The organism is Intrasporangium sp. (assembly GCF_040414665.1).
Classification (GTDB): Bacteria; Actinomycetota; Actinomycetes; order Actinomycetales; family Dermatophilaceae; genus Intrasporangium.
The window spans coordinates 1-57,066 of sequence record NZ_JBEDUL010000144.1; the positions used below are offsets into that span (position 1 = coordinate 1).

Sequence of the window (57,066 nt, forward strand, 5' to 3'; positions counted from 1 at the left end):
CAGTCCCAGCCCTCCCACCCTCTCCGTCGAGTGTGCACTCCGCGCCGCGGCTCCCTCCTCGTCGAGCGTGCTCCGCGCGACTCCGCGGTGACCTCCGACAATCGCGCCGGGGCGCGGTTGTCGGTCCGGTACTTCGACGAAGGACGCCGACAACTGCGCCGGGGTCCAATTGTCGGCGATGGCAAACGCCGACCACCGTCAGTGCTCCGCGACGGGGCGACCGACGAGCATCGCGGCGAGCTGGTCCGACGGGAACTTCGCGGCGGTCTCGGCGTCGAGGCGAGCTCCGGAACCGTCGAGGACCGCGGTGAAGAAGCACCGGGCCGCGGCCGCCAGGACGACGTCGGCGATGTCTGCGTCCGACAGCCCGACAGCCCGCAGCCGGTCGACGTCGGCCTGTTCGATGCCGGCTGCGTCCGTGGCAACCGCGGTCGCGAAGTCGTAGACGGCCCGGTCCACCTCGTCCAGAGCTTCGCCGTCGGCCAAGGCGTTGGCAGACAGCATCGCCGCCTCGTCGCCACAGACGTCGCGCAAGAACATTGAGTGCGCCACGGTGCAGTACGTCGACCGCCGGGCCCGGGCGACCGCAATCGTGGCGATCTCGTAGCGCCGCCGGTCCATGCCACCGCGGATGGCGAGGTTGAGGTCCTGCCACGCCCGGGCGACCTCGGGCCGATGGGAGAACGTGGCCGCATAGTTCGGCAAGAATCCCCACATCGCGCGCTGGGACTCGTAGTACTCGGCGACGTCGCCGCGCGCATCGTCTTCAGCAACACCTCTGATGAACATGGCTCGATTCTGGGAGCTGGCTTGAGCCGCGACAAGTCCTCGCTGGCCGGAGGTCAGCGGCCGAGCAGCCCTTGAACAACCGGACCGGCCAGGAGAGATGCGAGGGCGAAGGCGGCTGCGCCGATGAGCACCGTCATCAGCATCGAGCGGCCCAACAGTGCGGAGACTGTCGCCGCGATGATGGCCACAACGACCGGCACCGCCTGCAGTCCCGATCCTGGCCGGAGCAGGCCCACGACGCCCAGGACGAGCAGCGACGTGATGGCGCCCATTCCGGCGTGCCGCAAGCCCGCCTGAGCGCGCTCCGACAGGTGCACTCGTTCGCCGGCGAGGAAGGGAAGGACCCGCAGGCTGTAGCTGCCGAGCCCGGCAACGATGACAGCGACCCAGACGCTCATCGGCGTGCTCCGCTCGTCGGAACTCGGGCCGAGGCGCCGAGCCCCGCCGCGGCGGCGGCTGCCATGGCGACGAGCGGGATCACGCCCGACGGCAGGGACAGTGCGACACCGAGCAGCGTGAATGCCCCGGCGGCGAGAACTGCCACGACCCCACCGGGCAACCGACGGTGCGGCACGACCACCGCGATGAGGCAGAGCGGCGCGATGACCGACAAGACGGGGGTGCTCAGGCGACCGAGGGCCAGTCCAGCGGTCACGGCGAGGAGCCAGCCGGAGGTGAGAACGACTGTGGCACCGACGAAGTGCCACCGCCGCTGCGCGTCCGTTCCCGGCGACTCGGCCCGTTGCAGGGCGACCACCCAGGTCGGCTCGATGACGAAGGCGGCGGCCGCGAGTCGCACCGGCAGCCGAGCCGACACGAAGAGAGGCATGAGCGCCAGGCTGTAGACCAGGAGCCGGGTGTTGACCAGGACCGCTGCCGCCGCAGCCGTCCACACGGCTGCACCACGGGTGAGGAGCTCGAGCAGGGTCAGCTGGGCGCTTCCGCCGTAGATGGTCATCGTGCCCGTCCACGCGGCGAGCCAGTCCGCGCTGCGCGACACCGCCACGCCCACGAGCAGACCGAAGGGGACATAGCCCACCACCAGCGGGAGCATTGCGAGGGCTCCCGCCGTGACATCGCGCCGATGGGCGCGATACCCGCTTGGGAGCAATCGGCCGACGTGGGGATTCGGAAGAGCCCGGGTGGAGTGCATGAGACAACGGTCACCGCCCACGGGGCACGTTGCTCGGACATGACGTGGACGTGGGCTGGACGTTCCGTGGACTCAGAAAGTCCATGGAACCCCCGGCGTCGGCTCGCTCGGCGCAAAGTGCACAGTCGACGAATAGGGGGGCTCGGGTGGGGGCGGAGTGCACACACTCGCCGAGGAGCTGGCCCGGCGCACAGTGCGCACTCGACGGGGAGGGGGCTCAGCGGCATACCGCAGAGGAAGGTCAGCCCACCCACACGCGCGCGTTGCGGAACATCCGCAGCCACGGGCTCTCGTCCTCGATCCGGCCCGAGGTCCACGACAGCTGCACGTTGCGGGCCACCCGCTCCGGGTGGGGCATCATCGCCGTGAACCGGCCGTCCGGGGTCGTCACCGCGGTCAGCCCGTCGGGCGACCCGTTCGGGTTGTGGGGATACGTGAGCGCCGGCGCGCCATGGTGGTCGACGAACCGCATCGCCCGCTGGACCGAACCGGAGTCGCCGCGCGCGGAGAAGTCGGCGAAGCCCTCCCCGTGCGCCACCGCGATCGGCACGCGGCTGCCCGCCATGCCCTTCAGGAAGATCGACGGCGACTCGAGCACCTCGACGAGGGTGAGGCGGGCCTCGTACTGCTCCGAGCGGTTGCGGGTGAAGCGCGGCCAGGCCTCGGCGCCGGGGATCAGCTCCCCCAGCGCCGCGAACATCTGGCACCCGTTGCAGATCCCCAGCCCGAAGGAGTCCTCACGGTGGAAGAACGCCTGGAACTGCTCCGTCAGTCGCTCGTTGAAGAGCACCGAGCGCGCCCACCCCTCACCGGCACCGAGCGTGTCGCCGTAGGAGAAGCCACCGCAGGCGACGAGCCCGACGACGTCGGCCAGGTCGAAGCGACCGGCCTGCAGGTCGGTCATGTGCACGTCGTAGGTGTCGAAGCCCGCCCGATCGAACGCGAACGCCGTCTCGACATGGCTGTTCACTCCCTGCTCGCGCAGGATGGCGACCTTGGGCCGAACCCCAAGCGCCACATAGGGCGCCGCGACGTCCTCGGTCGGGTCGAAGGTCGGTGCCACGACCAGGCCAGGGTCGTCATCCGCGCCGAACGCCGCGTGCTCCTCATCCGCGCAGGCCGGGTTGTCCCGCAGCGCCGCGATCCGCCAGGAGACCTCGTCCCAGGCCTGCGCGAGGTCCCGCACCGACTCGTCGAGCGCCGCCGCACCGCCGATGGCGACGCGGACGCGTCGCTCAGGATTCGTCCGACCGACGACGGAGACAAGCTCGCCGAGGCCGTGCCTGGTGAAGACGTCCTGGACCGCGGCGAGTTGTGCCTCGTCCACGCCCAGCACGACACCGAGCTCCTCGGTGAACAGGCCTGCGACAGAGGGGGCCTCGAGATCCACCCCCGTCCCCCCGGCAAAGGTCATCTCGCAGGCCGCCGCCCACAGGCCGCCGTCCGACCGGTCGTGGTAGGCCACGTCGATCCCGAGACCACGCACCTCGGCCAGCGCTGCGGCAAGCCTCACGAGCCGGTCAGGATCGTCGAGGTCGGGCACCTCGCCCCCGAACACACCCGACACCTGGGCCACCATCGACCCGCCGAGCCGGTCGCGCCCAGCGCCGAGGTCGACGAGCACGAGCACGGAACCCGGTCGCAGCTGCGGCGTCCACGTGCCGCGCACGTCGGGCAGCGACGCGAAGGCCGAGACGACGAGCGACACGGGCGACGTGACCTGCTTGTCCTCGCCGGTCGCGGGGTCGGTCCACCGGGTGCGCATGGACAGCGAGTCCTTGCCGACCGGCACGGAGATCCCGAGCGCAGGGCAGAGCTCCATCGCGACGGCGTGGACCGTGTCGTAGAGCGCCGCATCCTCGCCCGGCTCCCCGCAAGCCGCCATCCAGTTGCAGGAGAGCTTCACTCCACTGAGCGAATCCACCGGCGCGGCAAGGAGATTCGTCAGCGCCTCGCCGACGGCCACCCGTCCGGACGCCGGCGCGTCCACCGAGGCGAGCGGCATGCGCTCCCCGCTGGCCATCGCCTGACCCGCGAACCCGAGGTGGTCGGACAGCGTCACAGCGACGTCGGCCACCGGCACCTGCCAGGGCCCGACCAGCTGGTCGCGGTGGGTCAGGCCACCGACGGTGCGGTCGGCGATGGTGACGAGGAACCGCTTCGACGCCACCGTCGGGTGCCGCACGATGGCGTATGCCGCTGAGCGCAGTTCCAGCGCATCGACGTCGAGCTCGTCCCCCACTCGCGTCAGCCGGGTGACATCCCGCGTCATCCGCGGCGGCTTGCCGAGCAGCACCTCCATCGGCATGTCGATGGGCCGGTCGTCGCCCGGGTCGTCCTCGGTCGAGGGCGCGAGCACGAGCTGGGCGTCGTCACGGGCGACCCCGACGACGGCGTACGGGCACCGCTCACGGTCGGCGAGCGCCGCGAAGCGCTCCAGCGACTCCGGCGCGATGGCCAGGACGTAGCGCTCCTGGCTCTCGTTGCACCACGCCTCCTTGGGTGCGAGTCCGGACTCCTCGAGCGGGACCGCGGACAGGTCGAACCGCGCCCCCAGGCCCGCGCCGTCGACGAGCTCGGGGAACGCGTTGGACAGGCCACCGGCACCGACGTCGTGGATCGCGAGGACCGGGTTGTCCGCGCCCAGGCTCCAGCAATGGTTGATGACCTCCTGTGCGCGGCGCTCGATCTCGGGGTTGCCCCGCTGCACGGAGTCGAAGTCGAGCTCGGCGACATTGGCCCCCGCGGCCATCGAGGACGCCGCGCCCCCACCCATGCCGATCCGCATGCCCGGACCACCGAGCTGGACGAGCAGGGTGCCGGCCGGGAAGAGGACCTTCTCGGTCTGGTCGGCGCTGATCGAGCCGAGGCCGCCCGCGCTCATGATCGGCTTGTGGTAGCCGCGGCGCACGCCGTCGACGGTCTGCTCGTAGACGCGGAAGAAGCCCCCGAGCCCCGGTCGGCCGAACTCGTTGTTGAAGGCCGCCGCGCCGATCGGCCCCTCGACCATGATCTCGAGCGGCGAGGCGATGTGGTCCGGCGCCCCGTAGACCTCCCGCTCCCACGGCTCGTCGGTGCCGGGCAGGTGGAGGTTCGACACGGCGAAGCCCGTGAGGCCCGCCTTCGGCTGGCTGCCGCGGCCGGTCGCGCCCTCGTCGCGGATCTCGCCACCGGCCCCGGTCGCGGCACCCGGGAAGGGGCTGATCGCGGTCGGGTGGTTGTGGGTCTCGACCTTCATGATGACGTGGACCTCGCCCGGCCGCGCGGCGTAGCGGCTCGGGCCGTCACCCGGCCCCTCGGGCAGCCAGCGCGTGACGGGTCCACCGGCCATGACCGACGCGTTGTCCTTGTACGCGACGACGGTGCCCTGCCCGGCCACCTCCTCGGTGTGCCGGATCATGCCGAAGAGGGACCGCGTCTTCGGCTCGCCGTCGACGACGAAGTCGGCGTTGAAGATCTTGTGGCGGCAGTGCTCGGAGTTGGCCTGGGCGAACATCATCAGCTCGACGTCCGTCGGGTTGCGCCTCAGTCCGGTGAACGCGTCGACGAGATAGTCGATCTCGTCGTCGGCCAGGGCGAGTCCGTAGGTCTTGTCCGCCTCCTCGATGGCGGCGCGGCCGCGGCCGAGGACGTCGACGTGCTCCATCGGCTCCGGGTGGCGCTCGTCGAGGAGTGCACTGGCGGCCGCCACGGACGGCAGCGCCGACTCGGTCATCCGGTCGTGGAGCAGGTCGGCTGCCGCAGCCCAGTCGGACTCGGAGAGCTGCGAGGACGAGGCAATGCGGTACTCGGTGACCCGCTCGACCCGGCGAACGTCGACGCCGCAGTTGTGCGCGATGTCAGTCGCCTTGGACGCCCACGGCGAGAGCGTGCCCAGTCGCGGCGAGACGACGACGGTCGCCACGTACTCGCCGTCGGGCTCGGGCCCCGCCTCCGGACCGTAGGTGAGCAGGCGCGTCACCGTCTCCAGAGTGGTGTCATCCAGCGGCCCGTGGCTGGCAACCTGGTGCACGTACCGGGCGGAGAGCCCGGCCACCGAGGGCACGGCCGCCTGGAGGCGCGTGAGGAGCGCCGTGCCGCGGAACGGAGAGAGGGCGCTACCGCCCGGGACGGTGGTCAGCACGAGGTCGTGCGACGAGGCCATGGCGTGCGGTCTCCCGGTGGTGCGAGGCGGGTGGCAAGGCGGGCTGCCGCGTCAAGGTTACCCGCCGTGCACGGCTGCCCTCGCTTTCGCCCGGACAGCACGAGGGCCACCCCGGTTGGGGGTGGCCCTCGTGCGAGCGATCAGACAGCGTCCTTACAGACCGGCGATGCGGCTGCCCGGAGCCTTGAGACCCGGGTGCGTCTTGAGGAACCCGACCAGGTTGGCCAGGTCCTCCGGGCCGCCGATGCGGTTCTTCCCCGCGGTGAAGCCGGTGAACAGGTCACCGCCGTCCGCGAGGAAGTTCAGCGTCGCGACCCGGTAGGTGGCGTTGAGGTCGATCGGCTCCCCGTTGAGGGCCATCGAGCCGCGAACCACCCGGCTGCCCTGCGGCTGGGAGGCGTCCCACTCGTAGGTGAACCCCTCGGAGACGCCGAGCGACAGCATCGGACGGGAGCCCCGGGCCGCGACCGGCTGGTACTGCTGCTCGAGGATCGTCTGGATCTGCGCGCCGGTGAGGTCCAGCGTCACGAGGACGTTGCCGAAGGGGGCCACGAGGTAGGCCTCCTCGTAGGTGATCTCACCCGGCTGCTCACCGTTGGTGACGGCGTCGTACCGGAACGAGCCCCGCACGCCACCGACGTTCATGAAGGCGATCTGGGCGTCGGTCTCCTGGGTGCCCCAGAGGATGGCATCGGCGACGAGGTCGCCCATGGGCGTCTCGATGCCGCGGTTGCCGCTCGAGTCGCCGAGGATGTCCTCGGCCACCGTGCCGACGACCTCGCCCGCGATCGGGCCGGAGAGCTGCTTCCACTTGTTCAGGATGGCGGTCTGCGCCGGGTCGGCCGTCAGGGCGGCGCGCTCGACGAGGTGGTTCGTCGCCGTGGACTGGTCACGGACGACGTCCTTGGTGCGACGGTTGATGACGAGCTCGGTCTCGGTGACCACGCGGCCGTAGTCGGCGGCGCTCGTCACGAGCCGGTTGGCGCCGGACGGGTCGGGCAGCTGGCAGACGTACGGCTGGTGCGTGTGCCCGGTGACGACGGCGTCGATCGCCGGGTCGAGCTGCGCCGCGATCTGCGCGATCGGGGCAGAGATGCCGTTGCACGTGTTGATGCCGGACGGCGTCGCCTGGTAGCCGCCCTCGTGGAGGAGCACGACGATCGCCTCGACGCCGCGCTGGCGCAGGAGGGCAGCCTGGGCATTGGCCGTCTCGACCTCGTCCTTGAACTCGACCGACGACACGCCGGCCGGGCTGACCAGCGTCGGGGTCGCCTCGAGGGTCATGCCGATGAAGCCGACGTCGACACCGTTGACCTTCTTGACCGAGGTGGCCGGCAGCAGGGTCTGGCCGTTGTCCTTGCGGACGACGTTGGCGGCGAGCCACTGGAAGTCGGCGCCGGCGTAGGGCGCGTCCGGGAAGTAGCAGCCATCGGTCGGGTGGCAGCCACCGTTCTGCATGCGCAGCAGCTCGGTCGTGCCCTCGTCGAACTCGTGGTTGCCCACGCTGGAGACGTCGAGGCCCATCGCGTTGAGCGTCTCGACGGCCGGCTCGTCGTGGAACATGCCGGACAGGAAGGTCGACCCACCGATGAGGTCACCAGCGGCAACGGTGAGGGTGTTCTTGTGCCCGGCGCGCAGCTCGGTCAGCTTGGCGGAGAGGAACTCGGCGCCGCCGACGTCCTTGCCGTCGAGCGGGCCAGTCTCGTTGTTCTTGGCTTCGAGGTGGCCGTGGTAGTCGTTGAACGACAGCAGCTGCAGCGACATGTTGGCGCTCGGGTTGGGCTTGGTGTCGTTGTCCGCCTGGGCGGGGCTGACGGCGAACGCCGTGGCCCCCAGCAGCGCCGCTGCCCCGACAGCGACGACGCGGCTGATGCGATGCGTCATGTGTGACTCTCTCCTGATTTTTGGTGGTGCGGACCACTCCGGTCTTTCTGACCGGAATGTCCTCCGCGAGACCTTACGAGAGATCGGGGCCCGATGGGACGAAGTACCCCGGATTGCTTTCGCCTGTCACCGGTTCATCACCGGCGCGTCACTGGCGCATCACCGGAGCGTCACCGGGACTGAAGCGCATCCAGGGCGACGGACATCGCCGAGGCGACCCGCCAATCGAGGCGCCAGCCGTTCCGTTGGGCCGGCAAGTCGATGAAGTACGTGTCCTTGATGCCGATCCGCTTCGTCGAGCTCATGACGATCGCTCCGTCACCGGCACGGAAGTCGAAGTGGAAGAGCCACGGGACGGGCAGGTCGCCCGCCACCGGAATGATGTCCCAGACGCGCCGCAGCACGGCGACCTTGGCGTTGCGCTCCTGCCCGACGCACTCGAAGCCGTCCGGCGTCCCCAGGTGCCAGGTCGACCTGCCCAGCGAGGCGGTGAAGTCCTTGCGGAACCAGCCGATCGGCTGTCCCACGCCGTCGACGATGTCGTAGCCGGACCCGAGATCGATGACCTTGCGGGCCTTGAAGCCGAAGAGCGGATGCGTCTTGGCCGCGTCCGTGAAGAAGGTGACCTGCTCCTTCATCGCCATGCGCTTCTGCTCGGCGAAGCACAGCAGACCGAGGTCGTTGCCCGTCTCATCCGTGCGCATCACCTCGTAGCGGTTGACCATGAACGTGATCTTCTGCCGCACCTTGAGGCGCTCGAACTCGTGGGAGGGGGTGGCCGGCTCGGTCATGCGCCTAGGCTCGCACAGGCTTTCCGGCCCTTCGGGCAGGAGGCCGTATGCCGCTGAGCTCGCTCCCGCGCGCTCGTGACCGGATCTGTCCGCTGGGTGGCCGGCAGGGGCCTCGTGCGAGAGACGGGTCGGCGCCGAAACTTGGGGTCATGAACCGAGCACTCCTCGTCATCGACGTCCAGCAGTCCTTCCGGGAGCTGCCCAGCTGGGCGCAGGTTTCCGCGCCCGACATCGCCGAACGCATCAAGCCGCTCGTCGAGCACGCCCGGGCCGTCGGCCACAAGGTCGTCTGGGTCCTGCACTCGGAACCCGGAAGCGACACTCCCTTCGACCCGGCGAGCGGGCACGTCCACCTCCTGCCCGGCCTCGAGCCCGCCGATGGGGAACCGGTGCTGCACAAGACGAGCCACAACGCCTTCACGACGACGAACCTCGGGCAGCTGCTCACCCAGTGGGGTATCGGTGGCGTCGACGTCGCCGGGATCCGGACCGAGCAGTGCGTCGAGACGACCGCCCGGCTCGCGAGCGACCTCGGGCATGACGTGCGGTTCGTCGTCGACGCGACGGCGACGCACCCGCTGCGGACCGCCGACGGGACGCGGGAGATCCCGGCGGACGAGGTCATCGAGCGGACCGCGGCGGCGCTGCACGGGCGCTTCGCGTCGGTCGTCACCGTCGCCGAGGTGCTGGCAACCTGACGGGTGCCGTTCCGCCGACACGTGCGCCCCGGCGCAGCTGACGGCGCTGGTGAGCGGAAGCCGGCCCAGCGGCATACGGCATGGGACTTTTGCCCCTAGCGGGACAGCCTGACTCGCCGTGTGCTGAGCGTGGGAGGTGGCGACGTGAAGGTGCTCCCGCAGGCAGTTCCGCAGAGTGGTCGACGCCCTGATGTGGTGGCCCGACCGCGTCGCGCGTGGGCCGACCACCTCAAGGTCGTGCTCGTCGCCGGCGTCATCGTGGCCCACGCGACGATGGCCTGGACGGGAATGGACACCTGGGTCTTCAACGAGACACCGGTGCGCGAACCGCTGCTGACCGTCCTGCTCCTCATCGCCGCGATCGCTGCGCTCTTCGGAATGGCGCTCTTCTTCCTCGTCGCGGGGTACTTCACGCCTCGGTCCCTGCAGCGCAAGGGCTTCACCCGCTTTGTCGCCGACCGGGCACTCCGGCTGCTCGTCCCGATGGCGGCCTTCGTCGTCCTGCTCAGCCCGCCGATCGAGTACGTCGACCCACAGAACGCCGGCTGGACCGGCGGCTTCTGGGAGTTCGTGCCGCATATCTGGTGGCCACCGGTCCCCGGACCGACGTGGTTCCTCGGCGTGCTCTTCGGCTTCTCGCTGCTCTATGCCCTGCTCCGGTCCGTGCGCAAGGGCCTCGAGGCCGGCCGACCGCTGCGGCTGGCGCAGCTGCTCATGGGGGCGGTTGCCGTCGCGGTCGCCGCCTTCCTCATCATGATCCAGGCACCGCTGGGTGTGGAGGTGTGGCACCTGGCTCTTGCCCAGCTCCCCGGCTGGGTCGCCGGCTTCACCATCGGCGTGCTCGCAGCAGAGCACGCGTGGCTCCCCCTGGATCGCGACCTCGCACGCCGAATCCGGGTGGTGGCGTGGCTGAGTCTTGTCGCTGGGGTCGTGCTGATGATCTTCAGCGAGGTCACCGGCATGGGCATCGAGCCCTTCCTCGGAGGCGGGACGTGGCAGTCCGCGGTGCTCGCGTCCATCCAGGCGGTCATGGTGATGACGGTTCCGCTCTGGGTCGTCGACCTGTTCTGGCGACGTTTCGACCAGCAGCCCGGTCGGTTCGGTCGGGCGCTCGGACGATCGGCGTTCGCCGCGTTCCTCGTGCACCAAAGCGTGCTGGTCGCCCTCGTCCTGGGTGTCCGCCTGCTGCACTGGCCGCCCGAAGCTGCCTATGTCACGGCGTCGACCCTCGCCGTGACCATGTCGTTCGCCCTCGGCTGGCTGCTGACGAGAGTGCCGGGGGTGTCACGCATCGTGTGACAGCGAGGTCCCTCCGACAATCCAGCCTCGGCGCACCTGTCGGCGCGATCCGGCCGGAAGGTGCGCCGACAGATGCGCCCGGGCTCGATTGTCGGAGCGCGCGGAGCCTGTGGATGGCGTCAGCGGGGTTGCACCGCTGATCGCCATGATCGAGCGCATGCCAGCGCCAACCCCGCCGCCTCGCACACCGGCGCCGCGGCACGCTCCAAGCGGACCCTTCCGTGTCTCCGTGACCAGAGTCCGGGACGAGACGACCGGGCGGGTCACGCGCGCGCTCGACCTGCCACCCGGCGTCACCGAGTGGGATCTGAAACGCCGCCGCCGCTTCCGCAGGTTGTTTCGGGGCGTGTACCTCGACCGGAAGGTCCCAGTCACCGAGCGGGTCAGGGCCGCAGGTGCACTCCTGCTCTGTGGTGAGGAGGCTGCGGCGTCACATCACAGCGCCGCCCGCATCTGGGGTGGTGTCGTGCCGGACGACGGCCAGACCCACGTCTCCGTCGACGGCAGCCGTCCCCGGGTGCTCGGCATCAAAGCGCACCGGGTGAAGGTGGGCGGCCAGCAGTGCAACAGCCTCAATGGGATGCGGGTCACGACGCCGGTCCAGACGTTCCTCGACCTCGGCGGCGAGCTCGGGCTCGTCGACCTCGTCGTGCTCGGTGACTCACTCGTCAAAGCGGCGATGGTGAGGCCCGAGGAGCTCGTCGCTGCCGCAGCGTCCTTCCGGGGTCGCGGGCAGCGGCTGCTGCGTCGGGCAGCCAGGCTCGTCCGGCGTGACGTCGACTCTCCGATGGAGTCGCGTGTCCGCATGCTGATGCTCCTGGCCGGTCTGCCGGAACCGACGATCAACCACAAGGTCAGGTGGCCTGACGGCTCCTTGCGGTACCGGTTCGACCTCAGCTACCCGGAGTTCCGGCTCGTCGTCGAGTACGACGGTCGACAGCACGCCGACTCGCATCAGCAGTGGGATGGCGACATCGACCGGCGCGAGTGGATGGATGGCGATCACTGGCGCATCGTGATCATCAGGTCGAAGGACCTGTACCAGACGCCCGGGAAGACGCTGCAGCGCATCACGTCCGCCATGCGCGCCAAGGGAATGGCGGTGCCACGGCTGGCTGACGAGTGGCGGCTGCACTTCCCGGGGCGTCCCGGGGCGACGTCGCGGAGCCAGCTTGAGGCAGAGCCTGCGGGAAGGAGGCGGACGCCAGTCGCTCAGAAGCGCTCGCCGGTGAGTCGCTCGTAGGCCTCGACGTACTTGGCCCGGGTCTGCTCCACGATGCGCTCCGGCAGCGGCGGCGGCGACTCACCACCGCTGCGGTCCCAACCCGACTCGGGCGACGTCAGCCAGTCACGCACGAACTGCTTGTCGTAGGACGGTTGCGCGTGTCCGGGCTCCCACTGGTCGGCGGGCCAGAATCGCGACGAGTCCGGTGTCAGCACCTCGTCGGCCAGCACCAGCCCACCGGATCCGTCCGGAGCCAGGCCGAACTCGACCTTGGTGTCGGCGATGAGGATGCCTCTCCGGGACGCAATCTCATTGCCCCTGACGAGGATGGCCCGGGTCAGACGCGACACCTCCGCCGCGGCCTCGGCCCCGAGCTCGGCCTCGACCTCGGCGGGCATCATGGGCAGGTCGTGCTCTCCGAACGGCGCTTTCGTCGTCGGCGTGAAGACCGGCTCAGGCAGGCGCGACCCGTCGACCAGGCCCTCCGGGAGCGGCACCCCGGAGACCGAGCCCTTGGCGTTGTACTCCTCGAGGCCCCCGCCCGTCAGGTAGGCCCGCGCGATGGCCTCGACCTTGAGCATCGTGAGCCTGCGGACCAGCACGCCCCGGCCGGCCACAGCAGCAGGCACGTCCGTAGAGATGACGTGGTTGGGGACGAGGTCGGAGAGCTGGTCGAACCACCACAGGGACAGCCTCGTCAGCACCTCGCCCTTGTCGGGGATCTCCGGCGTCATCATCCAGTCGTAGGCGGACAGCCGGTTGGAGGCGACGAGGAGCAGGCGATCAGGGTCGACCTCGCCCTGGGCATCGACCGGTGCGTAGAGGTCTCGGACCTTCCCGGAGTAGACGTGCCGGAATCCTTCCAGCTCAAGGAGATCCGCCACGTCAGGCTCCAATCGTGATCTCGCCGCGCTCCGCCTTCAGCGCGATGTCGGTGCGATGGTGCGAGCCGGGGAGTTCCACCATCGAGACGGCGTCGTATGCCGCTGACCTTGCCTTCCCGAGGTCGCTGCCCACCGCGACGACGTTGAGGACACGTCCTCCGGCCGAGACGAGCGCGCCGGAGTCGTCACGCTTCGTGCCGGCGTGGAGCACCGCGACCCCGGGCACCTCGCCTGCTGCGTCGAGCCCGCTGATCCGGTCACCGGTGCGCGGCGCCGCGGGATAGCCCCCCGAGGCGATGACGACGACGACGGCGTAGTCGTCCGCCCAGCGGAGCCGGCCGAAGCCCTCGAGCTCACCGGTGGCGGCGGCGAAGAGCAGCTGCGCGAAGGGCGACTCGAGCCGGACGAAGCTCGCGTGCCCGTCCGGGTCACCGAAGCGGACGTTGAACTCGATCACCTTCGGCCCCCGCTTGGTGAGGGCCAGCCCGATGTAGAGCACGCCGACGAAGGGCGTCCCGCGCCGATGCATCTCGTCGATCGTCGGTTGCGCCACCCGTGCGACGACGTCCTCCACCAGGCCCGGTGGCGCCCAGTCGAGCGGCGAGTAGGCGCCCATGCCACCGGTGTTCGGCCCCAGGTCGCCGTCACCGACGCGCTTGAAGTCCTGGGCCGGCTCCAGCGCCACGACGTGCGTCCCATCGGAGATGCAGAACACCGACAGCTCAGGTCCGTCGAGATACTCCTCGACGACGACCCGCCCACCGGCCTTCGCGAGGGACCGCTCGCCGTGCTGCAGGGCCGCGTCCCGGGAGTCGGTGACGACGACCCCCTTGCCGGCGGCCAGGCCGTCGTCCTTGACGACGTACGGCGGGCCGAAGGCGTCGAGCGCGGATCCGACCTGCTCGATCGTGGTGCAGATGTGCGCGAGGGCGGTGGGCACCTCGGCGGCGGCCATGATCTCCTTGGCGAACGACTTGCTGCCCTCGAGCAACGCGGCACCAGCGGAAGGTCCGAAGACCGGGAAGCCGGCTGAGCGGCATACGTCAGCAACTCCCGCCACGAGCGGCGCTTCCGGCCCGACGACGACGAGGTCGACGTCGTGGTCGCGTGCGAGCGAGGCGACGGCCTGGCCGTCGAGGATGTCCAGGGGAACGCACAGCGCGGTCGCGTCGATGCCGGGGTTGCCCGGCGCCGCAATGACCGCATCGACCTCCGGGTCGGCTGCGATGGCTTTGACGAGGGCGTGCTCACGGGCGCCGGAACCGAGGACGAGGACCTTCACGGCGGCCAGCCTATTGGCTCGTCCGGGCGGTCCAGTGACAGCATTCGTCCATGAGTGCGGACACGGCGGTCGAGGTCAGCGCCCTCGCGATCAACGTCACGATCCCGGAGGAGCTCCGCTGGACCGACACGCGGCGCGACCAGGAGTTCGTCCTCACCACCCTCAACGTGCGGCTGCTGCCCGACGGTCACCTCGCTGCCAAGGCCTATGGGCGGCCGGTGGCGGGCGGGCGCGGCAACTACGTGTCGTTCCGGGTGCCGGACCGGCCGGAGCTCTCGAACCTCGTTGCCGAGGCAGCCAGTCGGGCCGGGGTGCTGTGGAGCTCGCACGCGGGACTGCGCTGAACGCTCAGGACAGGCGGGCGCGAAGGGCGACCCGAATCGCCGGCCACTCGTCGATGATGATCGAGTAGACCGCCGAGTCCCGCCAGGTGCCGTCGGCACGACGGAGGTCCCGTCGGGTGATGCCCTCGAAGGTGGCACCGAGCCCCAGGATCGCCGCGCGGGACCGGGCGTTGATGACGTCCGTCTGCAGCTTCACGCGCCCGAAGCCGCACGTCTCGAAGGCATGGGCGAGCAGGAGGAACTTCGACTCGGGGTTGACCGCAGTGCCCCACCAACGGGAGCCGTACATCGTCCAGCCGAGGTGGACGTGCTCTCGCTGCGTGTCCACGTCACCGAGCGAGCTGGTGCCGACGATGGTGCCGGCCGCCCCAAGGGGCGAGTCCTCGACGAGGCGGATGGTGTAGGCGGTGCGCCCGGTGCCTCCGGGTTGCCTGGCACCGATCGCGGTCGTGACGAGCAGCTGGAGCTCCGCCGGCGAGGCAGGCGGGAGCGCCATCGCGTAGCCCTGCGTGTAGACGACGGGATCCGCGTAGACCGCGAAGAGCCCCTCCACGTCCTCCGGCTGCATGACGTCGAGCCGGACGACGCGGCCGACGAGCGGATCACCGGTTGGTGGGATGCAGCCTTCTCCGACCATGCCATGACACTAGACTTGATGGTTCCCGCGCCCACCCCGGGTGCCTCGTCGAACCATTGGATGGCTGTGAGCTCTTCGTCCTCCCAGACTCGACCCGCGTCCCCTCCGAACCACCTGAGCGCCGTGCCGGACGTCGTGGCGGAACAGATCGCGGTCGAGCAGGCCCATGTCGACCGAGTCATGGCCGAGCTCGAGAAGGCGGGCCGCCGCGCGGACGTCGTCCAGGCTGAAGGATTGGCCCGCGGCCAGTTCGGCCGGACGGTCGAGGTGGGCGACGCCGAGGGGGCCAGCCTCTTCGAGCGGGACGCCCTGATGTTCCACGCGGCCAGGCGGCGCAACATGCTGGACACGGAGCACGAGGGCCTCGTCTTCGGGCGGCTCGACATCGACCACGGGATGCTCAGGCAGGCCGGAAACGGGGAGACCGCGCGTCCTGAGGACCGCGAGGTCCGGTACATCGGCCGGCTCGGCGTGCGCGACGACGACTACGAGCCGCTCGTCATCGACTGGCGGGCTCCCGCGGCGTCACCGTTCTATCGGGCGACACCCGCGGAGCCGATGGGCGTGCTGCGGCGTCGCGTCCTGCGCAGCCAGGGTTCCACGGTCATCGGTGTCGAGGACGACCTCATGGTCCCCGAGGTCCCGGACGACATCGTCGTCGTCGGCGACGGCGCCCTGATGGCGGCGCTCACCCGGTCCCGGAGCGGCCGGATGCGCGACATCGTCGCGACCATCCAGGCCCACCAGGACGAGGCGATCCGTGCCGCCGCGCGGGGCATCACCGAGATCACGGGTGGACCCGGCACGGGCAAGACGGTCGTCGCCCTGCATCGGGCCGCCTACCTGCTCTACTCGGAGCGACGTCGCTTCGAGTCGGGCGGCATCCTCGTCATCGGACCGTCCGGCGCCTACACCGCCTACATCGAGCGGGTCCTGCCCTCGCTTGGCGAGGAGTCCGTGACGCTGCGGGCGGTCGGTGAGGTCGTCGACGCGGTGGACACCGAGCGTCTCGACTCCCCCGAGGTGGCCCGCATCAAGGGCTCCACCCGGATCCGGAACGTCCTCGGCAGGGCCGCGCGCGGGCGCGTGCCGGACGCCCCTACCGAGTTCCGGGCCTTTGTCGCCGGGCGTGCCGTCCGCCTCGAGTCCCCGGTCCTCGACCGGGTGCGGTCACAGGTGCTGAGGCAGCACCAGCGCAACCTCGCCACGGCAGCCGCGCAGGCGGCTCTCGGTGAAGCCGCCTGGGCATCGCTCGGCATCACGGGCGACCGCGAGGCCAAGGCCGAGTTCCTCGACAGGTGGGAGGACCACCTCGAGGTCGAGGCGTTCATGGCGGCCTGGTGGCCGCAGGTCGACCCCCGCGAGGTGCTGACCTGGCTCGCCGACCCCGAACTGCTGCGGCGTCATGGCCGGGGTGTCCTCGATGACCATGCCGTGGGCCTCCTCGCCGCCTCGTTCGGCACCGCCCTCGAGGTCGGGACCTGGTCGGTTGCCGACGTCGCGCTCATCGACGACCTGTCCGCCAAGGTCGGACCGGTCCAGGAGGCGCCCCGGGAGGAGCGCGGGTTCTACGAGATCGAGGAGCTGGAGGACCTCAGCCAGTTCGGCGTCACCGAGGTCCAGCCCGTCTCGGCGACCCGCGAGACCCGAGCCGAGGTCATCGCGGAGGACCCGCGTGGGCGACTACTGGCCGGCCGGATCGGAAAGCCGGATGAGTACGCGCACATCCTCGTCGACGAGGCCCAGGACCTGTCACCGATGCAGTGGCGGATGATCGGCCGTCGGGGGCGCCACGCCTCGTGGACGGTTGTCGGTGACGCCGCCCAGGCCTCGTGGACCGACGCGCAGGAGGCTCGGGCCGCGCGCGACGAGGCCTTCGGCACGCAGCAGCGTCGCGCGTTCCACATGGCCACGAACTATCGCAACGCTCGGGAGATCTTCGACTACGCCGCAGCGGTGATCCGCCGTGAGGTGCCGGACGCGGACATCCCCGAGGCGGTCCGCGAGACGGGACACGACGTCGTCGAGGGCTCGTTGGGCCAGGACGCGCTCGGCTCGGTGCAGGGAGCCATCGATGCCCTCGCCGAGCAGGTGGCCGGCGCGATCGCCGTCGTCACACCACAGCGGTATGCCGCTGAGCTGGCTCCGCTCGACGGCTCGGCCGGCGGGCGGGTCCAGGTCGTCGACCCGATGTCGACCAAGGGCCTCGAGTACGACGCCGTCGTCGTCGTCGACCCGCGCGAGATCGCACGCGAGTCCCCCGGCGGCATCCGCGTGGTCTATGTGGCGCTGACGCGTGCAGCGCACCGGATGACCGTTCTGTCCTGACGTCCGATGTTTGCAAGGTAAAGACTTGTTCAAGGAATGCGGGATCCGTCGACTTCGCCCTTGGCGCGCGGGATGATTAGTGAGACGTCGACGGCGTGCGAACCACCCACCCTCCCCGCCGGTCTCTCCCCCCGAGGCCCCTTCGACGTCCGGCGCAGTCGTGGCTTGCCGTGACTCGCACCGGGCGGGGGACGTGATGCTCCCCCCCTGCATCTCGCCCCCCGCCCACCACCAAGTCGAAGCCCCGGATCACAACGACGTGTCCGGGGCGTTCGCATGCCGGCGCCCGGTCGAGTGTGCAGTCCGCGCCACCCCCGCCCGGTCGAGTGTGCAGTCCGCGCCGCCCCCCGCCCGGTCGAGTGTGCAGTCCGCGCCGCCCCCCGCCCCGCGCGGACTGCACATTCGACGGAGGCGGGTGTCAGTGGCCGAGCAACCTCCGGGTGCGGTCGGCGCCGACAGCCAGCAGCAGGGTCGGCAGCCGCGGGCCGGTGTCCTTGGACACGAGGAGCCGGTAGACGAGGACGAAGAAGGCCCGCTGCGCCCGTGACAGCTCCGGATCCTTCACCTTGGCGGACGGGTCGAGACCCCGCTGGACCTTGGGCACGCCATAGACCAGGTGCGTCAAGCCGTCGAGCGACCAGTGCTCCTCGAGGCGCTCCACGAGCAGGCTCAGCGACTCACGCTGCTCGTCGTCGAGGCCGGCCAGCAGCTCGGTGTCCGGCTCGGACCGGACGACAGTGCGGTCCTCGGCCGGCACGTAGCCGAGCATCCAGCGCTCGGCGCAGTCGAGACGGGGACGAAGGTCGTCGATCGAGGTCACCGGGTTGTCGGGCTCGAGCTCGGACAGGATCCGCACCGCCTGTGCCTCATCGCCCTGCGTGACGTCGATGACCGAGGCGATGGTCCGGAACGGCATGGGCCGCGGCGTCGTCGGCAGCTCACGCAAGCCCCCGGCCGTGGCCACCGACGTCGAGCGCAGGTATGCCGCGAGGTCACCCGGCTGGGCACCCCCCTCCGGACCGGCGGCGACCTTGCGCACCAGCGCATCCCATTCGTCGTAGAGCCGCTGCAGCTCCGGGCCGAAGGCGACGTCGAAGCTCTGGTTGGGCCGGCGGCGGGCGTAGAGCCAGCGGAGTACCTGCGGCTCCATCACGTCGAGTGCATCGTTGGGGATGGGCACGCCGCCCTTCGACGAGCTCATCTTCGCCATCCCGGCGATGCCGACGAAGGCGTACATCGGCCCGATCGGTCGCTCCCAGCCGAAGAGCGGCGCGAGGTCCTTGCCGACGACGAAGCTGGAGCCCGGGCTCTGGTGGTCGACACCGGAGGGCTCGAAGAGCACGTGCTCGTACGCCCACCGCATGGGCCAGTCGACCTTCCACACGAGCTTGCCGTTGGTGAAGGTGTCGAGGTCGACCTGCTCGGTGTGGCCGCACTTGGTGCACTGATAGGTCAGCAGGTGGGACCCGTCACCGGAGTCGCCGGACCACGCCGTGACCGTCGTGAAGTCGGTGCCGCACACGGAGCAGAACGGCTTGAAGGGGAAGTAGCCGGCCGATCCCTCGCTGCCGTCGTCCTCGGTGGCTGCGCCGGAGCCCCGCTCCGCCTCGGTCGCGGCGGCCGCCTGCTCCTCGGTCAAGGTGGCCTGCTTCTGCCGTCGGGGGTCCTGGCGCTTGCCCTTCCCCGTGGCGCGCTGCCGCGCATCGGCCTCGGCCTCCAACGTCCGGTACTGCGCGAGCACCTTGTCGATGGCAGCCCGTTCGCGCATGGCGAGCAGGATCTGCTCGCGGTAGGCGCCGGCGCGGTACTGCTCGGTCTGGCTGATCTCGCGCACCTCGATGCCGGTGGCCTCCATCGCCTCGAGGAGCGGCGCCTTGAAGTGCTCGGCCCAGTTCGCGTGGGGCGATCCGTGCGGCGCCGGGACCGAGGTCAGCGGCTTGCCCACGTGCGCTTCCCAGGAGTCGTCAACGCCCGCAAGGTTCTTCGGCACGCGCCGGAACCGGTCGAAGTCGTCCCAGGACAGGATGTGCTCGCAGGCGATCCCGCGACGCTTGATCTCGTCCGCAACGAGATGCGGCGTGATGAGCTCGCGGAAGTTGCCGAGGTGAATAGGCCCCGAGGGGCTGATCCCCGAGGCACAGACGATGTTCTCGATCCCGCGCGCCTGTGCCTCGGCAACCACCTCGTCGGCGAGCCGGGTGACCCAGTCCTCTGCGACGGCCTGCTCAGTCATGGGGATGTCCTTCTGCATTGATGAGTTCTCCTCGGCAACACGCCCGGATACCGGTCGACACACCCGGCTACAACCGGCGCGAGTTGACGGTTAGCGGGCGTGTTGCGGCTTGAGGGGGTGGCGCTCGATGATCTCGTCACGGCCGGGGCCGACGCCGATGGCCGAGACCCGGGCACCGATGAGCTCCTCGACTCGCAGCACGTAACGTCGGGCGTTCTCGGGCAGCTCCTCGAAGCTGCGGCACTGGGAGATGTCCTCCCACCACCCGGGCAGCTCCTCGTAGATCGGCCTCGCGTGGTGGAAGTCGCTCTGGTTGACCGGCATGTCGTCGTGCCGCACCCCGTCGACGTCGTAGGCCACGCAGACCGGGACCTTGTCCAGACCGGTGAGCACGTCGAGCTTGGTGATGACGAAGTCGGTGACGCCATTGAGCCGGGTCGCGTACCGCCCCACGACGACGTCGAGCCAACCGCAGCGCCGTGGGCGCCCGGTGGTCGTGCCGTACTCCGCTCCGGTCTTGCGCAGGAACTCGCCGTGGTCGTCGTGCAACTCCGTGGGGAACGGCCCCTCCCCGACGCGAGTCGTGTACGCCTTGAGGATCGCGATCACCGAGTCGATCCGCGTGGGCGGCACGCCGGACCCCGTGCACGCCCCGGCCGAGATCGCATTGCTCGACGTGACATAGGGATAGGTCCCGTGGTCGACGTCGAGCAGCGTCGCCTGGCCCGCCTCGAACAGCACGGTGTCACCGCGGTCGAGCGCCTGACCCAGCTCCAGCGAGACGTCGCTGACCATGGGAGCGAGCCGAGCGGCATACGACAACAGCTCGGTCACCACCTCGTCGACGTCGGCCGCGCGCGTGTTGTAGATCTTGACGAGGACCTGGTTCTTGAACGCGAGGGCGCCCTCGACCTTCTGGCGCAGGATGTGCTCGTCGTAGAGGTCCTGGACGCGGATCCCGATGCGGCTCATCTTGTCGGCGTAGGTCGGGCCGATGCCGCGGCCCGTCGTGCCGATCCGCCGGCTGCCGAGGAAGCGCTCGGTGACCTTGTCGAGCGTCCGGTTGTACGGCGGGATGAGGTGCGCGTTCGCGCTGACCCGAAGGCGGCTCGTGTCGACGCCCCGCGCCTCGAGGGCGTCGATCTCCTCGAAGAGGACAGCGAGGTCGATGACGACGCCGTTGCCGATCACGGGCGTGCAGTTCGGGGACAGGATGCCGGACGGCAGCAGGTGGAGCGCGTACGTCTCGCGCTTGCCGTCCTGCTCGATGACGACGGTGTGGCCGGCGTTGTTGCCGCCGTTGAACTTGACGACGTAGTCGACGCTGCTGCCGAGCAGGTCGGTCGCCTTGCCTTTGCCCTCGTCGCCCCACTGCGCCCCGACGAGCACGATTGCCGGCATCAGTCCGCCTTCCGTCTGCCTGCTGAGCCAACGGCAAGGCTATCGGTTCGGGACGCGCTTCCCGGACGACGCTTCACAGACCATGTCGTATGCCGCTGAGCTCGCCCGCGCGGACGGCGGGGTCAGCGTGTGGCTGGCTGACGTACTGCGCGAGCCGAGCGGCATATGGCCTGATCGCCTGCAACACGCCCGGCAGCTCGAAACTCACCGTGTTGCAGCACGGGCGAGTTGCGAGTTGCCGGGCGTGTTGCGGTTCTGACTTGGCGCGTCGGTCGCACCAGGGGCTCCGTACTGCTCTTCCCACGCGCGCGCTCCGTCGCTAGGTTGTCCCAAACGACCAGACCCCTTGGGGCGAAGGGAATGCGGACGACGATGTCAGCAAGCCTCCAGATGGCGCAGCGCGGCGCCGACCCTCAGAGCGCGCGGATCCGAGTCGCCGATTGACCCACGTCGAGCACTCTCATGCCTGACCACAAGCCAGACCCTTCGCATGCCGCCGTGGCCACCGCCCGGTGGGACCGATCGAGAGAGAGCAAACACATGAGTCAACGCACGCATCGCACGGCCGCCGCCTTCGTGGCGGCGCTGCTCGCTGCTGGCGGAGGGACCGCCGCGGCGGTGTCCGCATCGGCCGCGTCGCCGGCCTGCGACACCCGCACCAACAACACCGTCAAGAACCTCCTCGAGTGCGTGACGCTCGACGGAGTTCGCGAGCACCAGGCCGCGTTGCAGCAGATCGCGGACGACAACAACGGCACCCGCGCTTCGGGCACGCCGGGGTATGACGCGTCAGCCGACTACGTCGCCGAACGGCTCCAGGCGGCAGGCTGGAACGTGACGAGGCAGGAGTTCAACTACCAGGCCTTCATCAACCTGGCCCCCGCTGTCGTCGAGCGGGTTTCGCCGAACCCCGGACCCATCGACGCGACGACGATGGAGTACTCCGGCAGCGGAGACGTCACCGCTGCGGTGACGGCACTCACCCCGTTCTCGACGGACGCAACACCCGGGTGCGAGGCCTCCGACTTTGCCGGTTTCACGGCTGGACGCATCGCCCTCATCCAGCGAGGCGGCTGCGCGTTCGCCATCAAGGCGACCAACGCGTACCACGCCGGAGCCGCGGGCGTCATGATCTACAACAACATCCCCGGTGCCCTGAGCGGCACCCTGGGCAACGACTTCGCGCTCGAGATCCCGGTCGTGCAGACGACCCAAGCGGTCGGCCAGGCCCTCGCCGCCACTCCCGGACTGGTCATGCACATCAAGACGTCGACGTTCCGCGGCACGGCGACGACGAGCAACGTCCTCGCCGAGCTGCCCGGCAAGAACGCCGACAACGTCGTCATGGCTGGCGCGCACCTCGACTCGGTCGATGCCGGACCCGGTATCAATGACAACGGCAGCGGGTCGTCCGCCCTCATCGAGGTCGCCGAGAACCTCGGCAAGGTCAAGCCGCAGAACACCGTGCGCTTTGCGTGGTGGGGCGCGGAGGAGGCGAGCCTCGTCGGCTCGGACTACTACGTCGACCACCTGTCCCAGGCGGAGCGGGACAAGATCGCGCTCTACCTCAACTTCGACATGATCGGCTCGCCGAACCACGTCTTCTTCATCTACGACGGTGACGACTCGGACCGCACCGGAGCAGGACCCGGGCCGGAGGGGTCGGCACAGATCGAGAAGACGTTCGAGGCGTTCTTCGAGTCCCGCGGCATTCCCTACAAGGGCACTGACTTCAGTGGACGCTCGGACTACGGTCCGTTCATCGCGGCGGGGATCCCCTCGGGCGGCCTGTTCACCGGCGCCGAAGGCATCAAGACGGCCGAGGAGGCTGCCACCTGGGGCGGCACGGCGGGCATCGCCTATGACCCGTGCTACCACCAGGCCTGCGACACCTACGCCAACAACAATGCCTTCGCGCTCGAGCAGAACTCCGACGCGGTGGCATACGCAGTGCTCAACTACGCCATGAACACGAGCCTCATCAACGGCGCGAAGGCGAAGGGCAACTTCCGGTCAACCGCATCGGGACACGCTTCAACCATGTGATCGTCGACCAAGGGAAGGGGTCGAGGTCGCCCGCGCGGGTGCCCTCGACCCCTTCCGCTTGTCCCCCAAGACGATGCCGTATGCCGCTGGGCTCGCTCCTCGGGGCACCAGCCGGGTTGGTGCCCCGCCAGTCGGGCACACTCGATGAGTGCATGTTGCCGTCGTTGCGAACCCGATCCGAGTCTCGGTCGCTCGCCTCGGCGGTGCAGTGGAGGCCGCCTGTCACTGCCGGGGGTGGCCCGCGCCGACCGTCCTCACGACGACCGTCGAAGATCCCGGCGCCGGACAGGCTGCGGCTGCGGTGACGGACGGAAGCGACATCGTCGTCGTCTGCGGCGGCGACGGGACCGTCCGCGAGGCGGCGAGCGCCCTCGCCGGGACCGGCGTCGCGATGGGGATCGTCCCACGCGGGACGGCCAACCTCTATGCCCGCAACCTTCGCCTTCCGCTGGGGTCGGTCGAGCGCGCTCTCGATGTCGCGCTCGACGGGGAGCCGCAGGATGCGGACCTCGGCCGGGCACGGTGGGGGCGTCGTGACGGCCAGGTCCGCGAGGGAGCGTTCGTCGTGCTGGCGGGCATCGGCCATGATGCGCGAACCGTGGAGCTGGTCAGGCCCGCCCTGAAGAAGCACACGCAATGGGTCGCCTACTTCGTCCCGGCCGTCGTGACGCTCGGCGCGCCACTCCTGCCCATGACGGTCAGCTGCGACGGACGACCGCCCGAGCACCTCCACCTGTGGTGCCTGCTGGCCGGCAATGTCGGTCGCATCCCGCTCGGCATCGAGGTCCTCCCGGGCGCCCGCATCGATGACGGCGTGCTCCACCTCGCCGCCGTCGCGCCGTCCATGGTCGTCGGCTGGGTGCCCATCGCGCTCAAGGGCCTGCTGCACTGGCCGGGCGACGTGGCCGGGCTCGACTACACGTCAGTGACGTCGGTCCGTGTCGAGACCGAGTCCCCCCTGACGATCCACGTCGACGGCGACGAGCACGGCGGCGTGGTGTGGCTCGAGGCCCGCATCGAGAGCCGTGTACTCCGGGTGCAGGTCCCTACGGACGGTGGGCCGCGACGAACTCCGTGACGGCGCGCAGGCAGGCCTCGTTCCCCTCGAGAACCGGCAGGTGGGCGGCATCGGGCAGCCTCAGGACCTGCGCACCGGGGATTCGCTGGGCCGCCGTCAGCGCGTTTGCCGTGGACACGTCGTAGTCGAGGTCACCCACGACGACGAGGGTCGGCACGGCGACCTGCTCCAGGCGCTCCCAGGCGTTCGTCGTGCGGTCCTCGTCCCCCGTCGGATCCGCGGCGAGGGCCCGTCGGTTCATGTCGAGAAACAGCTCACGGGGGTGCCCACCAATGCGTCCCTCGGCGCCACCGTTGATGCCGTCGAGCCAGAATCGCGCCTCGAGCCGGTTGAGCAGGTCGAGGTCACCAGCGTCGTCGGCTGCCTGCATCTGCTCGTCGATGGCCTGGACCTCCGGTGAGTCCTCGCCCTGCGGAGCGCCACTGATCGCAGGCGCGATGAGGACGAGTGCCGTCGCCCGCTCGGGGTGGTCGAGGGCCAGATCAAGGGCCGTCCGTCCCCCCATCGAGTTGCCGATGACGACCGCTCCGGTCGAGCCGAGCGAGTCGAGCACGGCAATGGCGTCGTCCACCCTCGAGAAGGCCTCGGGCTGGTAGGTCGTCCCGCCGTGGCCACGGGCATCGAACGAGATGCACCGGCACGTGGGCGCGAGCCGCTCCACGAGAGGACGCCAGGCCCGACGATCCGCGACACCGGCGTGCAGCAGGAGCACGTCGGCTCCCTCCCCAACGACCTCGGTTGCGAGCTCGGCTGACCCATTCGAGATCTTCACCCGCCCAACGTTTCACGTCACCGCACTGACACGCGACCGGATTTGGCAGGGCAAGACAGCGCCTCACCGAGCGGTGGCGAAGCCCGATTCGTAGGCGAGCACCACCACCTGCACGCGATCACGCAGCTCCAGCTTCGCCAGGATGTTGCTGACGTGAGCCTTGACCGTCGCCGCACCGAGATGGAGCTCGGCCCCGATCTCGGCATTGGACAACCCGCGGGCGATGCCCGACACGACATCGAGCTCCCGCTCCGTCAGGGATGCGAGCGCCGCGGGCACGCCGTCGGCCGACGGCGGAGTACGGACGTACGCCTCCACGAGTCGCTTCGTGACCGTCTGCGCGAACAGCAGCGCGCCGTCGTGCACGTCCCTGACGGCCCGCACGATCTGCTCCGGTTGAGCCGACTTGAGCAGGAACCCCGATACGCCGGCGCGGAGAGCACTGTAGACGTACTCGTCCAGGTCGAACATCGTCAGCATCAGGACCTTGGCACGAGCTCCGCGCGCCACGATGCGACGCACCCCCTCGATGCCGTCGACGCCCGGCATCTGGATGTCCATCAGCACGACATCGGCGTCCAGGGCCTGTGCGGTGCGGGCCGCCTGTGCACCGTCGGAGGCCTCACCGACGACCACGAGGTCGTCCTCCGCGGCGAGGACCGATCGCAGACCGGCGCGCAGCAGCGACTGGTCGTCGGCAAGCACGATGCGGATCACGAACCGACCGCCGGTGTCATCGGGTGGCGCGCGGGGAGCATCGCACACAGCAGGAAGCCCGAGCCGGTCTCGCGGGCGGTCAGCTCGCCGTGCCGTTGATCGACGAGCTCGCGCAGGCCGCGCAGCCCGAGACCCGAACCGGTGTTCGCCAACACCGCCGAGTGATGCCATCGATCCGGGCAGGCCGGCCCATTGGTGACTCTTGCGACGGCCAGGTGGCCCGCTAGTCGCGCCTCCACGGTCACCTCGCTCCCAGGCGCGTGGCGCACGGCGTTGGCCAGTCCCTCGCGGACGACCCGCAGGAGCAGCCATGCGTCCGCGAGGTCTGCGTCGGTCCTGACATCGAGGTCCGTCGTCACGCGGGATCCGGCGCTTCGGGCCGCCTCGACCAATCGGGTGATCTCGTGCCTGAGGTCGATGGTGCCGTCCGGCCCGCTCGGGCGCGTCGACGTGCTGAGCGGGGCACGAGATCGCCTCGGCACGGTGCTGATCGCCCGCAGCTCGAGGGTGGCCTCCCGGCCGATGTCGACGACGGCGTCGAGGGCGCCCCGCGCTCCGTCGGGATCACGCTCGCGCAGCACCCCGGCTGCGTTGGCCTGCATCATCATCGTGCCCACCGCGTGGCTGGCCGCATCGTGCAGATCACGGGACAGGTGCAGCCGCTCATCGGAAACGGCAGTCCGCTCAGCGGCCTCGATGTGAGCCTGCCGCAACTGGGCCTCCACGAGATGCACCGCCTCGGCTGCGTGCTGTCCCGACCACGCGACCGCTGCGCCGAACGGGAGCACGAGCATGGCGATCTGGATCGGCAGGTTGTCGGGGGCGGTGACCGTGATCAGGGCGAGGATCGTCGCCGCGAAGACCAGCCACGCCAAGCTCGTGCGTCGGGTGCCGGCTCGTCCAGCCCACCACGAGAGGACGGCTGCCGCGACGGCCACCCAGAGACCGTCGCGGTCCGGCTCGAACAGGTCGGTCACTGCGGCGGTCGCGAGGAGCGCCGCTGCCCCCAGCAGCGCGGCCACGGCCGGAGGTGCGGCCCGAGGTGCGGCCGGGAGTGCGCCCGAGGAGGCGATAGCGACGGGTGGTTGCTCGCGCAGCAGCACCAACAGGGCGCGCAGGCGCTGGGTCGCTTCCTCACCGCTGCGGTGGATGGCGTCGATCGCGGCCGGCTCGAGCGACTCCCGCGCGGCGATCGCTGTCTCGGTCATCTGGTGAACCGCGTTCCCGATCACCGCGAACGCCCCGGCCGCCACCTCTTCGCGCTCGGTGGCCGCCGTCTGCCGGGCGTGCGCCGACGGATCCACGAGTGAGAGACGCCGAGCGTCCTCCGCCGCGCATCGGCGACGAGCGTCGCGACCCCTGACGAGCACCCCGAACCACCAAGGGAGTAGCAGCAACACGAGCCCGAAGACGACACTGGGCAGGTGCCAGTGGGCGGAGGTCCCGGTCGCGGCCAGCAGGGCGGGGACCGCCCACATGCTCGTCCGCGGTGACAACAGGTAGCCGATCGTGACGAGCGCGATCAGGACCGGACCGAGCGGCGCGGCGTTCTCGGACGGCAAGCCCATCAGGCCCAGCGCCAGAACAGCGCCTGCGTTGAGCAGCACACCGAGCCACGGCCAGCGCGTGACGACCCAGGCGGCGGCCCCGAACCACGCCGCCATGCCGACGCCCAGCAGGCCCAGACCGGGCCCCTCCAACGCCAGGAGTGCGCCTGCCCACGCGGCGCTCGCGGCGGTCAGCCACCACGAGACGCGGTTCGGGAGGCTCGGCATGCCTGGAGCGTAGACGGAGCCCAACAGCAGGCGGCACCGCCCTGAGTCGGTACCGCCTCCGCCGCAGGGCGGGGGGCGGCGCAACGCTCCGCGCCACGCGGGTCGCCCTCCGGCGACCGGGCGCCGCCCGACGGCCGATGCGCTCCCCCCTCGACCTGCGCGACCGTCGTGTGGCCGGCGGGAGGCGTCGGCACCGACCGAAAGGAACCAACACCCATGTCCGCGCTGATCGAGACAACCACCGCCACCAACGCCGAGGGCCGTCGGCGCCCGTCGTTCGCAGTGGCCGCCGGGGCCATCGCACTCCTGCTCGCGCCCATCACGGCTTGGGCCGCCGGGACCCTCGAGTCGCTTGCCCTCGATGGCACCAGCCCGAGCTCGGACCCCACAGCCTTCTTCGCCGCGATCGCGGCGAACGCTGGACTGTGGAACACCTACGGCGTGCTGATGTTCGCCATGACCCTGTTCACGCTGGCCTGGGTCCCCGCCGTCTGGCGCCTGACGGTCGACCGGTCTCCGCGGTGGGCCTGGACGGCCGCCGTCATCGGCACTCTGTACGCGATCGGGCAGATGGTTCACCTGGTGTCCTGGGGCGTGCTGAATGACGCGTTGGCGGCGTCGGCCGAGGCATCCGCAGCGCTGGCCGTCATCGAGGCCTTCGAGTCGTCCTGGTTCTTCGTGCTGGTCTTCGCGCCCTACCTGCTCGGCGCCCTGCTCGCGGCTCCGCTTGCCGCGGTCGCCCTCCGGCGGGCACAGCTCCTGCACAGCTGGTCGGTCGTCGTCATCGGAGTCGGGACGGTCGCGGCCGTCATCCTCGGCACGGACAACCCCGTCGGAGCGACGGTCTTCTCGGTGCTGCTGATCACCGGGTTCGCGCCAGCCGTGGTCCGGGTGCTCCGTGACCGCGCTTCCAGATGAACGGCTCCCGTCGGCACCCATTGCGTGATAGAGCATGGGTGGACGGACTGTGGGAGGAGTGTGGATGGCCAAGAAGAAGTGGTCGGACCTGACGACTGCGCAGCAGGCGGTGATCCTCGTGGCCGGATCGGTCCAGCTGGCGCTCGCCGCGACTGCGTGGGCCGACCTCGCGACCCGGGATGCCAGTGAGATCAACGGCAGCAAGGCGAAGTGGGCCGCGATGATCGCGGTCAACTTCGTCGGACCGCTGACGTACTTCGCCAAGGGGCGCAAGGGAATCAGCGCGGCCTAGCCCAGACGGGCGCCGCCAGACGGGGACCCGGGTCCCAGAACGGCGCGGATCCAGACCAGCGCGCCGCCAGATCCGGACCCAGGTCCGGAGGTGGCGAGCTGTGGCATGGTGGTCTGGTGACATTGGACGATCTGGTCCGGTTGCGCCGCGCGCGTGACGCGATGGACCGCGACTACGCCAGCCCGCTGGACGTGGCGGCCCTCGCGCGCGTCGCCCTGATGTCCCCCGGCCACTTCTCGCGCAGCTTCCGGGCCGCCTTCGGCGAGACCCCGTACAGCTATCTCATGACGCGCCGGATCGAGCGGGCCAAGGCACTGCTGCGCCGAGGTGACCTGTCGGTGACGGAGGTGTGCTTCGAAGTCGGCTGTACCTCCTTGGGCTCGTTCAGCTCCCGGTTCACCGAGCTGGTCGGCGAGAGCCCGAGTGCCTACCGCGCGCGCGACCACGAGGCGAGCGCCGCCATCCCACCGTGCATCGCCAAGATCCACACCAGACCAATCAGGAACGGAGAAGCGAAACCCGCTGCGCGGCCCTAGGTTGAAGCGCATGAACATCACGCTGTCCACCTGCTTCATCGCCGTCGACGACCACGACAAGGCCCTCGCCTTCTACCGCGACGTGCTCGGGCTCGAGGTCCGCAACGACGTCTCCTTCGAGGGGATGCGCTGGGTGACCGTGGGCTCGCCGTCCCAGCCTGACGTCGCCATCGTCCTCGAGCCGCCTCTCGCCGACCCCAACGCCTCCGCCAAGGATCGGGAGGTCATGGCCGAGCTGTTGGCCAAGGGGCTGCTGCGAGCCGTCATCTTCTCCACCGACGATGTCGACGGCATCTTCGAGCGCATCCGTGCGGCTGGTGGCGAGGTCCTCCAGGAGCCGATCGACCAGCCCTACGGGGTCCGTGACTGCGCCTTCCGGGACCCTGCAGGCAACATGCTCCGGTTCAACCAGCCGCGCACTCGCTGAGCGTCCGGCCGGACGTAGGCGCTCGACGCCAGCCGCGCGCGCCGAGGTGCCACAGGTAGGCCAGGGCCCCTCCGGGAATCTCGCAGACGAAGGTGAAGAAGCTGAAGAGCAGCACCCCTGCGACCGAGACCACCGGGTCACCGCCGAGCGCGATGAGCACGGCGGCGGTCCCGGTCTCGGCGAACCCAGTGCCGCCAGGCGTGAGGACCACAGTCGTCAACATCCGGCCGCACGCATAAGCGGCGGTCACCTCGGCCCAGCCCAGGTCACTTCCGACGGCCGCGAGGCACGCCCACATGAGGACGCCCTGGAGCACGAGATAGGCGAGCATGCCGACGACGAGCCCCCCGCGGCCTCGCTTGAGCAGCTCGACGGCACTGGTTCGCTGACTCGAGAGCGAGCTCTCCAGGCCCTCGGGCTCGGGGCGGCCGGTCAGTCGGGCGATCGAGCCATGCGCCCGGACGATGACCGCGATGAGACGGTCGGCGAAGCGGTTGCTCGCGAGCGCCGCGACGACGAGCGTGACGACGACTGCGCAGACTGCTGCGCCGGCTCCGGCGGCCAGGAGCATGGGGCCGCTGACGCGGGCCCCCACGACGAGCAGCGCCACGAGCCCAGCGAGCGGGAGGGCGAGCCGGGCCAAGAGGTTCCAGATACCGGTGACCGCCGTGTAGAGGCCGATGGCGCGGTGGGTGAAGCCGTACTGCCTGGCCATCGTCCAGGTGACGCCGACCCCGACGGCGCCGCCGAAGGGCACGAGGTTCGAGGCGCCGCTGCCGACGAGGTTGAGCACGAAGCCCTGACCCTTGGTGAGACCGGGGAGCGATGCCGCAAGGACGAAGGAGTAGGCCCAGAGCCCGATGAGCCAGAGTGCGGTGAGGCCCGCGAGCTGCCACAGCGAGACGGAGGCAAGGGCCTTGGTCGCCGACTCCCAGGAGGCGCCGGTCACCGAGGGAAGGACGAGGACGAGCAGGGCCACGAGGACCGCGAGCGAGATACCGATCTGCAGCACTCGGCGGACCGGGAAGGCCGCACGTGACGTCACGACACGCTGCGGCTCCTGCACGTCACGGCGCAGGTCGGGACGCAGGTCGGGACGCAGGTCGGGCATCAACGTCTGGGCGGTCATGAGGGGCGCGCTTTCGAGATCGGCTTCGGATCTGCAGGAGGTGCGGCTGGGACCGCCTGATACACGCCTGGTGCTGGGTTCGTTCCTGTGGCCACACCTCCACCCTTCTCCCGATGGCAGCCCGGGGACACTGGGGTCGCCCCCGGTCCTCGTCAGGGTTTCCCCTGCACTTCCGGGCTCAGTGGCGTGCATACTCTGGGAAGCGAGCGGAGGTGGTCTCATGACCGAGCACGACCCGGCCGTCCCGTGCGACCGCGTGGGCGCCGACGAGCTCCGCCCGGGCGACCCCACACCGGGCATGAGCCGGCAGGTGGCGCTCCACACCGAGGGCATGTGGTCGGGCACCGTCGACACCGAGGCGGGCGCCACCAGCGGGTGGCACCACCACGGCGAGCACGACACGACGATCTATGTCGTGTCGGGACGGATGCGGCTCGAGTCAGGGCCCGGCGGGCAGGCGGTCGTCGAGGCGGGGCCCGGCGACTTCATCCGCGTGCCCGCAGGTGCGGTCCATCGCGAGTCGAACCCAGGCGATGACCCGTCGCACGCCGTCATCGTCCGCTGCGGCCATGGCACGCCGACGATCAACGTCGACGGACCAGCGCCCGCCTGACCGGGGCTACTTCGCCTCGGGATCGGGCTGGTGGATGCCGAAGGTGTTGCCTTCCGGGTCGAGGTAGTAGCCCTGCCAGGCCATCCCTGTCAGTGCGGTCTTGGGCAGGGCAACCTCGCCGCCCGCATCGAGGATCCGCCGCTCCGTGGCGTCGTAGTCGTCGACCTGCATCGTGCACACGAACGCGTTGGTTCCCTGTCCTGCGGTCGGCGTCGCAGCGGGCCGCTGCATCAGGCCCCCGTTGATCCCCGCTTGGTCGTCCGGGCCGGTGACGACCCCCCAGTACGGCGAGCCGGTCATCTGGCCGTAGTCCTGGAAGGACCAGCCGAAGACGGTGCCGTAGAACGCCTTGGCGCGCTCGAGGTCGTCGGCCTGGATCTCGAAGTGAACGACGCGGGACATGGAGCCTCCTGAGTACTCGGCACTGCACACATCGAGCCAGGCCCCAGTCTGCTCCTCACGCGCCCGTCAGGACACCGTTTCTTCCGCGGCCGATTCCAGCCCTGCCGGGTCGGTGATGACGACGTCGCGGCCGCGGACGGTGATGAGGCCAGCGTCCGTGAAGGCGGCGAGCTTGCGGCTCAGCGTCTCCGGCGTCGTGCCGAGCAGGGAGGCGATGTCCTTCTTGGCCAGGGGAAGGCGGACGACGAGCCGCCCGTCCTGATGGTTCGCTGGCAGGCCCATGAGATAGCCCGCGAGGCGGGACTCGACGTCAGCCGAGGTGAGGTCCGCGATGAGCCGCTCGGCGGCGTCGAGCCGGCTCGTCACCGTGTGCAGCATCCGCACCGCGATGTCGGGGTACTGCGCCACGAGAGCGCTGAGATCGGAATGGTCGAAGCTGCACAGCTCGACATCGGCGAGCGCCGTGGCCCAGTCGTCCGGCCGGGACCCGGTCACGAACGCCGTCTCGCCGATGAAGTCACCCGGCTCGAGGACGCGGAGCAGCTGCTCATGGCCGTTCGGGGCGAGGTGGCTGATCTTGACCCTGCCCTTGTGGACGACGAGCAGGTGCGAGACATCGTCGCCTGGACGGTGGATGGCCTCGCCCCTCATGCGACGGATCGGCCTGGCGTGCGTGGCGACCTCGTCCTGCTCCTCGGGCGACAGGCCCTGGAAGAGCGGCACGATCGCCACGCACGACGTTCCGGGCCGATGACTCACAGTGCGGGCTCCTTCTCCTCGGTGCGGGCGGCCGGGGCGGCGACGTCGGCGACCGGCCCGTCAGCCTCGTGGGTCCGCACATCGGCCGCGCCCCTCTGGCCCGGCCCGTCGAGCCGTACCAGCCGCAGGGCGTTGAGGATGACGAGCAGGACGCTGACCTCGTGCACCAGCATGCCACCGGCGAGCTGGACGAGCTGGAACAGCACCGCGGCGACGAGCAGGAACACGGTGCCCAGGGCGAGGGCGGTGTTCTGCTTCATGACCCGCAGCGTGGCGCCGGCCACCCGTCGGGCGTGGGCGAGCTGGTCGAGCCGGTCGGTCATGATGACGACGTCGGCGGTCTCCATGGACACGTCGGTCCCGGCGCCACCCATGGCCACCCCGACGTCTGCCGTCGCGAGTGCGGGTGCGTCGTTGACCCCGTCACCGACCATGGCCACGCGTCGGCCCTGCGCCTTGAGGTCACCCACGATGGCTGCCTTGTCGGCGGGGAGGAGTCCGGCGTGCACCTCGTCGATGCCGAGCCGCCCGGCGACGAGGCGAGCCGTGTGCTCGTTGTCACCGGTGAGCATCGCGATATGCCGTATGCCGCCCTCCCGCAGGTGGGCGATCGCGCTCGCTGCCTGCGGGCGCACTTCGTCGGCGATGCCGATGAGTCCCGCGTGGCGTCCGTCCACTGCGACGTGAACGACCGTGGCGCCCTGTTGCTCGAGCTGGGTCGCCTTTGCCAACACGCGCTCCGCGGTGGCGACGCCATGCTCGGAGAGCAGCCCGGCACGTCCCGCCATGACGACGTGGCCGTCGACGCGGGCCTGCAGACCCAGCCCCGGGACCACCTCGACGTCCGAGAGGTCGGAGCTCAGCGGCATACGGCGTGATTGTGCCTCGGCGACGATGGCACGCCCGAGGTGGTGCTCCGACGTCGACTCCAGCGAGGCCGTGAGGCCGAGCAGCTCCTGCTCGGGGAGGTCACCGATGGTGTGGACGGAGGTGACGACCGGCCGGCCCACCGTCAGCGTGCCCGTCTTGTCGAGCACGAGTGTGTCGACCGCTGCGAGGTCCTCGAGTGCCTCGCCGTCCTTGACGAGGACACCGTGCCGGGCGATGTTGCCGAGGCCGCCGACCGCCGCGACCGGGACGGAGATGACCAGAGCACCGGGGCAGGCGATGACGAGGAAGGTCAGCGCGAAGGCGAGGTCCCGGCTCCAGGCGAGCACGATGACCGCGATGACGATGATGGCGGGCGTGTAGAACTGGGCGAAGCGCTCGAGGAAGCGCTGACGCCTCGTCCGCGACTCCTGGGCCTCCTCGACCAGCTCGATGATCCGGGCGAAGGTCGTGTCGTCACCGACGTGATCGGCCTCGACCTCGAGGTAGCCGGCCTCGGCGACGGTGCCGGCGAAGACGCGGTCCCCGGGCTCCTTGCGCACGGGCACCGATTCGCCGGTGATGGACGCCTCGGTGACCGAGGCCGTACCGGAGGCGATGATGCCGTCGACGGCGATCCGCTCGCCGCTCGTCACGATGACCGTCTCGCCGACCTCGACATCGTCAGCGTCGACGGTGACGCGCTCGCCATCGCGGATGACGGTGGCCCGCGTCGGAGCGAGGTCGACGAGCTCACGCAGCGACGCGCGGGTGCGTTCGAGACTGCGCGCCTCGAGCCAGGCACCGAAGAGGAAGAGGAACGAGACGACGGCGGCCTCGACGTACTCACCGATGACGAGAGCCCCGATGACCGCGATCGTGACAAGCAGGTCGATGCTGAAGGCCTTGGCGCGCAAGGCCGCCCAGGCCCGGACCGCGATGGGGAAGCCGGCGAGGAGGCTGGCCGCGATGAGGGCCACGTCTCGCCACACCGTCCCCACCGGGGCGGCGAGCTGCGCCGCCCCCAGCGCGAGGACGAGGAGCACGCCCGAGACGAGCGCGATGCGGCTCCTCGCCCTCTGGGTGATGGTGACGGCCATGTCAGGCCACCTTGGTGGCCAGGACCGGGTAGCCGAGACCGGTCACGACCTCCGCGAGCTCGGTGGCCGACACCGTGTCCTCATCGAAGGTGACCTTGACCTTGTTGGAGTTGAACAGGACCGACACATCTTCGACGCCGGGGGTGCGCCCGAGGGCGCCCTCGATCTTCTTGACGCAGCTGGGGCAGGTGAACGGCTCGGTGGTGAGGCGGGCGGTGCGCATGGTGACTCCTCCTGAGGATGAGGCCCGGTCCTTCCGGGCCCACCCTCAGTTCACGTCAGATGCGTGTCGAGCACCTTGACGCAGATCAAGCGGAGGGGTCCGCCACCAGCGTGGAGGCCCAGTCGGGGACGTACTTCGAGACCGCGATGGGCGGACGCTGGTAGCCCGTGCTCGGCAGGCGCTTGGGGAGCTGGACCTTGGGGTGGTCGTCGAGCTTGCCGTCGTACGGGAGGGACGAGAGCAGGTGATGGATCATGTTGAGCCGGGCCTGCTTCTTCGAGTCGGAGGCCACGTGGTGCCACGGCGCCAAGGGCGTGTCGGTGTGCACCATCATCTCGTCCTTGGCGCGGGAGAAGTCCTCCCACCTGGTGATCGACTCGAGGTCGATGGGTGAGAGCTTCCACTGACGGAGCGGGTCGTGCAGGCGCTTGCGGAACCGCTCGAGCTGGACCTCGTCCGACACCGAGAACCAGTACTTCCGCAGGTGGATGCCGTCGTCGATGAGCATGTGCTCGAAGATCGGGCACTGGCGCAGGAAGCGCTGGTGCTGCTCGGGGGTGCAGAAGCCCATGACCTTCTCGACGCCGGCGCGGTTGTACCAGGAGCGATCGAACAGGACCATCTCGCCGGCAGCCGGCAGGTGCTCGATGTACCGCTGGAAGTACCACTGGGTCTTCTCCCGCTCGGTGGGCGCAGGCAGGGCGGCGATCCGGGCGGCGCGGGGTGACAGGTACTCGGTGATCCGCTTGATCGTGCCGCCCTTCCCCGCGGCATCGCGGCCCTCGAAGACGACGACGACCCGTGCGCCCGTCTCCTTGATCCACGTCTGGAGCTTGCCCAGCTCACCGTGGAGCCGGTAGAGCTCGGCCTCGTAGATCCGGTTGGGGATCTTGGTCGTCCGGAACCCGGTGGCTTCGGACACTTCATCGGGTGCGGCCGCGTCCTTGGGCGTCATGCATTGAGGCTAGTCCCGGCCCCCAGCCCAAGGACGGCCGAACGACGGGCTGGCCCGCCCGAGTCAGAGCAGGTCCGTGAGCTCGCGGTTCGCGTGCTCACGGACGTGCTCGAGAGCCGCGTGGGCCGTCCGGGCCTCCCGCGCCCCGGAGGCCAGCGTCCGGCAGTCGGCGACCGAGTGCGCGGACAGGGCGAACCGGACGACGGGGACCTTGCTCGGCGCCATGGAGAGACTGGAGGCACCGAGCCCCACGAGGACCAGGGCGAGCAGCGGGTCGCCCGCGGACTCCCCGCACACCCCGATCGGCCGACCGACCCGGTCGGCACCCTCGCAGGCGGCGGCGATGACATCGAGGACGGCCGGCTGCCATGGATCGAGCAGGTCGGACAGCGCCCCCTGCATCCGGTCCGCCGCCATGGTGTACTGCGCGAGGTCGTTCGTGCCGAGGCTGCCGAAGTCCACCTCCGCGAGCACGTCACGGGCACGCAGCGCGGCGCCGGGCACCTCGATCATGACACCCGCCATGGGCAGGCCATTCTCGCGGACGCGCCGGGCGAACCACGCCGCCTCTTCGGCGGTGGCCACCATGGGTGCCATGACTCGGACGTCGGCGCGGGTCTCACGTGCGGCGATGGCCAGGGCCTCGAGCTGCGCGTCGAGCAGCTCCGGACGCTCGGCCGTCAGGCGCAGACCGCGGCGACCGAGCGCAGGGTTCTCCTCAGGCCCGAGGTCGGCGAAGGCGAGGGGCTTGTCGGCACCGGCGTCGAGCGTTCGCACGACGACCCGGCGCTCTCCGAAGGGCGCGAAGACCTGGCGGTAGATGTCCGCCTGCTCGGTGACCGTGGGCGCCTTCGACGCAGAGAGGAAGACGAACTCGGTCCGGAACAAACCGACCCCTTGGAGGTCGAGGGCCCCGGCCGCAACCGCGTCCTCCACCCCGCCGATGTTGGCGAGCAGCGCGACCTGCTGGCCGTCGCGCGTCACCCCCGGGCCCGAGTGGGTCGCGAGCGCCTCCTTGCGTCGCTCGCCCCTGACCCGCTGGGCCTCGACGAGCGCAGGGTCCGGGTTGATCGTCACCTCGCCCGCGTCGCCGTCGAGCGCCACGTGGACTCCGGCCGGGAGGTCCGTCGCGCCCGGCAGCTGGACCACGGCCGGGATCCCCATCTGGGCGGCAAGGATCGCCGTGTGGCTCGTCCGGCCGCCGGCCTCGGTGATGAGGCCGACGACGAATGCCCGGTCGAGCGTTGCGGTCTCAGCCGGGGCGAGATCCTCGGCGACGACGACGCTCGGCACGCTGATGTGCGGGACGCCCGGCGCCGGGACTCCGAGGACCGCTGCGATGGCCCTGGACCCGACGTCGCGCAGGTCGGTCACTCGCTCGGCGAAGAGCCCGCCGAGCGCCTCGAACTGCGCGGCATACTCCTCGACGGCTCCGGCGATGGCGTGAGCCGGACCGCGACCCGCATGGATCAGCCTGGCCGCGGCCTTGGCCAGCCCCTTGTCGCGGGCGATGAGCGCCGTCGCCTTGAGGATCTGCTGGCCCGCGTCCTCGGCCGTGGCGGCCCTGGCCTCCAGTGACTGCGCGACCGTCTCGAAGGCCGCCTTCACATCGGCCAGGGCGGCCTCCGCGTCGAGGGGTGCCGGCTCGTCCGCGGGAGGCCGGACGGGTGGCGCAACCTGCACCACGGGTCCGTGAGCCGTTCCGGGGCTGACGCCGATGCCGTGCCTGGTCTCGGGCGCAGACATGTCGGCTACTCCGCGTCGAGGTCGCGGGACAGCAGCGCGACCAGGGAGTCGAGGGCTGCGTCGGCGCCGTCGCCGTCGGCGGTGAGGACGACTTCCTCGCCGAACGTGGCGCCCAAGGCCATGACGCCGAGGATGCTGGTGGCGTCGACCGGGTCCTCTCCAGGGCGGGCGATCTCGACGTCGAGGCCGGTGTTGCTGGCCGCCTCGACGAAGAGGGCCGCGGGACGGGCGTGCAGGCCGACAGACGAGGCGATGGTGACGGTGCGCATGGCCATGGAAGTGCTCCTTGTGTTCGGGGCGGGAAAGGTCGGGAGTGGGTCAGACGGTCGCGCTTGCATCGACGGCCTCGAGGTTGCGGTCGCGGGACTTGAGCATCACGACGATCGCGGTCATGACGAGGACTCCTGCGGCCAGGGCGACGAGGAAGAGCAGGAAGTTGCCGATGAGGGGCACCACCCAGATGCCGCCGTGCGGCGCGCGCAGCGTCGCTCCGAACAACATGACGAGAGCGCCGGTGACGGCGGAGCCCACGACCGAGCTGGCGATGATGCGGACCGGGTCGGCGGCGGCGAACGGGATCGCCCCTTCGGAGATGAACGAGAAGCCGAGCAACCAGGCCGCCTTGCCGTTCTCGCGCTCCGGCTCCGAGAAGAGGTTCGGGCGGACGGTGGTGGCGAGGGCCATAGCGAGCGGGGCCACCATGCCAGCGGCCATCACGGCGGCCATGATCTTCAGCTGCGGCGCGTCGGTCACCGTCCCGGCAGCGGCCAGACCACCGGTGGCGAAGGCGTAGGCGACCTTGTTCACCGGGCCGCCGAGGTCGAAGCCCATCATCGCGCCGAGGATGAGGCCCAGGATGATCGCGCTCGCCCCGGACATTCCGGTGAGCCAGCTGTTGAGCCCGTCCGTGAGCGCCTTGATCGGCCGACCCAGGACGGTGATGAACAGCCCCACCGTGATGAATGCGGACACGAGCGGGATGACGACGACCGGCATGACGCCGCGCACGCCCTTGGCGACGTTCCAGCCGGACACCCACCGGGCGACGAGCCCACCGACCAGGCCCGTCACCAGACCACCGAGGAAGCCGGCGCCCATCGTGGCCGCCACCGACCCGCCGACGATGCCCGGGACGAGACCCGGACGATCGGCGATCGCGAAGGCGATGAACCCGGACAGGATCGGCACGAGGAAGCCGAATGACGCGCCCCCGATGACGAAGAGGAGCGCGGCCCAGGACGTGAGGCTGAGCGGGTTGAAGTTCTGCGTGATGTTGTACTGGCCCTCGGCCGTCAGCCCGTACTTGACGATCTCGATCGCGCCCTGCTGGCCGAGCGCGACCTGGGCGAGCATGAACGACAGGGCGATGAGGATGCCGCCCGCGGCGACGAACGGGATCATGTAGGAGACGCCCGTCATCAGCCACTGGCGGACCTTGGTCGCAGTGCCCGCGCCCTCCTCGACCTTCGAGGTGAGACCGCTGGATGGGCCGGCAGCGGCTGCAGCGTGCGCCTCTGCCTTGCTCGGGTCGGCCTCCCACTCGGCCACCAGCTGCTCCGCCCGCGCGACCAGCGCCGGGCCGTCGGAGATGCCCTTCTTGACGCCGACGTCGACGGTTGGCTTGCCCGCGAAGCGGCCAATGTCCTTGACGGGCAGGTCGTGGGCGAAGATGACGGCGTCGGCCGCTGCGATGTCCGCGGCGGGGATCGGCTTCGAGCCGGCCGAGCCCTGGGTCTCCACGATCATGGTGTGCCCGGCCGCCTTGGCGGCGTTCTCGAGGCCCTCAGCGGCCATGTAGGTGTGGGCGATTCCCGTCGGGCACGACGTGACACCGATGAGACGCAGGCTGCGTCGGGTGGCCGTGGCCGTGGCGGTGGCCGTCGAGACGGCGGCAGGAGCAGACGGTTCCGTATGCCGCTCACCCGGCTCAGCGGCATACTCCTGCTTTGCGGGTGGTTGAGTGGCACGCGGCGCGTCGAGCTGGACCTCGTCGCTGACGATGCGCACGACCTCTTCCTCGGTCGTTGCTGCGGCCAGCGCCGCCTTGAAGTCCTTCTTCATCAGCGCTCGGGCGAGCTTCGGCAGCATCTGCATGTGGGCCTCGCCGCCGCCTTCCGGCGCGGCGATGAGGAAGACGAGGGTGGCCGGGCCGTCCTTGGCGCCCCAGTCGATCCCGTCGGTGGCGCGGCCGAACACGAGGGACGGCTCCGTGATCGCCGCGCTGCGGGCGTGGGGGATGCCGATGCCGCCGGGCAGGCCGGTCGCCATCGTCTCCTCGCGCTTGCGAACGTCGGCCAGGAAGGTGTTGAGGTCGGTGCAGCGCCCCGTGGCGACGAGACGCTCTGCGAGGGTCCTGGTCGCCGCGTGGCGGTCGGCACCGGTGAGGTCGAGGACGACCTGCTCTGCGGTGATGAGGGACATGGTGGTTCCTTTCGGCACTTCAGTGAGCCAGGGATCGGGTCAGGTCGGGGGTGTGGCTGAGCTCCACGGGGATGTCCAGAAGGTCCGCAGGGGCCGGCACGCGGCTCCCGGGCAGGGTGACGGCCGCTGCGCCCCAGAGGACTCCCATGGACAGGGCCTCCGCGGTGGTGCGGCCGCTCGACAGGCCGTGGAGCAGACCGGCGAGCATGCAGTCGCCGGCGCCCACGGTGGACAGCGGGGCCTGGATCGTGGCCCGGGCATGGATGACCTCGGCATCCGTCACAAGGAGCGCGCCGTCCGCACCGAGACTGACCGCGACGACCTCGATTCCGGCCGCAATGAGGTCCTTGGCCGCCCGGTGGACGTCGTCGAGGGTCGGCAGCGAGTGCCCGACGAGCTCGGCGAGCTCCTCGTGGTTCGGCTTGATGAGGTGCGGCCGTGCCGCCACCGCGGCAGCCATGGGCGCGCCAGAGGAGTCGACTGCCACGCGCCCGCCACGCGCGCGGACTCCGTCCACGAGCGCGGCATAGAGGTCCCCCGGGGCTCCGGGGGAGAGGCTGCCGCAGCCGACGACCCAGTCGGCGCCGGCCGAGCGCTCGAGCGTCGCGGCCAGCAGGGAGTCGACCTCGGCCGTGGTGAGGTCCGGGCCGGGCTCGTTGAGCTTCGTCGTGGTGCCGTCCGCCTCGAGGACGCTGATGTTCATCCGGACCGTGCCCGCGACGGGGACGCCCACGTGGTCGACACCGGCCTGGTCGAGCAGTTCCTCGAGCAGGTGTCCCTCCGGCCCGCCGATGGGCAGGACCGCGGTGGTGGCGGCTCCCTGGGCGGCGAGTGCGCGCGAGACGTTGACGCCCTTGCCCCCCGGGTCGACGCGGCTTCCCGCGGCACGGTGCACCTCGCCGCGGCTGAGGGCATCGACGAAGACCGCTCGGTCGATGCTCGGGTTGGGGGTCAGAGTCGTGATCATGCTGTCACCACGTCCGGGCCGGCCGCGCGGATCTCGGCGGTCACGTCGTCGTCGAGGTCGGCGTCGGTGATGAGGATGTCGATGTCGGCGAGCTCCGCGAACCGGTGCAGGTGTGCGTCGCCGGCCTTGCTCGAGTCGGACAGGACGATCACCGTGCGGGCCGAGGCCACCATGGCCCGCTTGACGAGCGCCTCGGACTGGTCTGGGGTCGTCAGGCCACGGGAGACCGAGAACCCGTTCGTGCCGATGAACGCGACGTCGACGACGACGTCCGTGAGGGCTCGGACCGCCCAGTCCCCGACGGCAGCACCGGTCTGACCTCTCACTCGTCCCCCGAGGACGTACAGCGACACGCCCGGGTGGGTCGTGAGCACAGATGCGGTCGAGAGGCTGTTCGTCAGGACGGTGAGGTCCAGGTCCGGCGGGAGCAGCTCGGCCACCGCTCCGGTCGTCGTCCCCGAGTCGAGGATGACGCTGCCGCCCGAAGGCAGCTGGTCTAGTGCACGAGCGGCGATGCGGCGCTTGACGTCCGTGAGACGACCGGACCGCGTGGCGAGCGACGGCTCGACCTCGAGGCGCTCGACGGGGATCGCGCCTCCGTGCACCCGGCGCAGCGAACCGCGCCGCTCGAGGGCCGTCAGGTCCCGGCGGATCGTCTCGGTCGCGACACCAAGGCTGTCCGCCAGGGCCGTCACCTCCACCCGGCCCGCGCGTCGCGCCTCGGCGATGATCCGCTGCTGCCGCTCTGCTGCGTACATCGGACTCCTTGGTCCTCGTGCGGCGCTGACGACGCCGTCCTTCCGTCAAGGAGAACACACATACAGGCAGAAGTAAAGAGAAACGGTCACCCGTTTCTGTGGGATTGTGGGCGTGGCGGAGGGAGGGTCGGGCCGGAAGAGTTCAGCGAACGTTCTTCAGGCGACCCCAGGCGTGCCACCGGTCGATCTCGATCCAGGCACTGACGCGCTGGCGGTTGCGGACCCCGTACGGCTGACCCGTGTAGTGCCGGGCGATCCGATCGATGTCGACGAGGTCGTCGTCATCGACCCACTCGACGACGCGGCCCTGGACGCTGACGTGGGTGACCCAGTCCTGCGGATCCATCGCGCTGAGGCTGACCCGCGGGTCGTGGCGCAGGTACTCGATCCGCTTGCGGCCACCATCCATGTTGACGAGGATCCGGCCGTTCTCATAGAGGTACCAGGTCGGCACCGAGACGGGTTGCCCGTCTGGCCGCAGCGAGCTGATCGTCGCGTGGTTCGGCTGGGCCAGCAGCTCCTCGACAGGGGCGGGCAGCGGCGGCTTGGGCATGACAGGTTCCTCTCGCTGGACGACGCTCCGACCCTAAGCCCGAGCGCGTTTCGAGAGTCGCTCCACCGCGTCGCGCAGCGGCCGGAGCTCGCTCTCGACGGTCTCGCGGAGAAGGTCTCGGGACAGGTCGAAGTAGTGATGCGTCAGCTTGTCACGCAGCTTTGCGATCTCCGACCATTGAATGTTGGGCTCTGTATTCAGCAGAGCCCCGTCAATCGACTTCACCGCTTCACCGATCTCGATGAGACGAACCCGCACGGCATCGAAGACGAGGTCGTCCTCCATCGGCCCTCGCGTCAGATGTGCGTCGATGGCAGTGAGCGCCATCACGATGTCATTCAGACGATCACGGTCGTAACGGCTCACAGCGGAACCAGCTCGCTCTCGATCGTCTCTCGCACACGCTGTTTCAGGTCTCGTGCAGGGATCAGGTCGACCCGTGAGCCGAGGACGCCCTCCAGCTCCGCCTCGATGCTTCCAAGCGACAAGAGACCAACACCGCCCGGCAGGTCAACCAGGAGGTCGAGGTCGCTGTCAACGCGGTCGTCCCCTCGGGCCACGCTGCCGAACACACGCGGATCGCCCACCCGATGCCGCTCCAGGATCTCGAGCAGCGCTTCTCTGTTGGCGTCGACCTTCCGGCCGACCGGGCCGGGGAATCGACGCTTGCGTGGCCTGCGGACTGAGATGTCCAGCTCCATGCCGGCGGCCGAGACGAGTTTGCGCAGCATGGCCAGCGAAGGCTCTCGAGCGCCGGACTCATAGGCACTCACGACGCTCTGAGCGACGCCGGCACGCTCGCCGAGCACCGCTTGAGACAGCCCCGCCCGTGCGCGGGCAGCACGCACCAGATCAGCGGCATTGGACGGTGTCGCCATCTGTGCAGTATAGCGAATTGTCTATGGCGTCCCACCAAACACGAACCGGCTACAGACCGAGCTCGCGGGCTCCTTCGGCCGATGAGTCCCGGAGGAACTGCGCGCACCGGGTCTCCTCGTCGGACTCGCCGATCGCGCGGGCCGCCCGGGACAGCACGGCGAGCGAGCGGAGGAAGCCCCGGTTCGGCTCGTGCGACCACGGGACCGGCCCCTGCCCACGCCAGCCCGACTTGCGCAGGTGGTCGAGAGCCCGGTGGTACCCGGTCCGCGCGTACGCATAGGCCTCGACGTCCCGGCCGCCGGCAGCGAGGGCCTGCTCGGCGAGCGTCGCCCACGCGGCCGACGACGTCGGAATGGCCGCCGCCACAGCGGCGGGGTCCTCCCCCGCCGCAAGCCGCGCCGTCGCAGGGTCCTCGGGCAACCGCGTCTCGGGAACTCCCAACAGGTTGTCCGAGCTCACGAGATCTCCCAGCTCAGCGGCATACGGCCAAAACGCTTGTCACTCATGCGTGCTGGCCCGCGGAACGGAGCGCCTCACACGCATCGACGACGCGGGCGGCCATGCCGGCCTCGGCCTCCTTGCCCCACGCGCGGGGGTCGTACTGCTTCTTGTTGCCGACGTCGCCGTCGACCTTGAGGACACCGGCGTAGTTGGACAGCATCCAGTTGGCGACGGGACGGGTGTAGGCGTACTGGGTGTCGGTGTCGACGTTCATCTTGATGACGCCGTAGTCCACGGCCGCGGAGATCTCCTCGGGCAGCGAGCCGGAGCCGCCGTGGAAGACCAGGTCGAAGGGGCGGGCGTCGGCGGACAGCCCGAGCTCCTTGGCGGCGGCCTCCTGCGCCTGCTTGAGGATCTCGGGGCGCAGCTTGACGTTGCCCGGCTTGTAGACGCCGTGGACGTTGCCGAAGGTCAGGGCCGTCAGGTAGCGGCCGTTCTCGCCGGCGCCGAGCGCCTTGATCGTCGCGATGGCGTCCTCGGGAGTGGAGTACAGCTTCTCGTCGATGGCGCCCACGACACCGTCCTCCTCGCCGCCGACGACGCCGACCTCGATCTCGAGGACGACGTTGGCGGCCTTGGCGAGGGCCAGCAGCTCACGGGCGATCTCGAGGTTCTCGTCGCGCGGCACCGCCGAGCCGTCCCACATGTGGCTCTGGAACCACGGGGTGCCACCGGCCTTGACCCGCTCGGTCGACGCGGCGAGCAGTGGGCGCACGAAGCCGTCGAGCTTGTCCTTGGGGCAGTGGTCGGTGTGGAGGGCGATGTTGACGGGGTAGTTCTTCGCCACCTGCTCTGCATAGGCCGCGAAGGCGAGCGAGCCGCTGACCATGTTCTTCACGCTGGGGCCGGAGAGGTACTCCGCACCGCCTGTGGAGACCTGGATGATGCCGTCCGACCCGGCGTCGGCGAAGCCCTTGAGGGCGGCGTTGAGGGTCTGGGAGGACGACACGTTGATGGCGGGGTACGCGAAGGACCCGGCCTTCGCGCGGTCGAGCATGTCGGCGTACACCTCAGGGGTGGCGATGGGCATTGCTTCTCCTGCGCATGAGGGTTGAGGGGGCACCTTGGGCGGCCCGTCCTTTGATCCTGCCACGTATGCCGCTGGGCTGGGATGGGTGCTCACCTGACGTCGGCGCGGGGTCCCTGGGGTGGCTGCCCAGTTTCGGGATGCGGCCGGCCGCGACCGGGGTCACAGTGGTAAAGGAGGCCGCGGTCCCGCCCCGCTGCAGCACTGAATGACCACTCGAGGAGGACCCGTGAGCACTGGATCGAACCAGCCCCAGCGTCCCGCACGACGAGCGGGCCGGCTGCTCGCCATCGCGCTCGGCGCCGCCGGCGCCCTGGCCCTGTCGGTTCCTGCCGCGGCTCCGGCCGCGACCGCCGGCCCGACCGCGGACCGGCTCACCGCCCTGAGCAACGCGGTCGACAGGTCAGGCGTCGATGGCATCAGCTGGCAGGTCGACTCTGCCGCGAGGCGCGTCGTCGTGACCACCGACAGCACGGTGTCGCCGGGCGACGTCGCCACCATCAAACGCGCGGCCGGCGCCGACGCCGGTGCGATCAGGTTCGAGCGCACGCCCGGGGTGCTGCGTCCCCTCGTCTCGGCCGGCGACGCGATCTACGGCACGAGGTATCGGTGCTCACTGGGCTTCAACGTCGTCAAGGGCGGCACCTACTACTTCCTCACCGCCGGCCACTGCGGGAAGAGCGAGAAGAACTGGTACACCAGCTCCAGCCGGACGACCCTCATCGGCCCGACGACGGGATACAGCTTCCCCGGGAACGACTACGCACTCGTGCGCTACAGCAACCTGTCGCTGTCGCACCCCGGCGGGTACTCCGTCGGCGACGCGTTCGTCGGCGAGCGTGTGACCCGTGACGGCTCGACGACAGGCGTCCACTCCGGGACGGTCACCGGGCTCAACGCCACGGTCCGCTACCAGGGCGGTGGCACGGTCTCGGGGCTGATCAAGACCAACGTCTGCGCCGAGCCCGGCGACTCGGGTGGCCCGCTCTATGACGGCACGAAGGCCCTGGGGCTCACGTCCGGCGGCAGCGGCGACTGCAGGACGGGAGGGACGACGTTCTTCCAGCCGGTCCGCGAGGCCGCGAACGCGTACGGGGTGAGCGTCTACTGATGGGTCCAGGGGTGGTGGGCTCGGGCTCCACCGGGTCGACGGCGGGCGTCCTCACGGCGTGAGGACGTAGGGGGTCGTCGTGGCGACCCGGTGGAGGCCGAGGCGGCGCAGGATCGGCTCGGAGTCCGGGGATGCGTCAACCCGGACGTAGTCCTTGCCCCGGGCGAGGCCGAGGCGGGCCCGATGCAGCAGCGTGGCCCGGTAGAGGCCCCGCCCACGCCAGTCGGGGTCGGTCGACCCGCCCCAGAGCCCGGTGAAGGGACTCGCGTCGTACTCCGAGCGCGCGGAGCACAGCACCGGCCCGTCGCGGGACTCCTCGATGACGACGACGTCGATCGACCCGGGCTCGGCCTCCCAGCGCTCGTAGAGGGTGCCGCTGATCCAGGCGGGGTCGTCACCCCAGACCCGCCGGTAGAGGTCGCGGATGCGGTCGAAGTCGTCCTTGCGGTCCACTGCCCGGATGACGAGGCGGTCGGGGAGGCTGAGGTCCTGCTCGGCGAGCGGGAGGGCCTCGCCGAGGATGAGCGCCTCGTCGTCCTCCTTGACGAAGCCGGCGGCGATGAGGCGAGCGCCAAGGTCCCGCGGCTCGTCGTAGTCGTAGGTCTTCCACTCGAGCTCCTGGCCGCGGGCTCGAAAGAAGTCGCGCTGTCGCGCGATGAGTGAGCCGTATGCCGCTGGGTCGGCTCCCAGCCCGACGGGGCAGTCCACGGTGGCGTGCTTGGTGGGGTCGATGCCGTACTCGCGCCGGATCGGGCCGTCCCACTCGACGCGGTAGCCCTCCATGGGCGGGGGCAACACGAGACGGCAGGTCTCGTGGAAGACGCGCAGCAGTTCGCTCTGGATCGAAGTGCCCTTCACAGCGACACCCAACCATGGTCGAATCCGGTGCACCATGGCTTTCTCCCCTGCCCCCGCCACCAGCCTCGCCGATGCCCGGCCGGACGTCTTCTGGACGGATCGCCCCGAGCTTCGCCCGACACCCCGCTCCGCACTGACGGGCCATGCCGGCCGCGCCGACCTCGTCGTCGTCGGTGGCGGCTTCACCGGCCTCTGGGCCGCGATCCAGGCGAAGGAGGACGACCCGTCGCGCGACGTGGTGCTGCTCGAGGCCGGTCGGCTGGGGGTGGGCGCGAGTGGTCGGAACGGCGGCTTCGTTTCCCCTTCGCTCACGCACGGGCTGGCGCAGGGTGTCGCACAGTGGCCGGACGAGATCGCGACCCTCGAGCGCTTGGCCGCCGAGAGCTTCGCCGGCTGGCAGGCGACGCTGGTGGAGCACCGCATCGATGCCGACTTCCACCTTCCGGGCGAACTGACCCTCGCCTTGTCCGAGCACCAGGTGAGTGCGGTCCGGGAGGCCTACGACCTCCATCGCGAGCACGGCAAGGCGGTCGAGCTGCTCGATGCTGCGGGCGCTCGCTCCCGGGTCGACTCGCCGCTCTACCGGGCCGGGTTCCTCGACCCCGAGGTCGGGCTGGTCGACCCTGCCCGTCTCGTGTGGGGACTGGCTGAGGCCGCGGAGGGGCTCGGCGTGCGGCTGCACGAGGACACGCGGGTCACCGGCTTCGACGTCGACGGTGCCGGTGTCCGGGTGTCCACCGAGTGGGGCAGCCTGCGGGCCGGCCGGGTCGTCGTGGGGACCGGCGCTGCGCCAGGGGTGCTTCGCCGGTTCCGAGCCTGGGTGCTGCCCGTCTACGACCACGTGCTCATGACCGAGCCGCTCAGCCCCGCACAGCTCGGGTCGGTCGGCTGGGAGGGCCGCGAGGGACTCACCGATGCGGGTAACCAGTTCCACTACTACCGAAGGACGCTCGACGACCGCGTGCTGTTCGGCGGGTATGACGCGAACTACCACTTCCCCGGCCGCATCGACCCGGCGCTGGAGCAGGAGCAGGGGTCGCACCGGCTGCTGGCCCGGCACTTCTTCGAGATCTTCCCGCAGCTCGAGGGCGTGCGCTTCACCCATCGGTGGGCCGGGGTGATCGACACGACATCACGGTTCACGCCGGTGTTCGGGACCGCGCTGGGTGGTCGGCTCGCCTACGCGATCGGCTACACGGGGCTCGGTGTCGGCTCCACGCGGTTCGGGGCTCGAGTGGCGCTCGACCTGGTCGACGGTCGTGAAACCGAGGCCACCCGGCTGCGCATGGTCCGGGAGAAGCCGATTCCCTTCCCGCCGGAGCCGATTCGCTATGCGGCCGTGCGTGCGACCCGGGCGGCACTCGCCGCGGAGGACCGCACCGGGCGACGCGGCCTGTGGCTCAAGGCACTCGACCGGCTCGGCGTCGGGTTCGACTCCTGAGCTCGGTCTCCCCCTTCCCGTCGAGTGTGCACTTCGCGCCGGTCCCCTTCCCGTCGAGTGTGCACTTCGCGCCGGTTCCCTATCCGTCGAGTGTGCACTTCGCGCCGGCCCCCTCCGGCGCGTCCTCGAGGAAAACCGGTCACGACGAGGCCGGACAGGGCACCATGAGGTTTCAGGTCTCCACATCATGCTGGAGCCGGCCGTGGGTCATGGCGCGCGCCAGGGAGGGATCGCCTGATGAAGCTGGAGTTGCCGGCGAGACTCGCCGCTCTGACCCTCGGGGGTGCCATCCTGCTCACCGCGTGTGGCGGGGGCGGCGGGGTGAACCTGCCGACCCTGAGCCCGACCCGAACGGCCACCGCGTCGCCGACCGCCGCACTGCCCACCCTGACCGAGCCGACGGTGACAGGCCCGACAGTGACGACCCCGACCCGGACGGTGCCCACGAGGACCGAGTCAGAGACCGCCAAGCCCACGTCGCCGCCACCGACGACCACCACTCCGCCGGCGGTCACACCCACAGGTCCGACAGAGACCTCGAGTCCGGCAGAGCCGACCGCCACGCCCACCGAACCGACTCCCACACCGACCGAGAAGACGAGCCCGGCGTCGTCGGCACCCACAACATCGGAAACGACCGCCCTCACCCAACCCTCCGTCCCGAGCACGACGGTCGCCGCAGAAAGCACGGCCGCCGAGTCCCAAGGGGTTCCGGCGTGGGTCTGGTGGCTGCTGGCGGCGATCGTCATCGCCCTCGCCATCGCCGTTCCCGTGCTGATCCGCCGGCGCCGGATGGAACAGTGGCTGGCTGACTTTGCCAAGGCGAGAGCCGAAGTCGCTTGGCTCGCACATGAGCTCATACCTCGTCTCCGCCAGACCGGCTCGAGCCAGCTGGTGGCCGGAGGGCTCGAGGTGTCGTCCGCCAGGATCGCTGCAGCCGAGGACCAGCTCACGACCCTCATCGCGTCGGCTCCCGATGACGTGACCCTTGACCGGTCACGCATCCTGCGCGACGCGCTGCGCGATGCGCGCACGCGCCTTGGTGAGGTGGCCTCGTCGGGCAGCGACGAGACCCTGGCGAGTGCACTCGACGAGATCGCCGGCGAGCTCGAGGCCGCGCTCGCCACGACCGGCCCCGTTGGCACAACCGGAGACGCCGGACCAACGCCGGGCAGCACGGACCAAGCGCCGTGAGGCGCTCACGACGCCCGTCGAGGCTGCGGTTCCCGCCGGCCCGGGTGCTCCGACAACTGCACCACGGTTGAGTATTCGGCGCTCCAGACGGACAGATTGCGCCAACACCTGCGCCGCCGGTCAGTTGCCGGAGGTGATCGCCGGGCACCCCTATGTCGTATGCCGCTGGCCTCGCTCCCAGCCCGAGCTCGCGCGCGCTCGTGCCGCGCACGTCGTCGAGTGTGCAGTTCGGGTCAGTCGCGGCGCGGCGCGAACTGCACACTCGACGGTGCGGGGGCGGCGCGAACTGCACACTCGACGGTCCGGGGGCGGCGCGACCTGCACACTCGACGGGGAGTCAGAGGACGACCAGGTCCCTCGGGCGGCGGTTGAGGCGCTCGGCGCCGGTGTCGGTCACGACGACGATGTCCTCGATGCGGGCTCCCCACCGGCCCGGAAAGACGATGCACGGCTCGATGCTGAAGGTCATCCCGGGCTCGATCGGCAGGTCGTTGCCCTCGACGATGTAGGGCTCCTCGTGCACATCGAGTCCGATGCCGTGCCCGGTGCGGTGGATGAAGTGCTCACCCAGCCCCGCCTCGACGAGCACCTGGCGAGCGGCGCGGTCAATGTCCTGGCAGGTCGCCCCGGGGCGCACCGCCCCGAGAGCGGCCTGCTGGGAGGCGAGCAAGGCGGCGTACGCGGAGGGCACGTCGGGCTGGGAAGCCGGCCCAGCGGCATACGTCCTCGTGCTGTCCGAGCAGTACCCCGAGGGAAGCGGGCCACCGATGTCCACCACCACGACGTCTCCGCGCTCGATGACCCGGTCCGATACGGCATGGTGCGGGCTCGACCCGTTGGGACCCGAGCCGACGATGACGAAATCCGCTGCGGCATGGCCCTCCTCGACAATCGCGGCGGCGATGTCACCGGCGACCTGACGCTCGGTCCGGCCAGGACGGAGCCACTCGCCCACCCGCGCGTGGACCCGATCGATGGCTGCCCCGGCGGCCCTCAGCTCGGCGATCTCGGCCGGCGTCTTGCGCATCCGGAGCTCGCGGACAATCGGCCACGCCGGGAGCTGGTCGACAGCTCCGGCGTCGCGCAGCTGGAACAGGTGAAGGGCCGTGGTGGTGTCAGAGAATGCGAGTGGTCCGGGCGGCAGGCCGGCCAGGGCGAGTACATGGGCGTTCTCGCCGTCGACCCAGGGACGGACCTCGATACCCAGGTCTCCGAAGTGGATGTGGCCGAGGCCGGCGTACTCGAGCCTCGGTATGACGAAGTGGGGTGGCAGCGCTGGATCCGCCGGCACGACAAGGGCGGTGAGGCGCTCGTAGGACGCGCCACCGATCCCGACGAGGTAACGCAGGTCTGAGCCTGGCGAGACGACGACGGCCGACACCCCCGCGGCCTGGGTGAGGGCCCTCAGCCGGCGCAGCCGGTCGCGTGCCGTCGGGACGTCGATCGTCGAGGAGATCACACCCATGCTCACGACCTTAGGTGGGAGGCTGGACCGGTGGTCGGCCGGAGGCGGATGCTGGTGGTCGTGGCGCTGGCCGCGATCGCGACCGGTTGCGGCGCGCCCCCAGGCGACCAGGAGGTTCCCGTGACCGTGCCGACGTCGATCACCGTGACGAGCAGCGTGTTTGCCGAAGGCGAGACGATCCCGCGCGAGTACACGTGCGATGGCGGTGGCCGGGTCCCGCCGCTCGCGTGGAGCGACGTGCCGGACGACGCCGGCGCGCTGGCCCTCGTCGTCGACGACCCCGACGCTCCGAGCGGCACGTTCACCCACTGGGTGGTGCTCGACCTGCCCGCCGACATGCGGGAGCTGACGGATGGGCGACTGCCGGCCGGGACCAAGCAGGCAGTGAACTCGGGTGGTCGCACGGGCTGGTACCCGCCGTGCCCGCCGAACGGGACGCATCGGTACCGCTTCACCGTGCATGCCCTCTCGCGGGCGACGGGCATCCCCGACGGCGCGCCGCTCGAGCGGGCGCTGGCGGCCATCCGTGGGTTCGCTGTTGCCTCGGGCACCCTCGAGGGCAGGTACTCCCGCTGACGCTGCCCCTGCTGCGCGGGCTCGGTCCGGGCTGTGCCCCGAGCCTCGACTGGAGCGTCGGTACCCGGTGCTATCAATGGCTCAGGACAAGATGGGTCGATCGGGAGGGTTGCCGTGTTCCTGCTGGGCGAGCGGGTGGTGTGGTCGGCGTCCGACCTCGCTGCATCAACGGAGTGCGAATACCGCGTCGCACGGCGACTCGACGTGAAGCTCGGGCGGATCCAGCCCGTGGCCGAGCCTGACGACCCGCTGCAGGAGCGCATCGCCACCCTCGGTGACGAGCACGAGCAGCGCCTGCTGCGTCGCTATGTGGCCGAGGGCGCGGTGGCGCAGGTCGATCGGCTCACCGGCGCCCACACCGAGGAGCGGCTGCGGGACCTGCACGGGTTGAGCATCGGCAGGTTCTCGGAGGGCGGTGTCGTCTACCAGCCGGGCTTCTTCGACGGGGAGTTCTTCGGATACGCCGACTTCGTCGAGCCCTCTGTCCTGGGCTGGGTCGTCGCTGATGCCAAGCTCGCACGGAGTGCCAAGCCGAAGGCGATGCTGCAGGTCGCGTCCTACGCCGACCAGCTGGCCCGGACGGGACTGCCGGTCGCGCCCCACGGCGCGCTCCTGCTCGGGGACGGACGGCGTGAGGCGGTGCCGCTGCATGACGTGCTCCCGGTCTTCCGGGCACAGCGGGAGCGGCTGCGCGACATCATCGCCGAACGCGTCGCGACCGACCGCCCGCTCGACTGGGGCGACGACTCGCACACCATCTGCGGCTACTGCCCGGAGTGCCTGGACGCCATCGCCCAGTATGATGATCTGCTCCTCGTGGCAGGACTGCGTCGGGACCAGCGGCGCAAGCTGCGCGAGGCCGGGATCCGGTCGATGCACGAGCTCGCTGCCGCCCCAGATTGTCCGGCCGACCTCAGCGCGTCGACCTTTGCGACCCTGCGCACGCAGGCCGTCGCACAGGTCGGCCAGCTCGAGTCCGGCAGCGTCGGCTTCGCGAAGGTGGCGCGGTCCGTCGGGGAGCCGCCGGTCACGCTGCCCGCGCCGTCCCCGGGGGACATCTTCTTCGACTTCGAGGGCGACCCCCTCTACAGCGAGGACGACCCAGCCGTCGCCGGGCTCGAGTACCTCTGGGGTCTCCGTCTCGCGGATGGCCTTGAGGGCCGAGGCGAGTTCGTGCCGCTCTGGGCCCACGACTACGTCCAGGAGCGAGCGGCGTTCGCGGAGTTCATGCGCATCGTGGCCGAGCGGCGCGCGAAGTGGCCCGACCTGCACATCTACCACTACGCGCCCTATGAGACGACCGCGCTCAAACGGCTGGCCGGCCGCTACGGGATGCGCGAGGCGGAGCTCGACGACCTGCTGCGCAGCAAGGTCTTCGTCGACCTCTACTCCGTGGTGCGGCGCGCGGTCGTCGTCTCCCAGCCGTCGTACTCCATCAAGAAGCTCGAGCCGCTGTACATGGGCGACGACCTGCGCGAGGGCGACGTGCAGAAGGGTGACGTCTCGATCGCGGAGTACCACCTCTTCCGGCTTGATCGCGAGCTGGGTGATGAGGAGTCGGCGGCCACCCGACTCAAGGAGCTGCAGGAGTACAACGCCTACGACTGCCTGTCGACGCAGCGGCTGCGCGACTGGCTGCTCGATGCCGCCGAGGTGCCGCTGGGAGCAGCCGTCGGGCCGGAGGACGACGGCGTCGAGCAGCCCGACTCCCCGATTGCGATGGATAGGGCCCGCCTGACCGGCGAGCTCTCCGCACGAGCCGAGGCCACCCCGGGCTCGGCTTCCGCCCACGCCTGGCGGCTGCTCTCCGCTGCAGTCGGCTACCACCGGCGCGAGGACCTGCCCTTCTGGTGGGACCACTTCAGCCGGCTCAACCGGGACCTCACCGAGTGGGGCGAGGACCGCGACGTGTTCGTCGTGGAGCACGCTGAGGTGATCAGCGGCTGGGCGACGACGGGGCGCCAGACGAACCCGCGACGGAGGTTCCGGCTCACGGGCACGTGGGGCCCGGGCAGCTCGTCGGCCCCGACGTGCTACGCCGCCTACGCCCTCCCGACGCCGCCGGGAATGCAGGAGCACGACCAGTACGCGTGGCAGACCAGGGAGCTCAGGATCACCCTGCCGGATCCAGACAACCCCGAGGTCCTCGAGGTTGAGGAGACCTGCCGGCCGAGCGAGGACTGCGACGACCTTCCCGTCGCGCTGACTCCGACGTCGGTCCCGACGAGGACGGTCGAGCAGGCGCTCCACCGCTACGCAGACTCGGCGCTGGCAGGCGAGGACGACCCGGTGGACGGCGCGTGGGACCTGCTCACCTGCCACCCGCCCCGCCTCGTGGGTGGGCACGCGCTCCCGCCGCTTCCGGCCGGTGGGGACGCCGTCGCGGTCGTCACACGCGCTGCACTGTGCCTCGACCGCTCCTACCTCGCCATCCAGGGACCGCCGGGGAGCGGCAAGTCCTGGACCGCCGCGCAGGTCATCCGCGACCTGGTCGACCAGCACGACTGGCGCATTGCGGTCGTCGCGCAGTCCCACGCCGTCGTCGAGCACCTCCTCGACGGCATCGTCGACCATGGCCTCGACCCGCGGCTCGTGGGCAAGAGCAAGCGGAAGTCGCATCGCCGGCCCTGGGTCGAGGTCCGCGACACCGGGCCGGACCGCGCCCGATGGGTGGCCGGCCATCGGGCCGAGGGACGCGGCTGCGTCCTCGGCGGCACGGCGTGGACCTTCTCGGCGGAGACCCTCGCGGACGCCTTCGACCTCGTCGTGGTCGACGAGGCGGGCCAGTTCTCGCTCGCCAACACCATCGCCGTGAGCACGGCAGGACGCAATCTGCTCCTGCTCGGCGACCCACAGCAGCTCCCCCAGGTCTCTCAAGGTCAGCACCCGGAGCCGGTCAACGAGTCGGCGCTCGGCTGGCTCATGGGCCAGCACCAGACCCTGCCCGAGGAGTTCGGCTACTTCCTGGCCACCTCGCACCGCATGTGCGACGAGGTATGCGCCCCGGTCTCCAACCTCTCGTATGAGGGCCGCCTCGCCTCGAGTGCGCCGCCACGCGCCCTTGCCGGCGTCGACCCCGGCATCGCCTGCATCGAGGTGACCCACGGTGGCAACCGGACCTCCTCCCTCGAGGAAGCCGGGGTGGTCGCCGACCAGGTCGACTCACTCATCGGGACGCCATGGACCGAGGACGATGTCACCCGCCCACTGGGGGAGCGCGATGTCCTCGTCGTCGCGCCGTACAACGCCCAGGTCGCCCTCATCCGCCAGACCCTCGCGGCTCGCGGCAGGTCGGAGGTCCGCGTCGGAACGGTCGACAAGTTCCAGGGCCAGCAGGCCCCGGTCACCATCGTGTCGCTGGCTGCCTCCTCGCCGAAGGAGGCGGCCCGTGGCATGGGCTTCCTGCTCAACCGCAACCGGCTCAACGTCGCGATCTCCAGGGCGAAGTGGCGTGCCGTGGTGGTCTACTCGCCGCAGATCACGCACTACCTCCCGCACACGGTGCCCGGCCTGCTCGAGCTTGGTGGATTCCTCGCGCTCATCGACCGCGCCGCGGGGGCGGGTGTCGGGTCGCGGTGAGCACCTCCACCCCTGACCCGCTGGCTCGGTGCCACCGGGCCCGACGGGATCCGGCTCAGTCCTCGATGCGGAAGCCCACCTTGACCGTCACCTGGTAGTGCGCGATCGCGCCGTCCTCGAGATGCCCTCGAATCCCCGCGACCTCGAACCAGTCCAAGCCGCGCATCGTCTTGTTCGCCCGCGCGATGGCGCCGGCGATCGCGTCGTCCAGTGACGTCTCGGAGGTGCCGACGATCTCGCTGATGCCGTAGGTGTGTGCAGCCATGGTCCTGCCTCTCGGTCGGCGCCGACCTCGTCGTCGGCTCGAGGTCCCATCGTCGGCACGATGGGAAGCCCGGTCAATGCTCGCGGTTCAATGCTCGCGGTGAATGCTCGCGGTCGGTGGCTAGGGTGACGGCATGGGTGAGACCGCGCTTGGGCCGTCCCGCTGGCGCGCCGTCGTCAGCTGGGTGGAGACGTGGTTCGACGTCGACTCCGACTGGGTGCGGATCCCGGACGACCCCAAGCGAATCCAGCGGGTCGACCTCATCGTCGCGCTCGTCTTCACCCTCCTCGCCTCGCTGGCCGTCGAGCTGCTGCGCAGCCTGGACTCCATGGGCTCGCAACCAGTGTGGCTGTTCCACCTGCTGACCGCCGTTGGCACGCTGCCGCTGGCGCTCCGGCGCAAGTTCCCGCTCGTCGTCGCGGCGTACCTGTCGCTCCACATGCTCGTCGTCGGGCTCACCGTTCCCGCGGTGATGGCGTCCATGCCCATGCAGGTCGCCTACTTCTTCGCCATCTTCACCGGGGTCGCCTGGGCCCGCGACCGTCACGCCATGCTCCTGGTCTGCGGTGGCGTCCTGCTCGTCATGTCGGCCTGGCTCGTCTGGCAGCTGGCGGTGAGCAGCGGGCTCGAGTCGCTCCTGTCCCGCGACGGCAAACCCCTGCCGCGCCAAGGCCTGTTCTCGCCGGTGATGGCCTACGCCGTCTATGCGGTCGTCGTCAACATCTTCTTCTTTGGCGGTGCCGTGATCGGCGGCCAGGCGGCCTGGCGCGCCGCCCGCTCACGGGACCAGCTCGCGGAACAGGCAGCGACGATCGCGCGGCAGTCGGCGGAGCTCCAGCAGCAGGCCGTGGTGGCCGAGCGGCTGCGGATCGCCCGTGAGCTGCACGACGTCGTCGCGCACCACGTCTCGGTCATCGGCATCCAGGCCGCGGCTGCTCGCCGGGTGCTGACCCGCGACCCCGCCGCCGCTGAGAACGCGCTGCGGTCGATCGAGACCTCGTCGCGCGAAGGAATCACCCAGATGCGGGGCCTGCTCGGCGCCCTGCGCGACACGTCCGATGACGACTCGTGCACGAGTCGTGCCCCGGAGCCGCGGCTGGCCGACCTCGGTCAGCTCGTCGAGTCGGCCTCCACCGCCGGGCTGCGCGTCACCTACGACGTTGTCGAGGACGTGCCCGGATCGCTGGCAGAGGTACCGGGGCCCGTCGGCCTCTCGCTCTACCGCACCGCCCAGGAGGCCCTGGCCAACGTGCGACGGCACTCGACCGCGACGACGACCACAGTGGTCGTGCGTGTCGACCACCGCCCCGCGGCCGGCTTCGCCTCAGGGTTCGCCGAGGTCGAGGTCGTCGACAATGGCCGCCCTCGCACCGGCACGTCCGGCAGTGGCCTGGGCCTGCTGGGGATCCGCGAGCGTCTGGCCGCGCACGGCGGGGTGAGCGAGATCGGCCCGCGGGTCACCGGCGGCTACCGCGTCCGCGTGCGAATGCCGCTCTCCACCGGTGCGAGCGCGATGACGCGGATGCAGCGATGATCCGCGTCCTCCTCGCGGACGACCAGCAGCTCGTCCGCTCCGGCTTCGTCCTCATCCTCTCGACGGAGGAGGACATCGAGGTCGTCGGACAGGCCGGTGACGGGCGGGAGGCCGTCCGCCTCTCCGAGCACCTTGCCCCTGACGTCGTGCTCATGGACGTGCAGATGCCGGGGATGGACGGGATCGAGGCGACCCGCGAGATCGTCGGGGCGGACCTCGCCAGCGTGCTCATCCTCACCACTTTCGACCAGGACGACTACGTCTTCGCCGGCCTCGAGGCCGGGGCAAGCGGCTTCCTGCTGAAGAACTCCGACCCCGACCAGCTCGTCGACGCCGTGCGCACCGTGGCCGAGGGGAACGCCCTCCTCGCTCCCGAGGTGACGCGACGCGTCATCGAGCAACTGACGAGCGCCGTGCGCCCAGAGCGGGGCGGGCGCGCACCCGCGAGTGCCGACCGCCGGCTGGCGTTGCTCACGCCACGCGAGCTCGA

The 57,066-nt window shown here is 70.4% G+C and carries 52 protein-coding genes (1 of these 52 only partly in view); 19 read left to right on the forward strand and 33 right to left on the reverse strand.

Translation table 11 applies throughout. The features are described from left to right. Window positions 1–198: 198 nt before the first annotated feature. From ABF401_RS15045 to ABF401_RS15070, 6 genes are all read right to left on the reverse strand, one after another. Complete coding sequence (locus ABF401_RS15045) at window positions 199–789, reverse strand: carboxymuconolactone decarboxylase family protein (RefSeq protein WP_353510383.1); 591 nt, start codon at window positions 787–789, stop codon at window positions 199–201. A 53-nt stretch (window positions 790–842) separates the two neighbouring features. Continuing rightward, the gene (locus ABF401_RS15050) at window positions 843–1,187 is read right to left on the reverse strand and encodes an AzlD domain-containing protein (protein ID WP_353510384.1); all 345 of its coding nucleotides are present in this window, start codon (window positions 1,185–1,187) and stop codon (window positions 843–845) included. Further along, window positions 1,184–1,843 (reverse strand): AzlC family ABC transporter permease, encoded by a 660-nt coding sequence (locus tag ABF401_RS15055; RefSeq protein ID WP_353510385.1) that lies wholly within the window; start codon window positions 1,841–1,843, stop codon window positions 1,184–1,186. The genes ABF401_RS15050 and ABF401_RS15055 overlap by 4 nt, the downstream gene beginning before the upstream one ends. A 340-nt stretch (window positions 1,844–2,183) precedes the next feature. After that, entirely contained in the window at window positions 2,184–6,086 is a 3,903-nt protein-coding gene (purL, locus tag ABF401_RS15060) for a phosphoribosylformylglycinamidine synthase (protein ID WP_353510386.1), read from the reverse strand. A gap of 153 nt (window positions 6,087–6,239) precedes the next feature. Continuing rightward, window positions 6,240–7,970, reverse strand: coding sequence for a bifunctional metallophosphatase/5'-nucleotidase (locus ABF401_RS15065; protein WP_353510387.1), 1,731 nt, complete (start codon window positions 7,968–7,970; stop codon window positions 6,240–6,242). 170 nt (window positions 7,971–8,140) lie between these two features. After that, window positions 8,141–8,761: an LURP-one-related family protein gene (locus ABF401_RS15070; protein ID WP_353510388.1), complete on the reverse strand. Its 621-nt coding sequence runs from the start codon at window positions 8,759–8,761 to the stop codon at window positions 8,141–8,143. Window positions 8,762–8,910: 149 nt separating this feature from the next. Here ABF401_RS15070 and ABF401_RS15075 point away from each other — a divergent pair, with 149 nt between their 5' ends. From ABF401_RS15075 to ABF401_RS15085, 3 genes are all read left to right on the forward strand, one after another. Beyond that, window positions 8,911–9,459 (forward strand): cysteine hydrolase family protein, encoded by a 549-nt coding sequence (locus tag ABF401_RS15075; RefSeq protein WP_353510389.1) that lies wholly within the window; start codon window positions 8,911–8,913, stop codon window positions 9,457–9,459. Window positions 9,460–9,603: 144 nt separating this feature from the next. Beyond that, a complete protein-coding gene (locus ABF401_RS15080) occupies window positions 9,604–10,758 on the forward strand; it encodes an acyltransferase family protein (protein ID WP_353510390.1) in 1,155 nt (384 codons plus the stop codon). A 229-nt stretch (window positions 10,759–10,987) separates the two neighbouring features. Then, window positions 10,988–12,001: a DUF559 domain-containing protein gene (locus ABF401_RS15085; RefSeq protein ID WP_353510391.1), complete on the forward strand. Its 1,014-nt coding sequence runs from the start codon at window positions 10,988–10,990 to the stop codon at window positions 11,999–12,001. Here the strand turns inward: ABF401_RS15085 and ABF401_RS15090 are convergent. After that, window positions 11,971–12,867 (reverse strand): phosphoribosylaminoimidazolesuccinocarboxamide synthase, encoded by an 897-nt coding sequence (locus ABF401_RS15090; RefSeq protein ID WP_353510392.1) that lies wholly within the window; start codon window positions 12,865–12,867, stop codon window positions 11,971–11,973. The two genes, ABF401_RS15085 and ABF401_RS15090, sit on opposite strands and share 31 nt — an antisense overlap. Window position 12,868: 1 nt before the next feature. Further along, the gene (purD, locus tag ABF401_RS15095; RefSeq protein WP_353510393.1) at window positions 12,869–14,149 is read right to left on the reverse strand and encodes a phosphoribosylamine--glycine ligase; all 1,281 of its coding nucleotides are present in this window, start codon (window positions 14,147–14,149) and stop codon (window positions 12,869–12,871) included. Window positions 14,150–14,199: 50 nt separating this feature from the next. Between purD and ABF401_RS15100 the strand changes: the two genes are divergently transcribed. Next, window positions 14,200–14,493, forward strand: a complete 294-nt coding sequence (locus tag ABF401_RS15100; RefSeq protein ID WP_353510394.1) for a hypothetical protein — start codon at window positions 14,200–14,202, stop codon at window positions 14,491–14,493. 4 nt (window positions 14,494–14,497) lie between these two features. On the opposite strand, the gene ABF401_RS15105 is transcribed toward ABF401_RS15100, so the two are convergent. Further along, the gene (locus ABF401_RS15105; RefSeq protein WP_353510395.1) at window positions 14,498–15,130 is read right to left on the reverse strand and encodes a GNAT family N-acetyltransferase; all 633 of its coding nucleotides are present in this window, start codon (window positions 15,128–15,130) and stop codon (window positions 14,498–14,500) included. A gap of 60 nt (window positions 15,131–15,190) precedes the next feature. Between ABF401_RS15105 and ABF401_RS15110 the strand changes: the two genes are divergently transcribed. Further along, window positions 15,191–17,458: a HelD family protein gene (locus ABF401_RS15110; protein ID WP_502908258.1), complete on the forward strand. Its 2,268-nt coding sequence runs from the start codon at window positions 15,191–15,193 to the stop codon at window positions 17,456–17,458. Window positions 17,459–17,876: 418 nt separating this feature from the next. On the opposite strand, the gene lysS is transcribed toward ABF401_RS15110, so the two are convergent. Together lysS and ABF401_RS15120 are read right to left on the reverse strand one after the other, a co-directional pair. Then, window positions 17,877–19,691: a lysine--tRNA ligase gene (gene lysS / locus ABF401_RS15115; RefSeq protein ID WP_353510396.1), complete on the reverse strand. Its 1,815-nt coding sequence runs from the start codon at window positions 19,689–19,691 to the stop codon at window positions 17,877–17,879. A 90-nt stretch (window positions 19,692–19,781) separates the two neighbouring features. Next, a complete protein-coding gene (locus tag ABF401_RS15120; RefSeq protein WP_353510397.1) occupies window positions 19,782–21,092 on the reverse strand; it encodes an adenylosuccinate synthase in 1,311 nt (436 codons plus the stop codon). Window positions 21,093–21,632: 540 nt separating this feature from the next. On the opposite strand from ABF401_RS15120, the gene ABF401_RS15125 reads away from it, so the two are divergent. Both ABF401_RS15125 and ABF401_RS15130 read left to right on the forward strand, forming a co-directional pair. Beyond that, entirely contained in the window at window positions 21,633–23,138 is a 1,506-nt protein-coding gene (locus ABF401_RS15125) for a M28 family metallopeptidase (protein WP_353510398.1), read from the forward strand. A 148-nt stretch (window positions 23,139–23,286) separates the two neighbouring features. After that, entirely contained in the window at window positions 23,287–24,216 is a 930-nt protein-coding gene (locus ABF401_RS15130) for a diacylglycerol/lipid kinase family protein (RefSeq protein WP_353510399.1), read from the forward strand. Here ABF401_RS15130 and ABF401_RS15135 read toward each other — a convergent pair. From ABF401_RS15135 to ABF401_RS15145, 3 genes are all read right to left on the reverse strand, one after another. After that, complete coding sequence (locus ABF401_RS15135) at window positions 24,185–24,988, reverse strand: alpha/beta fold hydrolase (RefSeq protein WP_353510400.1); 804 nt, start codon at window positions 24,986–24,988, stop codon at window positions 24,185–24,187. The genes ABF401_RS15130 and ABF401_RS15135 overlap by 32 nt on opposite strands. 63 nt (window positions 24,989–25,051) lie before the next feature. Further along, window positions 25,052–25,705: a response regulator gene (locus ABF401_RS15140; RefSeq protein WP_353510401.1), complete on the reverse strand. Its 654-nt coding sequence runs from the start codon at window positions 25,703–25,705 to the stop codon at window positions 25,052–25,054. Next, window positions 25,702–27,480, reverse strand: coding sequence for a sensor histidine kinase (locus ABF401_RS15145; RefSeq protein ID WP_353510402.1), 1,779 nt, complete (start codon window positions 27,478–27,480; stop codon window positions 25,702–25,704). The genes ABF401_RS15140 and ABF401_RS15145 overlap by 4 nt, the downstream gene beginning before the upstream one ends. Window positions 27,481–27,696: 216 nt before the next feature. Here ABF401_RS15145 and ABF401_RS15150 point away from each other — a divergent pair, with 216 nt between their 5' ends. From ABF401_RS15150 to ABF401_RS15165, 4 genes are all read left to right on the forward strand, one after another. Next, entirely contained in the window at window positions 27,697–28,398 is a 702-nt protein-coding gene (locus ABF401_RS15150) for a hypothetical protein (RefSeq protein ID WP_353510403.1), read from the forward strand. Window positions 28,399–28,462: 64 nt separating this feature from the next. Then, on the forward strand, window positions 28,463–28,690 hold the full coding sequence (locus ABF401_RS15155; protein ID WP_353510404.1) for a hypothetical protein: 228 nt from the start codon (window positions 28,463–28,465) through the stop codon (window positions 28,688–28,690). A gap of 161 nt (window positions 28,691–28,851) precedes the next feature. Next, window positions 28,852–29,226 carry a helix-turn-helix transcriptional regulator gene (locus ABF401_RS15160; RefSeq protein ID WP_353510436.1) on the forward strand — a complete coding sequence of 125 codons (375 nt, stop codon included), beginning with the start codon at window positions 28,852–28,854 and terminating at the stop codon, window positions 29,224–29,226. 10 nt (window positions 29,227–29,236) lie between these two features. Then, entirely contained in the window at window positions 29,237–29,653 is a 417-nt protein-coding gene (locus ABF401_RS15165; RefSeq protein WP_353510405.1) for a VOC family protein, read from the forward strand. On the opposite strand, the gene ABF401_RS15170 is transcribed toward ABF401_RS15165, so the two are convergent. Beyond that, a complete protein-coding gene (locus ABF401_RS15170; protein WP_353510406.1) occupies window positions 29,631–30,782 on the reverse strand; it encodes a lysylphosphatidylglycerol synthase transmembrane domain-containing protein in 1,152 nt (383 codons plus the stop codon). The genes ABF401_RS15165 and ABF401_RS15170 overlap by 23 nt on opposite strands. Window positions 30,783–31,002: 220 nt before the next feature. On the opposite strand from ABF401_RS15170, the gene ABF401_RS15175 reads away from it, so the two are divergent. Beyond that, a complete protein-coding gene (locus tag ABF401_RS15175; protein WP_353510407.1) occupies window positions 31,003–31,395 on the forward strand; it encodes a cupin domain-containing protein in 393 nt (130 codons plus the stop codon). Between the two features lie 6 nt (window positions 31,396–31,401). On the opposite strand, the gene ABF401_RS15180 is transcribed toward ABF401_RS15175, so the two are convergent. The 15 genes from ABF401_RS15180 to fbaA form a co-directional block, all read right to left on the reverse strand. After that, window positions 31,402–31,797, reverse strand: coding sequence for a VOC family protein (locus ABF401_RS15180; protein ID WP_353510408.1), 396 nt, complete (start codon window positions 31,795–31,797; stop codon window positions 31,402–31,404). 66 nt (window positions 31,798–31,863) lie between these two features. Then, a complete protein-coding gene (locus ABF401_RS15185; RefSeq protein ID WP_353510409.1) occupies window positions 31,864–32,556 on the reverse strand; it encodes a Crp/Fnr family transcriptional regulator in 693 nt (230 codons plus the stop codon). Next, window positions 32,553–34,523: a heavy metal translocating P-type ATPase gene (locus ABF401_RS15190; RefSeq protein WP_353510410.1), complete on the reverse strand. Its 1,971-nt coding sequence runs from the start codon at window positions 34,521–34,523 to the stop codon at window positions 32,553–32,555. The genes ABF401_RS15185 and ABF401_RS15190 overlap by 4 nt, the downstream gene beginning before the upstream one ends. Before the next feature lies 1 nt (window position 34,524). Continuing rightward, a complete protein-coding gene (locus tag ABF401_RS15195; RefSeq protein WP_353510411.1) occupies window positions 34,525–34,746 on the reverse strand; it encodes a heavy-metal-associated domain-containing protein in 222 nt (73 codons plus the stop codon). A gap of 85 nt (window positions 34,747–34,831) precedes the next feature. Then, the gene (ppk2, locus tag ABF401_RS15200) at window positions 34,832–35,701 is read right to left on the reverse strand and encodes a polyphosphate kinase 2 (protein WP_353510412.1); all 870 of its coding nucleotides are present in this window, start codon (window positions 35,699–35,701) and stop codon (window positions 34,832–34,834) included. A 63-nt stretch (window positions 35,702–35,764) separates the two neighbouring features. After that, window positions 35,765–37,447: a phosphoenolpyruvate--protein phosphotransferase gene (gene ptsP, locus ABF401_RS15205; RefSeq protein ID WP_353510413.1), complete on the reverse strand. Its 1,683-nt coding sequence runs from the start codon at window positions 37,445–37,447 to the stop codon at window positions 35,765–35,767. A gap of 5 nt (window positions 37,448–37,452) precedes the next feature. Then, window positions 37,453–37,722 (reverse strand): HPr family phosphocarrier protein, encoded by a 270-nt coding sequence (locus tag ABF401_RS15210; RefSeq protein WP_331929429.1) that lies wholly within the window; start codon window positions 37,720–37,722, stop codon window positions 37,453–37,455. Between the two features lie 43 nt (window positions 37,723–37,765). Beyond that, on the reverse strand, window positions 37,766–39,868 hold the full coding sequence (locus ABF401_RS15215) for a PTS fructose transporter subunit IIABC (RefSeq protein ID WP_353510414.1): 2,103 nt from the start codon (window positions 39,866–39,868) through the stop codon (window positions 37,766–37,768). A gap of 19 nt (window positions 39,869–39,887) precedes the next feature. After that, window positions 39,888–40,835 (reverse strand): 1-phosphofructokinase, encoded by a 948-nt coding sequence (pfkB, locus tag ABF401_RS15220; protein ID WP_353510415.1) that lies wholly within the window; start codon window positions 40,833–40,835, stop codon window positions 39,888–39,890. Then, window positions 40,832–41,593 (reverse strand): DeoR/GlpR family DNA-binding transcription regulator, encoded by a 762-nt coding sequence (locus ABF401_RS15225; RefSeq protein ID WP_353510416.1) that lies wholly within the window; start codon window positions 41,591–41,593, stop codon window positions 40,832–40,834. The genes pfkB and ABF401_RS15225 overlap by 4 nt, the downstream gene beginning before the upstream one ends. A gap of 142 nt (window positions 41,594–41,735) precedes the next feature. Next, a complete protein-coding gene (locus tag ABF401_RS15230; RefSeq protein ID WP_353510417.1) occupies window positions 41,736–42,146 on the reverse strand; it encodes a TIGR03618 family F420-dependent PPOX class oxidoreductase in 411 nt (136 codons plus the stop codon). A gap of 33 nt (window positions 42,147–42,179) precedes the next feature. Continuing rightward, window positions 42,180–42,473, reverse strand: a complete 294-nt coding sequence (locus ABF401_RS15235) for a HepT-like ribonuclease domain-containing protein (RefSeq protein WP_353510418.1) — start codon at window positions 42,471–42,473, stop codon at window positions 42,180–42,182. A gap of 35 nt (window positions 42,474–42,508) precedes the next feature. Beyond that, window positions 42,509–43,024: a helix-turn-helix domain-containing protein gene (locus ABF401_RS15240; protein ID WP_353510419.1), complete on the reverse strand. Its 516-nt coding sequence runs from the start codon at window positions 43,022–43,024 to the stop codon at window positions 42,509–42,511. A 49-nt stretch (window positions 43,025–43,073) separates the two neighbouring features. Next, the gene (locus ABF401_RS15245) at window positions 43,074–43,484 is read right to left on the reverse strand and encodes a DUF3151 domain-containing protein (RefSeq protein ID WP_353510420.1); all 411 of its coding nucleotides are present in this window, start codon (window positions 43,482–43,484) and stop codon (window positions 43,074–43,076) included. 43 nt (window positions 43,485–43,527) lie between these two features. Beyond that, window positions 43,528–44,556, reverse strand: a complete 1,029-nt coding sequence (gene fbaA, locus ABF401_RS15250) for a class II fructose-bisphosphate aldolase (protein WP_353510421.1) — start codon at window positions 44,554–44,556, stop codon at window positions 43,528–43,530. Window positions 44,557–44,782: 226 nt separating this feature from the next. On the opposite strand from fbaA, the gene ABF401_RS15255 reads away from it, so the two are divergent. Then, complete coding sequence (locus ABF401_RS15255; protein ID WP_353510422.1) at window positions 44,783–45,664, forward strand: S1 family peptidase; 882 nt, start codon at window positions 44,783–44,785, stop codon at window positions 45,662–45,664. 51 nt (window positions 45,665–45,715) lie between these two features. Here the strand turns inward: ABF401_RS15255 and ABF401_RS15260 are convergent, their stop codons facing one another. Further along, entirely contained in the window at window positions 45,716–46,522 is an 807-nt protein-coding gene (locus ABF401_RS15260) for a GNAT family N-acetyltransferase (RefSeq protein ID WP_353510423.1), read from the reverse strand. Window positions 46,523–46,556: 34 nt separating this feature from the next. Here ABF401_RS15260 and ABF401_RS15265 point away from each other — a divergent pair, with 34 nt between their 5' ends. Then, entirely contained in the window at window positions 46,557–47,963 is a 1,407-nt protein-coding gene (locus tag ABF401_RS15265) for an NAD(P)/FAD-dependent oxidoreductase (RefSeq protein WP_353510424.1), read from the forward strand. A gap of 237 nt (window positions 47,964–48,200) precedes the next feature. Then, window positions 48,201–49,157, forward strand: a complete 957-nt coding sequence (locus tag ABF401_RS15270; RefSeq protein ID WP_353510425.1) for a hypothetical protein — start codon at window positions 48,201–48,203, stop codon at window positions 49,155–49,157. Window positions 49,158–49,494: 337 nt separating this feature from the next. Here ABF401_RS15270 and ABF401_RS15275 read toward each other — a convergent pair whose 3' ends face one another. Further along, entirely contained in the window at window positions 49,495–50,622 is a 1,128-nt protein-coding gene (locus ABF401_RS15275; RefSeq protein WP_353510426.1) for a M24 family metallopeptidase, read from the reverse strand. A 120-nt stretch (window positions 50,623–50,742) separates the two neighbouring features. On the opposite strand from ABF401_RS15275, the gene ABF401_RS15280 reads away from it, so the two are divergent. Together ABF401_RS15280 and ABF401_RS15285 are read left to right on the forward strand one after the other, a co-directional pair. Continuing rightward, entirely contained in the window at window positions 50,743–51,198 is a 456-nt protein-coding gene (locus ABF401_RS15280) for a YbhB/YbcL family Raf kinase inhibitor-like protein (protein WP_353510427.1), read from the forward strand. 114 nt (window positions 51,199–51,312) lie between these two features. Next, the gene (locus ABF401_RS15285) at window positions 51,313–54,777 is read left to right on the forward strand and encodes a TM0106 family RecB-like putative nuclease (RefSeq protein WP_353510428.1); all 3,465 of its coding nucleotides are present in this window, start codon (window positions 51,313–51,315) and stop codon (window positions 54,775–54,777) included. Window positions 54,778–54,832: 55 nt separating this feature from the next. On the opposite strand, the gene ABF401_RS15290 is transcribed toward ABF401_RS15285, so the two are convergent. Further along, window positions 54,833–55,042, reverse strand: coding sequence for a dodecin (locus ABF401_RS15290; RefSeq protein ID WP_353510429.1), 210 nt, complete (start codon window positions 55,040–55,042; stop codon window positions 54,833–54,835). Between the two features lie 133 nt (window positions 55,043–55,175). Between ABF401_RS15290 and ABF401_RS15295 the strand changes: the two genes are divergently transcribed. Beyond that, window positions 55,176–56,576 (forward strand): sensor histidine kinase, encoded by a 1,401-nt coding sequence (locus tag ABF401_RS15295; protein ID WP_353510430.1) that lies wholly within the window; start codon window positions 55,176–55,178, stop codon window positions 56,574–56,576. Then, window positions 56,573–57,066 carry the 5' portion of a response regulator gene (locus ABF401_RS15300; RefSeq protein WP_353510431.1) on the forward strand. Its footprint extends 181 nt past the window's final position, so 494 of the gene's 675 nt are visible here — the first part of the coding sequence; its start codon is at window positions 56,573–56,575; the stop codon falls past the right edge of the window. Before ABF401_RS15295 ends, ABF401_RS15300 begins: the two co-directional genes overlap by 4 nt.

Coding starts and splice junctions, on each gene's coding strand:
- ABF401_RS15045 (WP_353510383.1), bottom strand. CDS start 789: ATGTTCATCAGAGGTGTTGCTGAAGACGATGCGCGCGGCGACGTCGCC.
- ABF401_RS15050 (WP_353510384.1), bottom strand. CDS start 1,187: ATGAGCGTCTGGGTCGCTGTCATCGTTGCCGGGCTCGGCAGCTACAGC.
- ABF401_RS15055 (WP_353510385.1), bottom strand. CDS start 1,843: ATGCTCCCGCTGGTGGTGGGCTATGTCCCCTTCGGTCTGCTCGTGGGC.
- purL (WP_353510386.1), bottom strand. CDS start 6,086: ATGGCCTCGTCGCACGACCTCGTGCTGACCACCGTCCCGGGCGGTAGC.
- ABF401_RS15065 (WP_353510387.1), bottom strand. CDS start 7,970: ATGACGCATCGCATCAGCCGCGTCGTCGCTGTCGGGGCAGCGGCGCTG.
- ABF401_RS15070 (WP_353510388.1), bottom strand. CDS start 8,761: ATGACCGAGCCGGCCACCCCCTCCCACGAGTTCGAGCGCCTCAAGGTG.
- ABF401_RS15075 (WP_353510389.1), top strand. CDS start 8,911: ATGAACCGAGCACTCCTCGTCATCGACGTCCAGCAGTCCTTCCGGGAG.
- ABF401_RS15100 (WP_353510394.1), top strand. CDS start 14,200: ATGAGTGCGGACACGGCGGTCGAGGTCAGCGCCCTCGCGATCAACGTC.
- ABF401_RS15105 (WP_353510395.1), bottom strand. CDS start 15,130: ATGGTCGGAGAAGGCTGCATCCCACCAACCGGTGATCCGCTCGTCGGC.
- ABF401_RS15110 (WP_502908258.1), top strand. CDS start 15,191: ATGGCTGTGAGCTCTTCGTCCTCCCAGACTCGACCCGCGTCCCCTCCG.
- lysS (WP_353510396.1), bottom strand. CDS start 19,691: ATGACTGAGCAGGCCGTCGCAGAGGACTGGGTCACCCGGCTCGCCGAC.
- ABF401_RS15120 (WP_353510397.1), bottom strand. CDS start 21,092: ATGCCGGCAATCGTGCTCGTCGGGGCGCAGTGGGGCGACGAGGGCAAA.
- ABF401_RS15125 (WP_353510398.1), top strand. CDS start 21,633: ATGAGTCAACGCACGCATCGCACGGCCGCCGCCTTCGTGGCGGCGCTG.
- ABF401_RS15145 (WP_353510402.1), bottom strand. CDS start 27,480: ATGCCGAGCCTCCCGAACCGCGTCTCGTGGTGGCTGACCGCCGCGAGC.
- ABF401_RS15150 (WP_353510403.1), top strand. CDS start 27,697: ATGTCCGCGCTGATCGAGACAACCACCGCCACCAACGCCGAGGGCCGT.
- ABF401_RS15155 (WP_353510404.1), top strand. CDS start 28,463: ATGGCCAAGAAGAAGTGGTCGGACCTGACGACTGCGCAGCAGGCGGTG.
- ABF401_RS15160 (WP_353510436.1), top strand. CDS start 28,852: ATGGACCGCGACTACGCCAGCCCGCTGGACGTGGCGGCCCTCGCGCGC.
- ABF401_RS15165 (WP_353510405.1), top strand. CDS start 29,237: ATGAACATCACGCTGTCCACCTGCTTCATCGCCGTCGACGACCACGAC.
- ABF401_RS15170 (WP_353510406.1), bottom strand. CDS start 30,782: ATGACCGCCCAGACGTTGATGCCCGACCTGCGTCCCGACCTGCGTCCC.
- ABF401_RS15175 (WP_353510407.1), top strand. CDS start 31,003: ATGACCGAGCACGACCCGGCCGTCCCGTGCGACCGCGTGGGCGCCGAC.
- ABF401_RS15180 (WP_353510408.1), bottom strand. CDS start 31,797: ATGTCCCGCGTCGTTCACTTCGAGATCCAGGCCGACGACCTCGAGCGC.
- ABF401_RS15190 (WP_353510410.1), bottom strand. CDS start 34,523: ATGGCCGTCACCATCACCCAGAGGGCGAGGAGCCGCATCGCGCTCGTC.
- ABF401_RS15195 (WP_353510411.1), bottom strand. CDS start 34,746: ATGCGCACCGCCCGCCTCACCACCGAGCCGTTCACCTGCCCCAGCTGC.
- ppk2 (WP_353510412.1), bottom strand. CDS start 35,701: ATGACGCCCAAGGACGCGGCCGCACCCGATGAAGTGTCCGAAGCCACC.
- ptsP (WP_353510413.1), bottom strand. CDS start 37,447: ATGTCTGCGCCCGAGACCAGGCACGGCATCGGCGTCAGCCCCGGAACG.
- ABF401_RS15210 (WP_331929429.1), bottom strand. CDS start 37,722: ATGGCCATGCGCACCGTCACCATCGCCTCGTCTGTCGGCCTGCACGCC.
- ABF401_RS15215 (WP_353510414.1), bottom strand. CDS start 39,868: ATGTCCCTCATCACCGCAGAGCAGGTCGTCCTCGACCTCACCGGTGCC.
- pfkB (WP_353510415.1), bottom strand. CDS start 40,835: ATGATCACGACTCTGACCCCCAACCCGAGCATCGACCGAGCGGTCTTC.
- ABF401_RS15225 (WP_353510416.1), bottom strand. CDS start 41,593: ATGTACGCAGCAGAGCGGCAGCAGCGGATCATCGCCGAGGCGCGACGC.
- ABF401_RS15230 (WP_353510417.1), bottom strand. CDS start 42,146: ATGCCCAAGCCGCCGCTGCCCGCCCCTGTCGAGGAGCTGCTGGCCCAG.
- ABF401_RS15235 (WP_353510418.1), bottom strand. CDS start 42,473: ATGGCGCTCACTGCCATCGACGCACATCTGACGCGAGGGCCGATGGAG.
- ABF401_RS15240 (WP_353510419.1), bottom strand. CDS start 43,024: ATGGCGACACCGTCCAATGCCGCTGATCTGGTGCGTGCTGCCCGCGCA.
- fbaA (WP_353510421.1), bottom strand. CDS start 44,556: ATGCCCATCGCCACCCCTGAGGTGTACGCCGACATGCTCGACCGCGCG.
- ABF401_RS15265 (WP_353510424.1), top strand. CDS start 46,557: ATGGCTTTCTCCCCTGCCCCCGCCACCAGCCTCGCCGATGCCCGGCCG.
- ABF401_RS15270 (WP_353510425.1), top strand. CDS start 48,201: ATGAAGCTGGAGTTGCCGGCGAGACTCGCCGCTCTGACCCTCGGGGGT.
- ABF401_RS15275 (WP_353510426.1), bottom strand. CDS start 50,622: ATGGGTGTGATCTCCTCGACGATCGACGTCCCGACGGCACGCGACCGG.
- ABF401_RS15290 (WP_353510429.1), bottom strand. CDS start 55,042: ATGGCTGCACACACCTACGGCATCAGCGAGATCGTCGGCACCTCCGAG.
- ABF401_RS15295 (WP_353510430.1), top strand. CDS start 55,176: ATGGGTGAGACCGCGCTTGGGCCGTCCCGCTGGCGCGCCGTCGTCAGC.